56 protein-coding genes and 1 pseudogene (2 of these 57 only partly in view) are annotated in these 55,158 nt (G+C 68.4%); 30 read left to right on the top strand and 27 right to left on the bottom strand.

Annotated elements, in window-relative coordinates; all coding sequences use genetic code 11:
• The 10 genes from AB5J53_RS40285 to AB5J53_RS40330 all read left to right on the top strand — a co-directional run.
• Positions 1-415, top strand: partial view of an FAD-dependent oxidoreductase gene (locus AB5J53_RS40285; RefSeq protein WP_369250539.1) — the 3' portion only. The gene continues 1,073 nt to the left of window position 1, outside the view; 415 of the gene's 1,488 nt are visible here — the last part of the coding sequence; its start codon lies off the left edge, out of view; the stop codon is at positions 413-415.
• A gap of 73 nt (positions 416-488) precedes the next feature.
• Positions 489-1,388 (top strand): dihydrodipicolinate synthase family protein, encoded by a 900-nt coding sequence (locus AB5J53_RS40290; RefSeq protein ID WP_369250540.1) that lies wholly within the window; start codon positions 489-491, stop codon positions 1,386-1,388.
• Between the two features lie 35 nt (positions 1,389-1,423).
• Positions 1,424-2,425, top strand: a complete 1,002-nt coding sequence (locus AB5J53_RS40295; protein ID WP_369250541.1) for a proline racemase family protein — start codon at positions 1,424-1,426, stop codon at positions 2,423-2,425.
• A gap of 60 nt (positions 2,426-2,485) precedes the next feature.
• A complete protein-coding gene (locus tag AB5J53_RS40300) occupies positions 2,486-3,175 on the top strand; it encodes a GntR family transcriptional regulator (protein WP_369250542.1) in 690 nt (229 codons plus the stop codon).
• Positions 3,176-3,227: 52 nt separating this feature from the next.
• A complete protein-coding gene (locus AB5J53_RS40305) occupies positions 3,228-4,226 on the top strand; it encodes a LacI family DNA-binding transcriptional regulator (protein ID WP_369250543.1) in 999 nt (332 codons plus the stop codon).
• Positions 4,227-4,389: 163 nt separating this feature from the next.
• Entirely contained in the window at positions 4,390-5,742 is a 1,353-nt protein-coding gene (locus tag AB5J53_RS40310; RefSeq protein ID WP_369250544.1) for an ABC transporter substrate-binding protein, read from the top strand.
• 8 nt (positions 5,743-5,750) lie between these two features.
• A complete protein-coding gene (locus tag AB5J53_RS40315) occupies positions 5,751-6,719 on the top strand; it encodes a carbohydrate ABC transporter permease (protein WP_369250545.1) in 969 nt (322 codons plus the stop codon).
• Positions 6,716-7,591, top strand: coding sequence for a carbohydrate ABC transporter permease (locus AB5J53_RS40320; RefSeq protein ID WP_369250546.1), 876 nt, complete (start codon positions 6,716-6,718; stop codon positions 7,589-7,591). The genes AB5J53_RS40315 and AB5J53_RS40320 overlap by 4 nt, the downstream gene beginning before the upstream one ends.
• A gap of 85 nt (positions 7,592-7,676) precedes the next feature.
• Entirely contained in the window at positions 7,677-9,278 is a 1,602-nt protein-coding gene (locus AB5J53_RS40325; protein WP_369250547.1) for a glycoside hydrolase family 13 protein, read from the top strand.
• 64 nt (positions 9,279-9,342) lie between these two features.
• Positions 9,343-11,514, top strand: coding sequence for a discoidin domain-containing protein (locus tag AB5J53_RS40330; protein WP_369250548.1), 2,172 nt, complete (start codon positions 9,343-9,345; stop codon positions 11,512-11,514).
• On the opposite strand, the gene AB5J53_RS40335 is transcribed toward AB5J53_RS40330, so the two are convergent.
• From AB5J53_RS40335 to AB5J53_RS40350, 4 genes are read right to left on the bottom strand one after another with little or no spacing between them, the layout of a single operon-like run.
• Positions 11,486-12,292, bottom strand: coding sequence for an ABC transporter ATP-binding protein (locus AB5J53_RS40335; RefSeq protein ID WP_369250549.1), 807 nt, complete (start codon positions 12,290-12,292; stop codon positions 11,486-11,488). The two genes, AB5J53_RS40330 and AB5J53_RS40335, sit on opposite strands and share 29 nt — an antisense overlap.
• Before the next feature lie 20 nt (positions 12,293-12,312).
• Positions 12,313-13,131, bottom strand: a complete 819-nt coding sequence (locus AB5J53_RS40340; RefSeq protein ID WP_369250550.1) for an ABC transporter permease — start codon at positions 13,129-13,131, stop codon at positions 12,313-12,315.
• A complete protein-coding gene (locus AB5J53_RS40345; protein ID WP_369250551.1) occupies positions 13,128-13,901 on the bottom strand; it encodes an ABC transporter permease in 774 nt (257 codons plus the stop codon). The genes AB5J53_RS40340 and AB5J53_RS40345 overlap by 4 nt, the downstream gene beginning before the upstream one ends.
• Complete coding sequence (locus tag AB5J53_RS40350) at positions 13,898-14,869, bottom strand: ABC transporter substrate-binding protein (protein ID WP_369250552.1); 972 nt, start codon at positions 14,867-14,869, stop codon at positions 13,898-13,900. The genes AB5J53_RS40345 and AB5J53_RS40350 overlap by 4 nt, the downstream gene beginning before the upstream one ends.
• Positions 14,870-15,088: 219 nt before the next feature.
• Between AB5J53_RS40350 and AB5J53_RS40355 the strand changes: the two genes are divergently transcribed.
• On the top strand, positions 15,089-15,913 hold the full coding sequence (locus AB5J53_RS40355; RefSeq protein WP_369250553.1) for an IclR family transcriptional regulator C-terminal domain-containing protein: 825 nt from the start codon (positions 15,089-15,091) through the stop codon (positions 15,911-15,913).
• Here the strand turns inward: AB5J53_RS40355 and AB5J53_RS40360 are convergent.
• The 3 genes from AB5J53_RS40360 to AB5J53_RS40370 are packed head-to-tail and all read right to left on the bottom strand — an operon-like array spanning position 15,864 to position 18,042.
• A complete protein-coding gene (locus AB5J53_RS40360; RefSeq protein ID WP_369250554.1) occupies positions 15,864-16,799 on the bottom strand; it encodes a 2Fe-2S iron-sulfur cluster-binding protein in 936 nt (311 codons plus the stop codon). The two genes, AB5J53_RS40355 and AB5J53_RS40360, sit on opposite strands and share 50 nt — an antisense overlap.
• Positions 16,796-16,981 (bottom strand): hypothetical protein, encoded by a 186-nt coding sequence (locus tag AB5J53_RS40365; protein ID WP_369250555.1) that lies wholly within the window; start codon positions 16,979-16,981, stop codon positions 16,796-16,798. Before AB5J53_RS40365 ends, AB5J53_RS40360 begins: the two co-directional genes overlap by 4 nt.
• A complete protein-coding gene (locus tag AB5J53_RS40370; RefSeq protein WP_369250556.1) occupies positions 16,978-18,042 on the bottom strand; it encodes a Rieske 2Fe-2S domain-containing protein in 1,065 nt (354 codons plus the stop codon). The genes AB5J53_RS40365 and AB5J53_RS40370 overlap by 4 nt, the downstream gene beginning before the upstream one ends.
• Before the next feature lie 842 nt (positions 18,043-18,884).
• Between AB5J53_RS40370 and AB5J53_RS40375 the strand changes: the two genes are divergently transcribed.
• Positions 18,885-19,547 (top strand): alpha/beta fold hydrolase, encoded by a 663-nt coding sequence (locus AB5J53_RS40375; RefSeq protein ID WP_369250557.1) that lies wholly within the window; start codon positions 18,885-18,887, stop codon positions 19,545-19,547.
• A 483-nt stretch (positions 19,548-20,030) separates the two neighbouring features.
• On the opposite strand, the gene AB5J53_RS40380 is transcribed toward AB5J53_RS40375, so the two are convergent.
• The 6 genes from AB5J53_RS40380 to AB5J53_RS40405 form a co-directional block, all read right to left on the bottom strand.
• Complete coding sequence (locus AB5J53_RS40380) at positions 20,031-20,603, bottom strand: TetR/AcrR family transcriptional regulator (RefSeq protein WP_369252775.1); 573 nt, start codon at positions 20,601-20,603, stop codon at positions 20,031-20,033.
• A 272-nt stretch (positions 20,604-20,875) separates the two neighbouring features.
• Positions 20,876-21,010 (bottom strand): hypothetical protein, encoded by a 135-nt coding sequence (locus tag AB5J53_RS40385; RefSeq protein WP_369250558.1) that lies wholly within the window; start codon positions 21,008-21,010, stop codon positions 20,876-20,878.
• Between the two features lie 171 nt (positions 21,011-21,181).
• Positions 21,182-22,249, bottom strand: coding sequence for an alkene reductase (locus tag AB5J53_RS40390; RefSeq protein WP_369250559.1), 1,068 nt, complete (start codon positions 22,247-22,249; stop codon positions 21,182-21,184).
• 293 nt (positions 22,250-22,542) lie between these two features.
• A complete protein-coding gene (locus tag AB5J53_RS40395) occupies positions 22,543-24,432 on the bottom strand; it encodes a propionyl-CoA synthetase (RefSeq protein ID WP_369250560.1) in 1,890 nt (629 codons plus the stop codon).
• A gap of 183 nt (positions 24,433-24,615) precedes the next feature.
• Positions 24,616-25,527, bottom strand: a complete 912-nt coding sequence (locus AB5J53_RS40400; protein ID WP_369250561.1) for an alpha/beta hydrolase fold domain-containing protein — start codon at positions 25,525-25,527, stop codon at positions 24,616-24,618.
• Between the two features lie 593 nt (positions 25,528-26,120).
• Entirely contained in the window at positions 26,121-26,960 is an 840-nt protein-coding gene (locus AB5J53_RS40405) for an alpha/beta fold hydrolase (protein ID WP_369250562.1), read from the bottom strand.
• 68 nt (positions 26,961-27,028) lie between these two features.
• On the opposite strand from AB5J53_RS40405, the gene AB5J53_RS40410 reads away from it, so the two are divergent.
• Positions 27,029-27,700, top strand: coding sequence for a TetR/AcrR family transcriptional regulator (locus tag AB5J53_RS40410; protein ID WP_369250563.1), 672 nt, complete (start codon positions 27,029-27,031; stop codon positions 27,698-27,700).
• A gap of 147 nt (positions 27,701-27,847) precedes the next feature.
• Here AB5J53_RS40410 and AB5J53_RS40415 read toward each other — a convergent pair whose 3' ends face one another.
• Positions 27,848-28,471 carry a TetR/AcrR family transcriptional regulator gene (locus AB5J53_RS40415; protein WP_369250564.1) on the bottom strand — a complete coding sequence of 208 codons (624 nt, stop codon included), beginning with the start codon at positions 28,469-28,471 and terminating at the stop codon, positions 27,848-27,850.
• Between the two features lie 149 nt (positions 28,472-28,620).
• On the opposite strand from AB5J53_RS40415, the gene AB5J53_RS40420 reads away from it, so the two are divergent.
• The 4 genes from AB5J53_RS40420 (at position 28,621) to AB5J53_RS40435 (ending at position 32,315) form a co-directional block, all read left to right on the top strand.
• Entirely contained in the window at positions 28,621-29,616 is a 996-nt protein-coding gene (locus AB5J53_RS40420; protein WP_369250565.1) for an NADP-dependent oxidoreductase, read from the top strand.
• A gap of 49 nt (positions 29,617-29,665) precedes the next feature.
• A complete protein-coding gene (locus AB5J53_RS40425; RefSeq protein ID WP_369250566.1) occupies positions 29,666-30,532 on the top strand; it encodes an alpha/beta fold hydrolase in 867 nt (288 codons plus the stop codon).
• Positions 30,533-30,565: 33 nt separating this feature from the next.
• Positions 30,566-31,372, top strand: coding sequence for a strictosidine synthase (locus AB5J53_RS40430; protein ID WP_369250567.1), 807 nt, complete (start codon positions 30,566-30,568; stop codon positions 31,370-31,372).
• Between the two features lie 112 nt (positions 31,373-31,484).
• The gene (locus AB5J53_RS40435; protein ID WP_369250568.1) at positions 31,485-32,315 is read left to right on the top strand and encodes an enoyl-CoA hydratase/isomerase family protein; all 831 of its coding nucleotides are present in this window, start codon (positions 31,485-31,487) and stop codon (positions 32,313-32,315) included.
• 645 nt (positions 32,316-32,960) lie between these two features.
• Here the strand turns inward: AB5J53_RS40435 and AB5J53_RS40440 are convergent.
• Positions 32,961-33,674 (bottom strand): SDR family oxidoreductase, encoded by a 714-nt coding sequence (locus AB5J53_RS40440; protein ID WP_369250569.1) that lies wholly within the window; start codon positions 33,672-33,674, stop codon positions 32,961-32,963.
• Between the two features lie 168 nt (positions 33,675-33,842).
• Between AB5J53_RS40440 and AB5J53_RS40445 the strand changes: the two genes are divergently transcribed.
• Positions 33,843-34,445: a TetR/AcrR family transcriptional regulator gene (locus AB5J53_RS40445; RefSeq protein ID WP_369250570.1), complete on the top strand. Its 603-nt coding sequence runs from the start codon at positions 33,843-33,845 to the stop codon at positions 34,443-34,445.
• 137 nt (positions 34,446-34,582) lie between these two features.
• On the opposite strand, the gene AB5J53_RS40450 is transcribed toward AB5J53_RS40445, so the two are convergent.
• Positions 34,583-35,545 carry a LysR family transcriptional regulator gene (locus tag AB5J53_RS40450; RefSeq protein ID WP_369250571.1) on the bottom strand — a complete coding sequence of 321 codons (963 nt, stop codon included), beginning with the start codon at positions 35,543-35,545 and terminating at the stop codon, positions 34,583-34,585.
• Between the two features lie 128 nt (positions 35,546-35,673).
• Between AB5J53_RS40450 and AB5J53_RS40455 the strand changes: the two genes are divergently transcribed.
• Both AB5J53_RS40455 and AB5J53_RS40460 read left to right on the top strand, forming a co-directional pair.
• Positions 35,674-36,834 carry an iron-containing alcohol dehydrogenase gene (locus tag AB5J53_RS40455; RefSeq protein ID WP_369250572.1) on the top strand — a complete coding sequence of 387 codons (1,161 nt, stop codon included), beginning with the start codon at positions 35,674-35,676 and terminating at the stop codon, positions 36,832-36,834.
• A gap of 68 nt (positions 36,835-36,902) precedes the next feature.
• The gene (locus AB5J53_RS40460) at positions 36,903-37,913 is read left to right on the top strand and encodes an enoyl-CoA hydratase/isomerase family protein (protein ID WP_369250573.1); all 1,011 of its coding nucleotides are present in this window, start codon (positions 36,903-36,905) and stop codon (positions 37,911-37,913) included.
• 296 nt (positions 37,914-38,209) lie between these two features.
• On the opposite strand, the gene AB5J53_RS40465 is transcribed toward AB5J53_RS40460, so the two are convergent.
• Positions 38,210-39,223 (bottom strand): NADP-dependent oxidoreductase, encoded by a 1,014-nt coding sequence (locus AB5J53_RS40465; RefSeq protein ID WP_316783503.1) that lies wholly within the window; start codon positions 39,221-39,223, stop codon positions 38,210-38,212.
• A gap of 115 nt (positions 39,224-39,338) precedes the next feature.
• On the opposite strand from AB5J53_RS40465, the gene AB5J53_RS40470 reads away from it, so the two are divergent.
• Entirely contained in the window at positions 39,339-39,848 is a 510-nt protein-coding gene (locus AB5J53_RS40470; protein WP_316783501.1) for a helix-turn-helix domain-containing protein, read from the top strand.
• Positions 39,849-39,919: 71 nt separating this feature from the next.
• Here AB5J53_RS40470 and AB5J53_RS40475 read toward each other — a convergent pair whose 3' ends face one another.
• Positions 39,920-40,525, bottom strand: a complete 606-nt coding sequence (locus AB5J53_RS40475) for an ABATE domain-containing protein (RefSeq protein WP_369250574.1) — start codon at positions 40,523-40,525, stop codon at positions 39,920-39,922.
• Positions 40,526-40,589: 64 nt separating this feature from the next.
• Here AB5J53_RS40475 and AB5J53_RS40480 point away from each other — a divergent pair, with 64 nt between their 5' ends.
• A complete protein-coding gene (locus tag AB5J53_RS40480) occupies positions 40,590-41,462 on the top strand; it encodes an alpha/beta fold hydrolase (RefSeq protein WP_369250575.1) in 873 nt (290 codons plus the stop codon).
• A 187-nt stretch (positions 41,463-41,649) separates the two neighbouring features.
• Here the strand turns inward: AB5J53_RS40480 and AB5J53_RS40485 are convergent.
• The 4 genes and pseudogenes from AB5J53_RS40485 to AB5J53_RS40500 form a co-directional block, all read right to left on the bottom strand.
• A pseudogene (locus AB5J53_RS40485) lies at positions 41,650-42,126 on the bottom strand (MFS transporter); the annotation flags it as partial.
• A 28-nt stretch (positions 42,127-42,154) separates the two neighbouring features.
• On the bottom strand, positions 42,155-43,630 hold the full coding sequence (locus AB5J53_RS40490) for a class I adenylate-forming enzyme family protein (protein ID WP_369250576.1): 1,476 nt from the start codon (positions 43,628-43,630) through the stop codon (positions 42,155-42,157).
• A 35-nt stretch (positions 43,631-43,665) separates the two neighbouring features.
• Positions 43,666-44,589 carry an alpha/beta fold hydrolase gene (locus AB5J53_RS40495; RefSeq protein ID WP_316783493.1) on the bottom strand — a complete coding sequence of 308 codons (924 nt, stop codon included), beginning with the start codon at positions 44,587-44,589 and terminating at the stop codon, positions 43,666-43,668.
• A gap of 6 nt (positions 44,590-44,595) precedes the next feature.
• The gene (locus AB5J53_RS40500; RefSeq protein ID WP_369250577.1) at positions 44,596-45,564 is read right to left on the bottom strand and encodes an enoyl-CoA hydratase/isomerase family protein; all 969 of its coding nucleotides are present in this window, start codon (positions 45,562-45,564) and stop codon (positions 44,596-44,598) included.
• Positions 45,565-45,826: 262 nt separating this feature from the next.
• Between AB5J53_RS40500 and AB5J53_RS40505 the strand changes: the two genes are divergently transcribed.
• Positions 45,827-46,510: a TetR/AcrR family transcriptional regulator gene (locus AB5J53_RS40505; protein ID WP_369250578.1), complete on the top strand. Its 684-nt coding sequence runs from the start codon at positions 45,827-45,829 to the stop codon at positions 46,508-46,510.
• 38 nt (positions 46,511-46,548) lie between these two features.
• Here the strand turns inward: AB5J53_RS40505 and AB5J53_RS40510 are convergent, their stop codons facing one another.
• Entirely contained in the window at positions 46,549-47,445 is an 897-nt protein-coding gene (locus AB5J53_RS40510; RefSeq protein WP_369250579.1) for a short-chain dehydrogenase/reductase, read from the bottom strand.
• A gap of 107 nt (positions 47,446-47,552) precedes the next feature.
• Here AB5J53_RS40510 and AB5J53_RS40515 point away from each other — a divergent pair, with 107 nt between their 5' ends.
• The 3 genes from AB5J53_RS40515 (at position 47,553) to AB5J53_RS40525 (ending at position 49,753) form a co-directional block, all read left to right on the top strand.
• A complete protein-coding gene (locus AB5J53_RS40515; protein ID WP_369250580.1) occupies positions 47,553-48,050 on the top strand; it encodes a winged helix-turn-helix transcriptional regulator in 498 nt (165 codons plus the stop codon).
• A 108-nt stretch (positions 48,051-48,158) separates the two neighbouring features.
• Complete coding sequence (locus AB5J53_RS40520) at positions 48,159-48,692, top strand: SRPBCC family protein (protein WP_369252777.1); 534 nt, start codon at positions 48,159-48,161, stop codon at positions 48,690-48,692.
• Positions 48,692-49,753, top strand: a complete 1,062-nt coding sequence (locus AB5J53_RS40525; RefSeq protein ID WP_369250581.1) for an LLM class flavin-dependent oxidoreductase — start codon at positions 48,692-48,694, stop codon at positions 49,751-49,753. The genes AB5J53_RS40520 and AB5J53_RS40525 overlap by 1 nt, the downstream gene beginning before the upstream one ends.
• A 64-nt stretch (positions 49,754-49,817) precedes the next feature.
• Here AB5J53_RS40525 and AB5J53_RS40530 read toward each other — a convergent pair whose 3' ends face one another.
• On the bottom strand, positions 49,818-50,174 hold the full coding sequence (locus tag AB5J53_RS40530; protein WP_369250582.1) for a hypothetical protein: 357 nt from the start codon (positions 50,172-50,174) through the stop codon (positions 49,818-49,820).
• A 127-nt stretch (positions 50,175-50,301) separates the two neighbouring features.
• Between AB5J53_RS40530 and AB5J53_RS40535 the strand changes: the two genes are divergently transcribed.
• Positions 50,302-50,622 (top strand): hypothetical protein, encoded by a 321-nt coding sequence (locus AB5J53_RS40535; protein ID WP_369250583.1) that lies wholly within the window; start codon positions 50,302-50,304, stop codon positions 50,620-50,622.
• Positions 50,623-50,633: 11 nt separating this feature from the next.
• On the opposite strand, the gene AB5J53_RS40540 is transcribed toward AB5J53_RS40535, so the two are convergent.
• Positions 50,634-51,461, bottom strand: coding sequence for an SDR family oxidoreductase (locus AB5J53_RS40540; protein ID WP_369250584.1), 828 nt, complete (start codon positions 51,459-51,461; stop codon positions 50,634-50,636).
• A 63-nt stretch (positions 51,462-51,524) separates the two neighbouring features.
• Between AB5J53_RS40540 and AB5J53_RS40545 the strand changes: the two genes are divergently transcribed.
• The 3 genes from AB5J53_RS40545 (at position 51,525) to AB5J53_RS40555 (ending at position 54,348) form a co-directional block, all read left to right on the top strand.
• Positions 51,525-52,751 carry an acyl-CoA dehydrogenase family protein gene (locus AB5J53_RS40545; RefSeq protein ID WP_369250585.1) on the top strand — a complete coding sequence of 409 codons (1,227 nt, stop codon included), beginning with the start codon at positions 51,525-51,527 and terminating at the stop codon, positions 52,749-52,751.
• Positions 52,752-52,914: 163 nt separating this feature from the next.
• On the top strand, positions 52,915-53,379 hold the full coding sequence (locus AB5J53_RS40550) for a MarR family winged helix-turn-helix transcriptional regulator (RefSeq protein WP_369250586.1): 465 nt from the start codon (positions 52,915-52,917) through the stop codon (positions 53,377-53,379).
• Between the two features lie 108 nt (positions 53,380-53,487).
• Positions 53,488-54,348 (top strand): tetratricopeptide repeat protein, encoded by an 861-nt coding sequence (locus AB5J53_RS40555; protein WP_369250587.1) that lies wholly within the window; start codon positions 53,488-53,490, stop codon positions 54,346-54,348.
• Between the two features lie 20 nt (positions 54,349-54,368).
• Here the strand turns inward: AB5J53_RS40555 and AB5J53_RS40560 are convergent, their stop codons facing one another.
• Positions 54,369-54,641, bottom strand: coding sequence for a hypothetical protein (locus AB5J53_RS40560; protein WP_351613292.1), 273 nt, complete (start codon positions 54,639-54,641; stop codon positions 54,369-54,371).
• A gap of 165 nt (positions 54,642-54,806) precedes the next feature.
• Positions 54,807-55,158, bottom strand: partial view of a hypothetical protein gene (locus tag AB5J53_RS40565; RefSeq protein WP_369250588.1) — the final stretch only. The gene runs 533 nt beyond the window's last position; 352 of the gene's 885 nt are visible here — the last part of the coding sequence; its start codon lies off the right edge, out of view; its stop codon occupies positions 54,807-54,809.

The raw sequence follows: 55,158 nt of genomic DNA on the forward strand, positions 1-55,158 counted from the left end.
GCTCGCCGGCGCGGAACCCGACCCGCGCGAGTGGGCCGCGGTCGCCAAGTCCCGTACGAGAATGCGGGAGTTCTTCGCCGCCCTCGACACCGTGTACGCGCCCCCCGCGCACTGGACCGAGCAGGTCACCGACGACACCGTCGTGTGCCGGTGCGAGGAGGTGACCGGCGGTGAGATCCGCCGGGCCGTCGGCGAACTCGGCGCGGGTGACGTACGGACCGTGAAGCTCCTCACCCGCGCCGGGATGGGCTGGTGCCAGGGCCGGATGTGCGAGCCCGCGGTCGCGGGGCTCGCCGGGTGCGCGCAGACGTCGGCACGGCGGCTGCTGGCCCGCCCGGTGCCGCTCGGGGTGCTCGCCGCAGCCGGAGAAGACCCCGATGAGCCCCGAGGTCCCGACGATCCGGAAGGCGACTGAACCATGGGGTGCGGCCCTCGCCGATCCCCTCTACCCACAGTAAAATGTCACACCCTATTGAGAGGGATCCCACATGGCCACTACCCCTGACAACCGCCCCTGGCGCGGCGTCCTCGTCGCCACCGCGCTCCCGCTGAACGACGACCTCTCCGTCGACTACGACAAGTTCGCCGACCACTGCGCCTGGCTGGTCGAGAACGGCTGCGACGGCGTCGTACCGAACGGCTCGCTCGGCGAGTACCAGGTCCTCACCCCGGAGGAGCGCGCGAAGGTCGTCGAGACGGCCGTCGCCGCGATCGGCGGGGCGCGCGTGATGCCCGGTGTCGCCGCCTACGGATCGGCCGAGGCCCGCCGCTGGGCCGAGCAGGCACGCGACGCGGGCTGCGCGTCCGTGATGCTGCTGCCGCCGAACGCCTACCGCGCCGACGAGCGTTCCGTCCTCGCCCACTACGAGGAGGTCGCCAAGGCGGGCGTCCCGATCGTCGCGTACAACAACCCGATCGACACCAAGGTCGACCTGGTCCCGGAGCTGCTCGCGAAGCTGCACGGTGAGGGGTACGTCCACGCGGTCAAGGAGTTCTCCGGCGATGTGCGCCGCGCCTACCGGCTCGCCGAACTCGCCCCGGCACTCGACCTGTTGATCGGCGCCGACGACGTCCTGCTGGAGCTCGCCGTCGCGGGCGCCAAGGGCTGGGTGGCCGGCTACCCGAACGCGCTGCCCGGCGCGAGCGTCGAGCTGTACCGCGCCGCCGTCGCCGGCGACCTCGACACGGCGGGCAAGCTCTACCGTCAGCTGCACCCGCTGCTGCGCTGGGACTCGAAGGTCGAGTTCGTGCAGGCCATCAAGCTGTCCATGGACATCGTCGGTCGGCACGGCGGTCCGGTCCGGCCGCCGCGCGTTCCGCTGCTGCCGGAGCAGGAGGCTGCCGTCCGCGAGGCCACGGAGCGGGCTGTCGCCGCCGGACTCGCCTGAGCCCGTCTCACCCGTCTCGATCAGTCAGGAGCGTCATGCGCAGCAAACTCGTCCTGCACGCCGTCGACTCGCACACCGAGGGCATGCCCACCCGGGTGATCACCGGAGGCATCGGCACGATCCCGGGCGCGACCATGAACGAGCGGCGGTTGTACTTCCGTGAGCACCGCGACGACATCAAGCAGCTCCTGATGAACGAGCCGCGCGGCCACTCGGCGATGAGCGGCGCCATCCTGCAGCCGCCCACCCGCCCGGACTGCGACTACGGCGTCGTCTACATCGAGGTCTCCGGCTATCTCCCGATGTGCGGCCACGGCACCATCGGTGTCGCGACGGTGCTCGTGGAGACCGGCATGGTCGAGGTCGTCGAGCCGGTCACCACCATCCGGCTCGACACCCCGGCGGGCCTCGTCGTCGCCGAGGTCGCGGTCGAGGACGGCGCCGCCAAGGCGGTGACCTTGAAGAACGTGCCTTCGTTCGCCGTCGGCCTCGACCGCAAGGCCACCCTCGCCGACGGGCGGACGGTGACGTACGACCTCGCGTACGGCGGCAACTTCTACGCGATCCTGCCGCTGGAGCAGTTCGGGCTGCCCTTCGACCGTGCCCGCAAGGACGACATCCTCAAGGCCGGTCTGTCGCTCATGGACGCCATCAACGCCGAGGACGAGCCCGTCCACCCCGAGGACCCGTCGATCCGCGGCTGCCACCACGTCCACCTGTACGCGCCCGGCGCCACCGCCCGCCATTCGCGGCACGCGATGGCGATCCACCCCGGCTGGTTCGACCGCTCACCCTGCGGTACGGGCACCAGCGCGCGCATGGCCCAGCTGCACGCCCGCGGCGAACTCCCGCTGCACACCGAGTTCGTGAACGAGTCCTTCATCGGTACCCGGTTCACCGGACGGCTCCTCGGCACCACCGAGGTCGCCGGAATCCCGGCCGTGCTGCCCAGCTTCACCGGCCGTGCCTGGGTGACGGGCACCGCCCAGTATCTGCTGGACCCCTCCGACCCGTTCCCGGCCGGATTCGTCCTCTAGAACCTTGAGGAGATACTGGTAGCGCGTGACATTGCATATGCCCGTACGAGGAGACACCCCATGGCCGCCCAGCGCAGCAGCGCACCCTCCGCCGCTCCCGCTCTGCCCACGCTCGGGGGCAAGAAGAGCAGCTACCGCGAGCGCGTCGCGGACGCGTTGCGGGCCGCGCTGATCGCCGGTGAACTGCGCCCCGGCGAGGTCTACTCCGCGCCCACCCTCGCCGCCCGCTTCGGCGTCTCCGCGACGCCGGTGCGCGAGGCCATGCTCGACCTCGCCAAGGAGGGTCTGGTGGACACGGTGCCCAACAAGGGCTTCCGGGTCACCGCGGTCTCCGAGAAGCAGCTCGACGAGTACACCCACATCCGTTCGCTCATCGAGGTCCCCACCGTGGTGGGGCTGGCCACCACCGCGGACCTGGTCTCGCTGGAGGCGCTGCGCCCGGCCGCCCGGGAGATCGTGACCGCGGCGGCGGCCGGTGACCTCATCGCGTACGTCGAGGCGGACATCCGCTTCCACCTCGGCCTGCTCGCCCTCGCGGGCAACGCCCATCTGGTCGAGGTCGTCGGAGACCTGCGGAAGCGCTCGCGCCTCTACGGTCTCAACGCCCTGGTCGAGGCGGGCCGCCTGGAGGCCTCCGCGGAAGAGCACCTGGAACTCCTCGACGCGCTCATGGCCCGCGACGCGGCGGCCGTCCGGGAAGTGATGACCCGGCACCTGGGTCATGTCCGCGGCCTGTGGGCGGCCCGGTAGCCGTCTCTCCATTACGCAAACCGCTTGCATTTCTTGCGCTATTCTTGCGCACATGACGCGACGACTTGCTCAGGTGGCGAAGAAGGTCGGGGTCAGCGAGGCCACGGTCAGCCGGGTGCTGAACGGCAAGCCCGGAGTCTCCGCCTCCACCCGGCAGGCGGTGCTCTCCGCCCTCGACGTCCTCGGCTACGAGAGGCCCACGCAGCTGCGCGGTGAACGCGCGCGGCTCGTGGGGCTCGTACTGCCCGAGCTGCAGAACCCGATCTTCCCGGCGTTCGCCGAAGTCATCGGCGGGGCGCTCGCACAGCTCGGCCTCACCCCGGTGCTGTGCACGCAGACCAAGGGCGGCGTCTCCGAGGCGGACTATGTGGAGCTGCTGCTCCAGCAGCAGGTCTCCGGCGTGGTGTTCGCGGGCGGTCTGTACGCGCAGGCCGACGCGCCGCACGACCACTACCGGCAGCTCGCGGACCGCAACATCCCGGTGGTGCTGGTCAACGCGGCCATCGAGCACCTCGGCTTCCCGTGCGTCTCGTGCGACGACGCCGTGGCCGTCGAGCAGGCCTGGCGCCATCTGGCCTCGCTCGGCCACGAGCGCATCGGACTCGTCCTCGGGCCCGCCGATCACATGCCTTCGCAGCGCAAGCTCAGCGCGGCGCGCGCGCTCGCCCCCGACCTGCCCGACGAGCATGTCGCACGGGCGATGTTCTCGCTGGAGGGTGGCCAGGCCGCCGCGACCCGGCTGCTCGACCGGGGTGTCACCGGCATCATCTGTGCCAGTGACCCGCTCGCGCTCGGTGCCGTACGAGCCGCCCGGCGCAAGGGACTTGCCGTCCCGGGCGAGGTCTCCGTCGTCGGCTACGACGACTCGGCGTTCATGAACTGCACCGAACCCCCGCTGACCACGGTCCGCCAGCCCATCGAGGCCATGGGGCGCGCGGCCGTCGAGCTGCTGAACGCTCAGATCGGCGGGAGCAGCGTCACCCCCGAGGAGCTGCTCTTCGAACCGGAGTTGGTGGTCCGCGGGTCGACCGCGCAAGCACCTCGCCACTAGAGCCACCTCAGATCCACGTGGCTGTCAAATAATTACAGACTCTGCGCGACATCTTGCGGACCCCTGTCGCCGGTGCTTGAGTGTGCGGCGCCAGACACGGACGCCGCACCGCCCGGTGCGCCGCCGTGGGCCTTCCCTGCGCCTGCCCAAGAGGGGTCCACCGATGAGAAGTCCCGGGTTCCGCCGCACCAGCACCACGCTCATGGCCTCCGCCCTCGCGCTGACCGCGATCACGGCCTGCGGCTCCAGCGACGACGGCTCCGCGGGTGGCAAGACCCGCATCACGGTCAACTGCATGCCGCCCAAGAGCGCCAAGGTCGACCGTTCGTTCTTCGAGGCCGACATCAAGGCGTTCGAGAAGGCCAACCCGACCATTGACGTCGTCGCGCACGACGCGTTCCCGTGCCAGGACCCCAAGACGTTCGACGCCAAGCTCGCGGGCGGGCAGATGGAGGACGTCTTCTACACGTACTTCACCGACGCCAAGCACGTGGTCGACATCAACCAGGCCGCCGACATCACCAGTTACGTCAAGGACCTCAAGAGCTACAGCACCATCCAGCAGCAACTGCGCGACATCTACACCGTCGACGGCAAGATCTACGGAGTCCCGCGCACCGGTTACTCGATGGGCCTGATCTACAACAAGAAGCTCTTCGAGAAGGCCGGCCTCGACCCGAACAAGCCCCCGGCGACCTGGGAGGAGCTGCGCGCGGACGCCAAGAAGATCGCCGCGCTCGGCGGCGGCACCGTCGGCTACGCGGACTACAGCGCGCAGAACCAGGGCGGCTGGCACTTCACCGCCGAGATGTACTCGCAGGGCGGCGACGTGGTCAGCGCCGACGGCAAGACGGCCACCGTCGACACCCCCGAGGGCAAGGCCGTCCTGCAGAACCTCAAGGACATGCGCTGGACCGACAACTCCATGGGCAGCAAGCAGCTCCTGGTCATCAACGACGTCCAGCAGATGATGGGCTCGGGCAAGCTCGGCATGTATCTCTCCGCGCCGGACAACATCCCGATCCTCGTCAAGGAGAAGGGCGGCAACTACAAGGACCTCGCCCTCGCGCCCATGCCCGGCGGCAAGGGCACGCTGATCGGCGGCGACGGCTACATGTTCAACAAGAAGGACAGCCCGGAGCAGATCAAGGCCGGCCTCAAGTGGCTCGACAGCATGTTCCTGACGCCGGGCGACGGCTTCCTCGGCGACTACGCCCGCGCCAAGCAGAACGACGCGCCCGTCGGCCTGCCCGAGCCCCGCCTGTTCACCGGCGCCGCCGACGCCAAGGACCAGGAGGTCAAGAAGGCCAACGCCAACGTCCCCGTGGAGAACTACCAGGCCTTCCTGGACGGCAATCACAGCCTGCAGATGAAGATCGAGCCGTCGCAGGCGCAGCAGATCTACTCGGTCCTCGACGGCGCCGTCTCCGCGGTGCTCACCAAGAAGGACGCCGACATCGACAAGCTCCTGAAGGACGCGTCCGGCAAGATCGACTCCATCCTGGCCCGAGGCTGACACCGTTCATGAAGACCGCATCGAAGCCCGCAGCACTCCCTCCGGCCGCCCTCGGCGCGCCGGAGGTGCCGCGGCCGGCCGGGCGCCGGACCGGGGGCCCATGGCGCCGACGCCTGGCCGACCAGTCCCGCGCGTACGCCTTCCTCATAGGCGGCCTGCTCTGCTTCGCGCTGTTCTCCTGGTACCCGGCGATCCGCGCGGTCGTGATCGCCTTCCAGAAGTACACGCCCGGCTCCGGCGGCGAGTGGGTCGGCACGGCGAACTTCACCCGCGTCTTCCACGACCCGGAGTTCACCGCCGCCTGGCGCAACACGCTCACCTTCACGCTCCTCGCCCTGCTCATCGGCTTCGCCGTCCCCTTCGTGATGGCGCTGGTGCTCAATGAACTGAGGCATGCGAAGGCCTTCTTCAGAGTCGTGGTCTATCTGCCGGTGATGATCCCTCCGGTGGTCAGCGCCCTGCTGTGGAAGTGGTTCTACGATCCCGGCGCGGGCCTGGCCAACGAGGCGCTGCGCTACCTGCACCTGCCCACCTCGAACTGGTCCAACGGCGCCGACACCGCCCTCGTCTCGCTCGTCATCGTCGCCACCTGGGCCAACCTCGGCGGCACCGTCCTCATCTACCTCGCCGCGCTGCAGAGCATCCCCGGAGAGCTGTACGAGGCGGCCGAGCTGGACGGCGCGAACATCTGGCAGCGCATCCGCCATGTGACGATCCCGCAGACCCGCTTCATCATCCTCATGCTGATGCTGCTGCAGATCATCGCCACCATGCAGGTCTTCACCGAGCCGTTCGTGATCACCGGCGGCGGCCCCGAGAACGCGACCGTGACGGTCCTGTACCTGATCTACAAGTACGCCTTCCTCTACAACGACTTCGGCGGCGCCTGCGCCCTCAGCGTGATGCTGCTCGTCCTGCTCAGCGCCTTCTCCGCGCTCTATCTGCGGCTGACCCGATCCGGAGGAGAGGACTCGTGAGTACTCGCACACTGGTTTCGCCGCTCGCGCTCGCCCGCCCCCGCGGCAAGGCTCTCTACTGGACCGTCTTCACGGGCGTCGTCCTGCTTTTCGCGCTCGCGTTCCTCTTCCCCGTCTACTGGATGGTCACCGGCGCCATGAAGTCGCCGGACGAGGTCTCGCGCACACCCCCGACCCTGGTGCCCCAGGACTGGAGCCTCAGCGGTTACACCGATGCCTGGGACCTGATGGACCTGCCCACCCACCTGTGGAACACGGTGGTGCAGGCCACCGGCGCCTGGATGCTCCAGCTCGTCTTCTGCACGGCCGCCGCGTACGCCCTCTCCAAGCTGAAGCCCGCCTTCGGCAAGGTCATCCTCGGCGGCATCCTCGCCACGCTGATGGTCCCCGCGCAGGCGTTGGTGGTCCCGAAGTACCTGACGGTCGCCGACCTTCCGCTGATCCACACCAGTCTGCTCAACGACCCGCTCGGCATCTGGCTGCCCGCCGTGGCCAACGCCTTCAACCTCTATCTCCTCAAGCGCTTCTTCGACCAGATCCCGCGCGACGTACTGGAGGCCGCCGAGATCGACGGCGCCGGACGGCTGCGCACGCTGTGGTCGATCGTGCTGCCCATGTCCCGGCCCGTGCTCGGCGTCGTGTCGATCTTCGCCCTGGTGGCCGTCTGGCAGGACTTCCTCTGGCCGTTGATGGTCTTCTCCGACACCGACAAGCAGCCCATCAGCGTGGCACTCGTCCAGCTGTCCCAGAACATCCAGCTGACCGTGCTCATCGCCGCGATGGTGATCGCGAGCATCCCCATGGTCGTGATGTTCCTGGTCTTCCAGCGGCACATCATCGCCGGGATCAGCGCGGGCAGCACCAAGGGCTGACAGCTCGAAGGGCCGACGGCACACCCCGCAGCCGACGGCACCCCCTCCGCTGACGGCACCTCCTCTACGTGAAAGGCAGACACCCGTGGGACAGCCTTCCCCTGCCCGCACTCAGGGCGAATGGTGGCGCTCCGCCGTCATCTACCAGGTGTACGTCCGCAGCTTCGCGGACGGCGACGGAGACGGCACCGGCGACCTCGCGGGACTCCGCGCCAAACTCCCGTACCTCGCCGAACTCGGCGTGGACGCCCTGTGGTTCAACCCCTGGTACCTCTCGCCCATGGCCGACGGCGGCTACGACGTCGCCGACTACCGCGCGATCGACCCGGCCTTCGGGACGCTCGCCGAGGCGGAGAAACTCATCGCCGAGGCACGGGAGCTGGGCATCCGCACCCTCGTCGACATCGTGCCCAACCACGTATCCGACCAGCACCCGTGGTTCCGGGCCGCCCTGGCCGGCGGCCCCGAGCGCGAGCTCTTCCACTTCCGTCCCGGACGCGGCGCGTACGGCGAACTCCCGCCCAACGACTGGCCGTCCCAGTTCGCCGGCTCCGCCGAACCCGTCTGGACCCGGCTGCCCGACGGCGACTGGTACCTCCACCTGTTCACCCCCGAGCAGCCCGACCTCAACTGGGCGCATCCGGCCGTCCGCCAGGAGCACGAGGACGTCCTGCGCTTCTGGTTCGAGCGGGGAGTCGCGGGCGTCCGCATCGACTCGGCCGCGCTGCTCGCCAAGGACCCCGACCTGCCCGACTTCGTCGAGGGGCGCGATCCGCACCCGTACGTGGACCGCGACGAACTCCACGACATCTACCGCTCCTGGCGCGCGGTCGCCGACGCCTACGACGGCATCTTCGTCGGCGAGGTCTGGCTCCCCGACACCGAGCGCTTCGCCCGCTATCTGCGCCCCGACGAACTGCACACCGCCTTCAACTTCTCCTTCCTGTCCTGCCCTTGGGACGCCGGACGGCTGCGTACGTCGATCGACGAGACCCTCGCCGAGCACGCGCCGGTGGGCGCGCCCGCCACCTGGGTGCTGTGCAACCACGACGTGACCCGCACGGTCACCCGCTACGGCCGGACCGACACCGGCTTCGACTTCACCACGAAGGCCTTCGGCACCCCGACCGACCTCTCCCTCGGCACCCGCCGGGCGCGGGCCGCCGCTCTGCTCACGCTCGCGCTGCCCGGTTCCGTCTACGTCTACCAGGGCGAGGAACTCGGCCTGCCCGAGGTGGAGTTGGCGCCCCGAAGCATCCAGGACCCGATGCACTTCCGGTCCGGTGGCACGGACCCGGGCCGCGACGGCTGCCGGGTTCCGCTGCCCTGGGCGGCCGAGGCGCCTCACACCGGATTCGGGGGCGAGCCCTGGCTTCCGCAGCCCGCCGACTGGCCCGCGTACGCCGCCGACCGCCAGGCCGACGACTCCGACTCGATGCTCAGCCTCTACCGCGAGGCGCTCCGCATCCGCCGCACCGAGCCGGGCTTCGGCGACGGTCAGCTCAGCTGGCTGGCCGCCCCCGACGGCGTCCTCGCCTTCGCCCGCACGGACGGACTGCGCTGCGCGGTCAACCTTTCCGACACCCCGGCCGAACTCCCCGAGCACTCCCGACTCCTGCTCGCCAGCGGCCCCTTGGACGCCGAGGGGAGGCTCCCTGAGGACACGGCGGCCTGGCTGCGCGCCTGACACCGCGGCCCGGCCGCCGCACCGACCCGCTATCCCGGAACCCCCACACGAAAGGGATCAGCACATGTCCAGATCTGTCAGGCGCATGCCGGCAGTAGCGGCCGCGGTGGCCGTCGCCCTCGCCGCCGGCATGCTCAGCGCCACCACCGCCCACTCCGCGGTGACGGCCGCGGGCGCCGACCTGCCCTTCACCTCGGTGGAGGCCGAGTCCGCCACCTCCACGGGCACGAAGATCGGCCCCGACTACACCCAGGGCACCCTCGCATCGGAGGCCTCCGGGCGGCAGGGCGTACGGCTGAGCGCGGGCCAGCGCGTCGAGTTCACCGCGCCGCGCGCCTCCAACGCGGTGAACGTCTCCTACAGCGTCCCCGACGGCCAGTCGGGCACGCTCGACGTCTACGTCAACGGCGTCAAACTCGCCAAGACGCTCACCGTCACCTCCAAGTACTCATACGTCGACACCTCCTGGATCGCCGGCGCCAAGACCCACCACTTCTTCGACAACGCCCGGCTACTGCTCGGCCAGAACGTGCAGGCGGGCGACAAGGTCGCCTTCCAGGCGACGAACACCCAGGTCACCGTCGACGTCGCCGACTTCGAACAGGTGGCCGCAGCCGCGGCCCGGCCCGCGGGGTCAGTGTCCGTCACCGACAAGGGCGCCGACCCCAGCGGCCAGGGCGACTCGACGCAGGCCTTCCGGGACGCGATCTCCGCCGCGCAAGGAGGCGTCGTGTGGATCCCGCCGGGCGACTACAAGGTGACGTCCTCGCTCAGCGGTGTCCAGAACGTCACGCTGCAAGGCGCCGGCAGCTGGTACTCCGTCGTCCACACCTCGCGCTTCATCGACCAGACCAGCTCCTCAGGCGGTGTGCACCTCAAGGACTTCGCGGTGATCGGTGAGGTCACCGAGCGCGTCGACTCCAACCCGGACAACTTCGTCAACGGCTCGCTGGGTCCTGGGAGTTCAGTCTCCGCGATGTGGCTCCAGCACCTCAAGGTCGGCCTCTGGCTGACCGGCAACAACGACAACCTCGTGGTCGAGAACAACCGCATCCTCGACACCACCGCCGACGGCCTCAACCTCAACGGCAACGCGCGCGGTGTCCGCGTCCGGAACAACTTCCTGCGCAACAACGGCGACGACGCGCTCGCCATGTGGTCGCTCTACTCGCCGGACACCAACAGCAGTTTCGAGAACAACACCATCACCCAGCCGAACCTCGCCAACGGCATCGCGATCTACGGCGGCACCGACATCGCGGTCAGGAACAACCTGATCGCCGACACCAACGCCCTCGGCAGCGGCATCGCGATCTCCAACCAGAAGTTCCTCGACCCCTTCTCCCCGCTCGCCGGGACCATCACCGTCTCCGGGAACACCCTCGTCCGTACCGGCGCGATGAACCCCAACTGGAACCACCCGATGGGCGCGCTGCGCGTCGACTCGTACGACAGCGCCATCGAGGCGACCGTCAACATCACGGGTACGACGGTCAGCGACAGCCCGTACAGCGCCTTCGAGTTCGTGTCGGGCGGCGGTCACGGCTACGCGACCAAGAACATCACCGTCGACGGCGCCACCGTCAACAAGGTCGGCACGGTCGTCGTCCAGGCCGAGTCGCAGGGCGCGGCGAAATTCAGCAATGTCCAGGCGACCGGCGTGGGCGCGGCGGGCGTCTACAACTGCCCGTACCCGACCGGCTCCGGCAGCTTCACGCTCACCAACGGCGGTGGCAACTCCGGCTGGGACAGCACCTGGGCGGACTGCTCCACCTGGCCGCAGCCCGGCTCCGGGAACCCCGACCCCGATCCGGCCCGCAATCTAGCCAAGGGCCGCCCGGCCACCGCCACCGGTTCGCAGGACGTCTACACGCCGGGCAAGGCGGTCGACGGCGACGCGAACACCTACTGGGAGTCCACCAACAACGCCTTCCCACAGGCCTGGACGGTCGACCTGGGCTCGACCCTGGCCGCCCGCCGCCTCGTTCTGAAACTGCCACCCGCCACGGCCTGGCAGGCGCGCACGCAGACCCTGTCGGTCCTGGGCAGCACGGACGGCTCGGCGTACTCGACGGTCGTGGCCTCGAAGGACTACCGCTTCGACCCGGCCACCGGGAACACGGTCACGGTGCCCCTGCCCAGCGGAACGAACCTGCGCTACCTCCGGCTGAACGTGACCGCCAACACCGGCTGGCCGGCCGCGCAGTTCAGTGAGGTGGAGGCGTATCTGTCGTGATGTCCGAGGTCGTCCCGCGCTTCGCCGCCTGGATCTGCTCGTACACATGGGTCCGCAGCTCGGCGAAGCGCGGGGTGACCCGTGTGTGCAACTGGTCCCGCTCGTCGGGCAGATCGACCTTCAACTGCTCCTGTACGACGGTGGGTGAGGCGGAGAGGATCAGTACGCGCTCGCCCAGGTAGACGGCCTCGTCGATGTCATGGGTCACGAACAGGATCGTGATCTGGCGCTGCCGCCACAGCCCGCGCACCAGGTCCTCCAGATCGGCGCGCGTCTGCGCGTCGACCGCCGCGAACGGCTCGTCCATCAGCAGCACATCGGGCTCGTACGCCAGCGCGCGGGCGATGGCGACACGCTGCTGCATCCCGCCGGACAGCTGCCAGGGATAGGCCCCCGCGGCATCCGTGAGCCCGACCGATTCCAGCGCGTCCGCGACCAGCTCACGGCGCCGTGCCTTGCTCAACGGCTTCTGTTTCAAAGGAAGTTCGACGTTCTCCTGCACCCGCATCCAGGGAAACAGACTCCGCCCATACTCCTGGAAGACGAACGCCATGCCCGGCGGTGGTCCGCTGACCCGGTGGCCCGCCAGCGACACCTCTCCCGCCGTCGGTGTCAGCAGCCCGCCCACGCACTTCAGCAGCGTGGTCTTGCCGCAGCCCGACGGGCCGACGAGGCAGACGAGTTCGCCCGCCTCCACGGTGAAGGTGAGGTCCCGTACCGCCTCCACCCGGCGCCCGGAACCTTCGTAGACCTTCTTCAGGCCACGTACGTCGAGCATGGACCGACCTTTCGCGAGCTTCACGGGGACCGCCGGGACGCTGCCCGCAGACCGTGGTACCAGTCGAGCACCCGGCGCTCGACCAGTTGGAAGACGACCGAGAGAAGGAAACCGAGCAGGCCGAGGACGAGGATCCCGGTCCACATGTCCGGGATCGCGAAGCCGCGCTGGAACTGGACGATGGTGAAGCCGAGGCCGTTGCTGGCCGCGAACATCTCGCTGATGACCATCAGGATGATGCCGATGGACAGGGCCTGGCGCAGGCCCGCGAAGATCTGCGGGCTCGCCGAGCGCAGGATCAGGCTGCGCAGCCGGGCGACGCCGGTGATGCCGTACGAGCGCGCCGTCTCGGACATCACGGAGTCGACCGCGCGCACACCCTCGACCGTGTTGAGCAGGATCGGCCAGACGCAGCCGCTCGCGATCACGACGATCTTCATGGTGTCGCCGATGCCCGCGAACAGCATGATGACCGGGACGAGGACCGGCGGCGGGACCGCGCGCAGGAATTCCAGGACCGGTTCGCACACGGCCCGCACCTTCCGGTACGAGCCGATGACCGTGCCCAGCGCCACGCCCACGACGGCCGCAGCCGCGTAGCCGCCGAGCAGCCGCTCCATGCTCGGCAGCAGGTCTGCGCGCAGCCGCTCGCCCGTCCAGACGTCCGGGAAGGTCTTCAGGATCGTGCGCAGAGGCGGCCAGTACACGTTCGTACTGCCGTCGGAGGCGAGCCACCAGCCCACGACGAGCAGGGCGGGCAGGCCGACGACGAAGAGCAACCGGAGCAGCGCGCGCCGGACGGCGCCACGCCCCGGGCCCGCGAGCGGTTCGCGCTTCACACCGTCACCTCCCCGCGCACCGACTGGTGCCAGGCCAGCGCCCGCCGCTCCACCGTGCGCGCGCCCACGTTGATCAGCAGCCCGAGCAGACCGGTGACCACGATCAGCGCGTACATCTCGGGCACGGCCTGCGAGGTCTCGGCGAGCGCGATGCGCGCGCCCAACCCTGGTGCGCCGATGACGAGTTCGGCGGTGATGGTGAGGATGAGCGCGACCGCTGCGGCCAGCCGGACGCCCGTCATGACGTACGGCAGTGCCGTGGGCCAGAGTACGTGACGGACGCGCGCCCAAGTGCCCAGGCCGTACGAGCGGGCCGTCTCGTCGGCGACCGGGTCGACGTCCTGGACGCCGTACATGACCTGGATGAGGACCTGCCAGAAGGAGGCGTAGACGACGAGGAGGAGCACGGAGCGGAGCTCGGTGCCATAGAGGAGGACGGCGAGGGGGATCAGGGCGACCGAGGGGATCGGGCGGAGGAACTCGATCGTCGAGGCGGTCGCCTCGCGCAGGTGGGGCACGACCGAGATCACGACGCCCACCAGGATGCCGGCGCTCACCGCGATCGCCAGGCCGAGCGCCCAGCCGGTGAGGGTGTCGCCGAGGGCGGTCCAGAAGGCGTGGTCGGCGAGCTCGGTGCCGAGAGCCTTGGCGATGCGGCTCGTCGGCGGGAAGTAGTCCTCCTTGATCAGACCGAGCCGCGGCACCGCCTCGCCCAGCGCGAGGAAGGCCGCGAGCCCGGCCGCACCCAGTGCGGCGTTGGCACCCCTCACGGCAGCAGCTTGTCCAGATCGGGCGTCGACTTGAAGAGCCCGTCCTGCTCGCCCAGCTTCTCCAGCGCCTCGATGGACGCGCGGTTCGGCTCGGCCGGCCACTTCGGCAGGGTCACCTTCGCCAGGACCGCCGTCGGGATCTTCGTGTAGGTGGTGACGACCTGGCGCACTTCGTCCGGGTGGGCGTCGGCGTAGGCGAGGGAATCCGCGGTGGCCTCCTGGAACTTCTTCACCAGGTCCGGGTTCTTCTGCGCGTACTGCGTCGAGGTGAAGTACATCGCGACGGTGAGGTCCTTGGCGACGTCGACCAGGGACGAGGCGATCTCCGTGCCGCCCTGGCTCTTGACGGTGGCGAGTGCGGGCTCGACCACCATGGCGGCGTCGATCTGGCCGCTGTCGAGGGCGGCGGGCATCTGGTCGAAGGCGAGCTCGACGAACTTCACCTTCGACGCGTCGCCGCCCGCCTTGCGCACCGACTCGCGCACGGCGGTCTCGTTGATGTTCTTCAGCGTGTTGACGGCGACCTTCTTCCCCTCGAGGTCTTTCGCCGACTTGATGGAGCTGCCCTTCTTCACCGTGATGGCGCCGAAGTCCTTGCCCGACACGCCCGTTGAGGCGACGCCGTTGGCGATGGCCTTCACGGGAACGCTGTTGGACTGGGCGATCATCAGCGAGGTCATGTTGGAGAACCCGAACTGGAACTGGCCGCTGACGACGCCCGGCACGATCGCCGCGCCGCCCTGCGCGGTCGTCATGGACAGTTTCAGGCCACGCTTGCTGTAGAAGCCCTTCTCCTGGCCCAGGTAGAGGGGGGCGACATCGACGATGGGGATGATCCCCACCTTGACCGTGGTGATACCGCCGGACGACGCGTTCTTGTCCGAGGCGCCACCGCCGTCGGACGAGCCACAGGCCGACGCGGCGACCAGGAAGGCTCCGGCCGCGAGAACGGCGAGCAGACGACGCATGGCTCCTCCTGTGCAGACGACAGTGTTCCGACAGGTGTGCGCACACCGCACAATGGTGCTCAGCGCGAAGGTAGAGCCCGCGTCTGGCGGGGTCAATGCCTTTGGCTAACAATATTGTTGACAGTTATTGAGGTGTGCTCCCGGCCTGCGCGAAGGGCGTGCTCCCAGCGCATGCGGAGAGTGCGCTCCGTGTGTCCCCGTGTCCACCTGGAGGCGACGATGCCTGCAGCAGCCCGCGCGCCCCACTTCGTCCGGTCCTTCGAACGCGGTCTCGCCGTCATCCGCGTCTTCGGCGCCGACCACCCGGAACTGACGCTCAGTGAGGTCGCGCGCGCCTGCGACCTCACCCGCGCGGCGGCCCGTCGCTTCCTGCTGACCCTCGTCGACCTCGGATACGTCCACACGGACGGCCGGATGTTCCGGCTCACCCCGCGCGTGCTGGAGCTCGGCTACGCCTACCTCTCCGGCAGCACGCTGCCGGAGCTCGCCCAACCGCATCTGGAGCAACTCGCCGTCCGGGTGGGGGAGTCGTCCTCGCTCTGCGTCCTCGACGGCGACGACATCGTGTACGTGGCACGCGTGCCCACCCGTCGCATCATGACCGCGAGCATCACCGTCGGCACGCGCTTCCCCGCCCATGTCACCTCCGTGGGCCGGGTGATCCTCGCCCATCTGCCGGACGAGGAGGTGGACGCCCGGCTCGCCCGCGCCGACCTGCGGCCCCTGACGGCGCACACCATCGTCTCGGCCGAACTGCTCAAAGCGGAACTGAGCCGCGTACGACGTCGGGGATACGCCATCGTCGACCAGGAACTGGAGGAGGGGCTGCGCTCGGTCGCCGCCCCGGTGCGGGACCGGGACGGCGAGGTGGTGGCGGCGGTGAACATCCCGGTGCACGCGAGCCGCAACTCGGTGGCGTCCGTACGCCGCGATCTGCTGCCCCACCTGCTGGCGACCGTGGCCCGCATCGAGGCGGACCTCCGGGACCTGCGGCTCACAGGTCCAGCACCAGCCGCTTCCCGAGACAGCGGGACACACAGATGAGCATCGTCTCGCCGGCCTCCCGCTCCTCGTCCGTGAGTACCGAGTCCTGGTGGTCCGGGGTCCCTTCCAGGACGTCCGTCTCGCAGGTCCCGCAGGTGCCCTCGGTGCAGGAGTAGAGCACCTCGACACCGGCGGCCCGCACGGTGTCGAGGACGGAGGCATCGGCGGGGACGGTCAGCGTGCGGCCGGTGCGCTCCAGGACGACCTCGAACTCGCGGTCCTGGCCACTCTCCTGAACCTTCGGCTGGAAGCGCTCGACGTGCAGCAGCCCGCTCGGGCACGCCTCCTCCACCGCGTCCAGGAGAGGCCCGGGACCGCAGCAGTAGACGAGCGTGTCCTCGGGGACCCCGGCGAGCACGGACGCCAGGTCGAGCAGCCCCGTCTCGTCCTGGGGCGCGATCCGCACCCGGTCCCCGTACCGGCTCAGCTCCTCGGCGAACGCCATGGAGTCGCGCGTCCGACCACCGTAGAGCAGCGTCCACTCCGCGCCCGCCGCCTCCGCCGCGGCCAGCATCGGCAGGATCGGCGTGATGCCGATGCCGCCCGCGATGAAGCGGTAACGGGGCGCGGGCTGCAGGGCGAAGTGGTTGCGCGGACCGCGTACGCGTACCTTGTCGCCCTGGCCCAACTGCTCGTGCACGTACGAGGATCCACCGCGCCCGTCCGGCTCCCGCAGCACCGCGACGCGCCACGCACGACGGTCCGACGGATCACCGCACAGCGAGTACTGCCGCTCCAGGTCCGGCCCGAGCACGACGTCGATGTGGGCGCCCGGCTCCCAGGAGGGGAGTTCCTCGCCGAGCGGGTGGCGCAGGGTGAGGGCGAGCACGCCGTCGGCCGCGGACTCCCGCCGCTCGACGACGAGTTCGGCTTCGTACGAGGTCATGACCTGTGTCCTTGCGGTGCGTGGCCTTGCGGTGCGTGTCCTTCGGGGTGGGCGAGCATCCACTCCCACATCTCGATCGGGTCCTGGGCGGTGTGCTCGGCGCCGCAGTGGCAGGTGCCGTGCAGGATGTCGGTGCCCGGGAGCCAGTCGACGCGGTAGATCTCGCCGGTCGGGCTCGTCACTGGACCTTCTCCATCGGCTTCTCGCCCTCCTCGACCAGACGCGCGAGGATGCGACGGGCGGCGAGACCGCCGGTGTCGATGTTGATGCTCAGCTCCTGGTAGCCGGTGCGCTCGGTGCCCAGCGTCCGCTGCAGCAGGTTGAGCGCGTCGACGTCCTGCATCACGACGGTGTGGTTGAAGTCCCTCAGGAACGTGGTGACTTCGGCGTCGTCGCGGGCGAAGTCCCGGGAGACCGCCCAGAAGTCGTACACCTTGCCGTCGCCGGACGGCGTGATCGCGTACGTGATCTCGGTGTGGAAGGCGTTCGGGTCGCTGCCGTCCGCCTCGGGCAGCACCCCGACCGGCGCGATCCGGCTGTGCAGCAGATACAGGCACGGGGCGAAGTACTCGATGTCCTGCCAGCGCGTGATACGGCCCTCGATGCCGGTCGAGCGGGCGTAGAACGGCGGACACTCGGCGTCGTCCATGTGCCGGCTGACCCGCACGATGCCCGCGCCCTCGTCGACCTCGGTGGTGATGGGCGTCTCGGCGACCTCGGGCGTGCCGATGTAGCCGCCGTGCAGATACGTCTCGTGGGAGAGGTCGAGGAGGTTGTCGACGAGCAGCCCGTAGTCGGCGTCGATGGGCTCCATACCGCAGACCGTGGTCCAGTCCGGCGAGTCCATGTGACGGGCGCGCGGGATGGTCCCCGAGTCGGCGAGGGCCGGGTCGCCTATCCAGACCCATACGAACGAGTCCTGCTCGACGACCGGGTACGAGGCGACACGCGCCGTGCGCGGTATCCGTTTCTGGCCGGGCACATACACGCAGGCACCCGACGTGTCGTACGTGAACCCGTGGTACCCGCACACGATCCTGTCGCCGTCGAGCCGGCTCTCCGAGAGGGGGAAGCGACGGTGCACGCAGCGGTCGGACAGGGCGACGGCCGTCCCGTCGTCCTCGGTGCGATAGAAGACGAGCGGCTCCCCGAGGATCGTCCGGCCGAGCAGCTCGCGCCCGACCTCGTGCGAGTAGGCGGCGACGTACCACTGGTTCCTGGCGAAGGCGGTCATGTGCGGCATGGCTGCGGCTCCCGTCGTTGGGCGATGGCGACATCGTCCGGAAGGGCGTCGCGGCACCGCAAGACCTCTTCCGCCTCACGGAAGGGACTGGGAAGACTGCCTGTTCAGGGCAGGGGATCGTCTGCGGGAGTGAAATCAGGAGTGCGCTGAGCCGGCGACATCGCTAAGCGTTTCCGCCGGTGGTTTGCGTCAGCTTGGTGCATCCGCTTTTCGATATGTAGGAAGTTTGAGCATTTTCTATCGATTGTTGCGCCGTAACTGTTGGTACACCGGCAGAAGTTGCATCGTTGCAGATCAGACATGATCACTTCCGCGTTGAGAGGTCCTGGGGTCGAATCCGGGTCGAACTTGCCAATCTTTCGCCTGTCCTGCGCGTAGTTCCAGGTCAGGAGCAAGTTGAGGTGGCGTGGTGTCAGGCGGCGTGAGAACAATTGCTGAGCGTGTGGTCCTGAGGATGTACGCGAACAGATTCTTGGTCTGCTGGTGGTACCAGCGTGGCAGGCCGCCTACCAGGTCAATTGCGCGCTTGTGGCTCCTCGTTGAGTCAGCTGGCCCGGACCTGGTCCGGATCTTGCCCAAGCGGGCGGCCGGCAGTCGCTGGTGGCGGTGCCGGGCAGTCCGGCTCTCACGCTGAGACACCGCTGCGTGGAGTGTGGAACCGTCGGGCAGGTAGACATGCCGGTGTCGACGATGGCTCTGCAAGGAAGGGTGACGACACGCGGGACGCAGTGCCGGTGTGTTCGTCGCGTTTGCCCAGGGACATCCGTTCAGCCGACGTGGCGTACGTGCCAGCCGTAGGTGTGTTGACGCTGAGCGTGCGGGACTTGGCGGTGGCGTTTCCAATGCCGGACGAAGTCGCTGGGCGGCGCGGCAGAGAGTGCCTGGTCGTTGGCGTTCTTGCCGTTGACGGTGAGGTCGGGCCGGCCGGCGTTGCGGTAGCGGCCGTCAGGTCTGCGGAGTGCTGGACGGACTCGGTCATCACATTCGACAACAGGGGCGTCGGCGCCTCTACCGGTACGACTCCGCGCACCATTCAGGCGATGGCGAAGGATGCCGTCACCTTCATCCGGGCGCTCGGGCTCGAGTACGTCGATCTCCATGGCTTCTCGATGGGCGGCATGGTCGCCCAGGTGATCGCGCAGACCGAACCGCAGCTCGTCCGCAAGCTGATCCTCACGGGTACCGGCCCGGCCGGCGGTGAGGGCATCAAGAACGTGAGCCGGTTGTCCCACTTCGACACTGTCCGTGGGCTGCTCACCCTTCAGGACCCGAAGCAGTTCCTCTTCTTCACGCGCACCGCGGGCGGGCGTCGGGCCGGCAAGGAGTTCCTGGCCCGGTTGAAGGAACGTACCGACGACAGGGACAAGGCGATCTCGCTCACGTCGTACGGTGCTCAGCTCAAGGCCATTCATCGCTGGGGGATGGAGCAGCCCCACGATCTCTCCGTCATCCATCAGCCCGTGCTCGTCGCGAACGGTGAGAGCGACAGGATGGTTCCGTCGTAGAACTCGGCCGACCTGGCGAGGCGGGTGCCGAACGGCGAGTTGGTGATCTACCCCGACGCCGGTCACGGCGGCATCTTCCAGTTCCACCGACAGTTCGTGCAGACGGCTCTCGAGTTCCTCGAACGGTAGTAGGCGTCGAGCGCGGTCGCCGTATGAGACGGGGGGTGTCGCCTCAGGGCCGTGGCGCCCCGGGTATGAGCGAGTCGGGCAGACCCTCCGGAAGGTGCAGCCCTGCTTATCTCCCGGGCATCCCGGTGAGGCTGGGCTTGGCCTGGTGGACGCCCGGCCGCCCCCGTCCGTCAGCCGGGCGAGGGCGTGGTCGACGCGGGGACGAGCCTCGTGGCGCGGGCGATGGCGTTTCCCTTGGATGGCCGCAGTCCGCGATGATCGTGATTCCGCTGGCCGTGACCGCCGCATCGGGCGGCTTCCAGCCTCGCGGCCGTTGCCCTCGGCGGCGTTGTGCGAGGCCGTGAACGGTTCCCCTCAGCGCATGATGGAGAGGGCGTTCTCGATCCCCTGCGCCAGGACCTCGTCTGAGAACTTCTGGTCGGAGAGGGCTCGGGAGAGCTGCAACGTGCCCACCATCATGGTGAAGAGCCCGATGGCCTTGCCCCGGGCGGACTGCGGATTCGCAGGCTTCAGGCGGGCGGCGATCTCGTCCACGATGTCTCGTGCGCCGTCGGTGTAAGCCTGCTGCGTCTCGTCCCCGCAGCGGCTGATCTCGTCGAGCAGCGCGGCGGAGGGGCATCCGTCGCCGGGGTGGTCCCGGTGCCCAGGCGACAGGTATTCGCGAACCAGGTCTTCGAGACCCTGGCGGCCGGGCCGCAGAGTGCCGTACCCCGCGACCTGTGTGCGCAGTTGGTCGGTCACGACGTTGGCGACGAGGTCGTCCTTGGATGCGAAGTGGGCGTAGAAGGCTCCGTTGGTGAGCCCGGCATCCGACATGAGGGTGGAGATGCCCGAGCCGTCGATGCCGTCCTGCTTGAATCGGTGGCCCGCCGTCTCGATGATCCGTTGCCGCGTCGCCTGCTTGTGCTCCTTGGCGTAGCGCACCACGAGCATCCTCCGTTCGCTCCGTAAGACCGATGCCTCGCAGTCAAGCCTAATCCATGACCTGATGTACGTAATATTACGATCGGCACGCCATTCGGGTGCCGGTTCTCCGGACGGGACCCTCGGGGCCGAGTACGTATGCTTCGCCCCACTGGCTCAGTGGGACGGCCTTCGGGATGCCGGCCGAGATCAACTTCCGGAAAGGTCACTGGGAACGCCTCCGACAGGCCGATGTGGTGGTGGAAGTCGTCGAAGCGTCGGACTCCTTGGTCGCGTCACGCGGGATCAGCAACGTCCATTTCCATGACACGGGCACGGTGCGGGCCATCGGCGACGTTGTCAGCAAGGGCTGTCAAACCGCCCTGGACCAGGCGCAGTTGGCAGCCCGGGCGGACCTCCTTCTTGCCCATGGTTCCAGCAACCGCATGCTCTTTTCGGTGTGTCTCCCTCTCGAGGGTGCGAGGGAAATGCCTACGGGCGCGGTGGTGACGGCGCTACTCCTCGGGTCGTCACCACCGTGCGGCGTAGGCCTGTTCCAGGCATGCGAGGGCGATGATTTCGCCCGGACGCGCGGTCCTTCGTCAGGCGGCGAGGGTGGGGTAGTCGGTGTAGCCGGTCGCGCCGCCGCCGTAGAAGGTGGCGGGGTCCGGGGTGTTCAGGGGTGCGCCGGAGCGTACGCGCTCGACGAGGTCGGGGTTGGCGAGGGCCATGGTGCCGACGGTGACCACATCGGCCAGGCCGTCTTCGATGTCCTTGGCGCGGGTGGAGAGATCGGCACCGCCCCGGTTGAGGAGCAGCGTGGTCGGCCACAGCTTCCGGAGGGTGTGCAGGAGTTCCTCGTCGCCGCCGTGTCCTATGTGCAGGTAGGCGAGGTTGAGGGGAGCGAGGGCGCGCAGGAGGTGCGGGTAGAGCTCGTGGGGATCGCTCTCCGTGAGGTCGTTGAGCTGGAAGGGGTTGCCGGGAGAGATTCGGATGCCGGTGCGGCCGGCGCCGATCTCGTCGGCCACGGCCGTGGCGACCTCCACCGCGAAACGGATGCGGTTGTCGAGGGAGCCGCCGTACTGGTCGGTGCGCTGGTTGGTGCTGGGGAAGAGGAACTGGTTGACCAGGTAGCCGTTGGCCCCGTGGATCTCGACGCCGTCGGCGCCGGCCGAGATGGCGGCCGCGGCGGCACGCCGGAAGTCGTCGACCGTCACAGCGACTTCCGCTGTCGACAGCTCGCGCGGCTCCGGCATCTCCTGGAGCCCGGACGGGGTGAACGTCTGGCCGGCCGGCTTGATCGCGGAGGGTGCCACCGGCTGCCGGTGGTGGGGGGTGTTGTCCGGGTGCGAGATGCGCCCGACGTGCATGAGCTGGATGACGATGCGTCCGTCGGCCTCGTGTACCGCGTCGGTGACCTTGCGCCAGCCGGCGATGTGTTCCTCGGTGTAGATGCCCGGGGTCACCGGGTAGCCCTGGCCGTCGGCGGAGGGCTGGGTGCCCTCGGTGATGATGAGCGCGTGCGAGGCGCGCTGGGCGTAGTACTCGGCGTTGAGCTCGGTCGGCACGCCGTCGGGGGTGGCCCGGCTTCGGGTCAGGGGGGCCATGGCGAGCCGGTGCGGCAGGGAGATCTCTCCGGCGACGGTCGGGTTCCACAGGGCGTTGAGCATGGGTGATTCCTCAGATGATGAGTAGTCGATCGCTGAGGGCGGGGGCCGGCCGTAGGTGTGATCAGCCGAGCGGGAGGACCGGGCCGTCCTGCTTGGGGCCCGATGGGGGACTCGTCATGACCCCTGCCGGCCGAGCTGTGTCGGCGCGATCTATGGAATTACAATCGTAATACTATGTGGGTGTGCGGGCAGTTGCAAGCAGGAGTCGGCAGTCTGCGGGGCCTCCGAGTTGGTGTGCCGCACGGCACGGTCCGGGAGCTCGCCCGTCGTCGACCGGGCTGCGGGTCAGCCGTTCACGCGGTTTGGCCAGGGCGTCGGAGAACAGGGCGCAGGGCCTCGATGACGCCGGGGTCGTCCACCGTGGAGGGGATGGGTTCGTCGTGCCCGTCGGCGATGCCGCGCATCGTCTTGCGCAGGATCTTTCCCGAACGGGTCTTGGGCAGGGCGGCCACGACCGCGACCTCTTTGAGGGAGGCGACGGCTCCGATGCGTTCACGTACGAGCTGGACGAGTTCGGACTCGACCTCGCCCGGTTCGCGGTCGACGCCGGCCTTCAGGACGACGAGGCCGCGCGGTACCTGTCCCTTGAGGGCGTCGGCGACGCCGATGACGGCGCATTCGGCGACGTCGGGGTGGGCGGCCAGGGCTTCTTCCATGCTGCCGGTGGACAGGCGGTGTCCGGCGACGTTGATGACGTCGTCGGTGCGGCCCATGACGAAGACGTAGCCGTCGTCGTCGATGTGACCGCTGTCGCCGGTGAGGTAGTAGCCGTCGTAGGCGGAGAGGTAGGAGGCGATGTAGCGGTCGTCGTCCTGCCAGAGCGTGGGCAGTGCGCCGGGCGGCAGGGGGAGCCGTACGACAATTGCGCCGTCGACGCCTGTGGGTACCGGTTTGCCCGAGGGGTCGAGGACACGGACGTCCCACCCTGGCAGCGGGCGGGTGGGGGACCCGGGCTTGAGGGGAGCCGCCTCGATGCCCACCGGGTTGGCGACGATGGGCCAGCCGGTCTCGGTCTGCCACCAGTGATCGATGACCGGGATGTCCAGCAGATCGCTCGCCCAGTGATAGGTCTCGGGGTCGAGGCGCTCACCGGCGAGGAAGAGATGGCGCAGGCCGGTCAGGTCGTAGTCCGCGGTGAGTGTTCCCTTCGGGTCCTCCTTGCGGATGGCCCGGAACGCGGTGGGCGCCGTGAACATGGTCTTGGCCTGGTACTCGGCGGCGACGCGCCAGAACTGGCCCGCGTCCGGTGTGCCGACCGGCTTCCCCTCGTACAGGACCGTCGTGGCTCCGACGAGCAACGGTGCGTAGACGATGTACGAGTGCCCGACGACCCAGCCGACGTCGGAGCCGGTGAACATCGTCTCGCCCGGGCCCACGTCGTAGACGGACCCCATCGACCAGTGGAGGGCGACCGCGTAGCCGCCGCAGTCACGTACGACTCCCTTGGGCTTTCCGGTCGTTCCGGACGTGTAGAGGATGTAGAGGGGATCGGTGGCGGCGACGGGAACGCAGTCGGCGGGCGGTGCGGCGGCTACCAGCTCGCCCCAGTCGAGATCGTCGGGACCCAATTCGGCCGTCTCCTGCGGGCGTTGCAGGATCACGCTCTTCTCCGGCTTGTGGGCCGCGAGTTCGATCGCCCGGTCGAGCAGGGGTTTGTACGCGATGACACGCTTGCCCTCGATGCCGCAGGAGGCGGAGACGACCACCTTCGGAGCCGCGTCGTCGATGCGCAGGGCGAGTTCGCGCGGGGCGAACCCGCCGAAGACGACCGAGTGCACCGCGCCGATACGTGCGCAGGCCAGCATCGCGACAACGGCCTCGGGGACCATCGGCATGTAGATCACCACACGGTCGCCGTGCTCGACACCGAGCCGCGAGAGCGCCCCGGCGAACGCCGCCACCTCGTCCCTCAACTGCACGTAGGTGTAGGTGCGCCGGGTGTTGGTCACCGGTGAGTCATAGATGAGGGCAGCCTGTTCGCCGCGGCCGGCTTCGACGTGCCGGTCGAGCGCGTTGAAACAGACGTTGAGCCGACCGTCGGGGAACCAGCGGTAGAAGGGGGCGCCAGAGGAGTCCAGGGCGCGTCGTGGGGTGACATCCCAGTCGATGCCCTCCGCCGCCTTCAGCCAGAAGCTCTCCGGGTCCTCGGTACTGGCGCGGAAGACATCCTCGTACGTTCCCATCGCGCACTCCTTCGTGGCATCAAGGGACGGTGGTGTGGCTGTGTGCGGAACCGTGTCGGACACAAGTACCGCATGCCGGCCGATCTGGTCGAGCAGGATGCCGGCGACCGGCGGTCCGGTCGCCGGCATCGCGGTGGTGCGGCGGTCCGGCCGACAGGCCTCTCCGCCAGGTGCGGCTTGAGCTCACCCGCCGAGGTGCTTGCGGAGCCACTGACCCATCTGCTGGATCGCCTCGTCCACCTCGGGTACGCGCCCCGCGCCCAGGACGAACGAGTGCTGTCCCTCAGGTAGCGGGTGGACCTCGGAAGTGACCTTGAAGTCCGCGAGGCGGCGGCCGAGTTCGGCGCCGTCGTCGGCGAGGGTCTCGTACTCGCCGTAGTGGACGACCGTGGGCGGCAGGCCGGTCAGATCGGCGTTCACGAGGCTGATCGCGGGGTCGGCGAAGTCCACTCCGGGATCCTGGAGCCAGGCTGCTCGGAAGAGTTCGAGGGTGTTCCTGCTGAGCATCTTGTCGTTGTCCTCGTTCTCGTCCACCGACGCGTTCTGGATGGTGAGGTCGGTCCAGGGTGAGACGCTGACGATCGCGCCCGGGGTCGCCTCGCCCTGCGCGAGCAGGCGCAGCGGGAGCAGCACCGCGAGGGTGCCGCCGATCGAGTGGCCCGTGCTGCCGATGTTCCGCGGCTCGTAGCCCTGCGAGAGCAGCCAGCGGTAGGCCGTCTCGGCGTCGTCGAGCTGTGCCGGGTAGGGGTGTTCGGGCGCCAGACGGAAGTCCACGACGAGAGAGCGGGCGCCGGCCGCCTTCGCGATATGGCCTGCGGCCTTGCGGTCGGAGTGCATGGAGGCGGTGACGGATCCGCCGAAGTGGAAGTGGAGCAGTGCTTTGTCGGGGTCGGCGCCCTCGGGGATGGCCCACAAGGCGGGGACGCCGCCCGCGTCCACCTCGGCGTACGTGACGCCTTCCGGCTCGGTCGACGCCTTGTGGTTCGAGTCCACGATGTCGCGGATGACGGCCAGGTCGAGACCGGGTGTCGACGACTTCGCGCTCACGCTCGCGAGGAACTCCGCGAACTCGTGTGCCTCTTGGCTTACTGCCATGGTGCTGCTCCTTGTCGGGCGGGTGCCGTGCCGCGTTCCCCCGCGGCGGGCGGGTCGATGTACTGGTCATGACGCTAGTGGCTGAGTATATGAAAGTAAACTCAGATGAGTCGGAGTCACCTGATGGATGCGCGGAGCCCCATGACGGGGCATCGGGCATGGATCCTTCAGGGCGCCTGCCGGGCGGGTCGCGACCTGTGGACCGGACCGCCTGGGGCCGGTGGGGCGAGTGCGTGCGACGCGCCTGTGGGCGGCGCCCGCGCCGGCGATCCGGGGATTCTGCCGCCGCGTCCAGCTTGGCTTCGGTGCGGTCGCGTGGCGGTGGGTGCGGGCGCGACAGCAGGGCGCCAGTGCGCCCTGCCTGCATCGCGCGGGCTTGCCTGCCTCGGCCGGCCGTACCGGTAGGCCTGTCGGCTTGCCGAGCAACTGGTCAGGCCGACGGGATCGGCGGCGATCCGGCCGCCGGACTGTCCTGTGTCCGCGACCGTGGAGGCGCACATGACTTCATGGATGAGAAGGCGCGCTTGTCGCAGTCCTGGGACCCGTTGGGCTGGGCCGTCATTGCACACCAGGCATCAGCGACTGCACGGGTGCTACTCCTCGAGGAACTGAATGGCGTGCTTCAGGAAGCGCTCGGGGTACTGGAACTGCGCTCCATGCCCGGCATCGGGGTAGATCAGCAGTTGCGCGTTGGGGATGTTCTGGGCGAGGTGCCAGGAGTTGATCGAGGCGATCATCACGTCGTTCTCGCCGTTGAGGACCAGCGTCGGCTGGGTGATCGCGTTCAGGTAGGCGTAGGGATTCTCGCCCGGCAGCGGTTCTGCGTAGGCGACAACCGCTTCGAACTGTGCCTGCGCGACTGCGGGCGAGCTCGGCGTGTCCTGGTCGGCCCGCTGGTGACGTCGCTCCCAGAAGGCCCGGCCCGCTTCGACCGCGGCTTCCGAGCGGCCGAAGAACAGGAAGAGGAAGTCCTCCAGGGTGGGGACCGGATTCAGCGCGTATTGAGGCACCTGGGGGTCACTCGTCGGGTCCCCGCCGCGGAGGCCGGTGCCGAGCAGGAGGAGCTTGCGTACCAGCTGGGGGTGGCGCAGCGTGACCTCCTGGGCCTGGTAGCCGCCGATTGAGAAGCCGAGCAGATCGACCTGCTCCAGTCCCAACGCCCGGATGACGGCGGCGATGTCGTCGGCCATGTCCTCCATCCGGTTGCGCGGCGTGCCGGATGACGAGGCGATGCCGCGCCCGTTGAACAGGATGACCTCACGGCCTTCGGCCAGGCCGTCGGTGAGCAGCGGATCCCAGTTGTCCATTCCTCCGCGGAAGTGCTGGAGCAGGAAGATCGGGACGCCGGAGGGCTTGCCCCAGCGTCGGTAGGCGAAGCGGTCGCCGTCGACATCGATGTACTGGGTCGGTGCGGTCACATGGGTGTCACTCATGGTCTGGGCCTTTCTGGAGCAGGTAGGCAATACGATGACGATCGTAATTCAATAAGTCAAGACCTTTGATGTCGATCGACATCTATGTACGCTTGACCGCCGAGCGTCAATTGAGGAAGGGGCGGCCGATCGTGCGGGTCACCAAGGCGCAGGCAGAGCGCAACCGTGCCCACATCGTCGCGACAGCCGCCAGGCTGTTCCGCGAGCGCGGCTACGACGGTGTCGGTGTGGCGGAACTGATGGCGGCCGCCGGATTCACGCATGGCGGGTTCTACAAGCACTTCCGCTCCAAGGCCGACCTGATGGCCGAAGCGTCCGCAAGCGGGCTCGCGCAGACCGCGGCACGGGCGGAAGGCCTGGACCCCGCCGAGTTCGTCGAGCGCTACGTCTCGCGGGAGCATCGCGACGGGCGCGGTGACGGCTGCACCATCGCGGCCCTGAGCGGCGACGCCGCACGCCAGCCGGCGGACATCAAAACAGAGTTCGCAGCCGGGATCGAGAACCTGCTGACGGCCCTTCAAGCTCAGAGTGATACGCCGGGGGATGCGGACCAGCGCGTGACCCGCACCATGGTGATCGACATGCTCGCCCACTCGGTGGGCGCGGTCATGTTGTCGCGCGCATGCCCGGACGGTTCTCCGCTGGCGGACGAAATCCTCGATGTCTGCCGCGCGGGGATTCTTGCGTCACTGGCACACGGCAACGTCGACGGGTCGGAGGCGGGGGGCCCGGAAGCCTGACCGCAGCCGAGTGGTCTTGCCGAGTTGCGCGGCGCGGATCGCGGTGACGTACCCGCTGTTCCGGCGCCGAGGGCGACGACGCCGTAGTGCGTGCTCATGAGGTGCCCCCTTTCCGGGGGTTTGATGGGTGGCGCGTGGAGCGAGCGGTCATGCGGCGCGGTGGTGGAGCGCCAGGGTGGCGTGGATCTGGTCACGGATGTCGGCGAGGACGGCATCGTCGCTGCGGTGCAGGTACACGGTGGCGGTGGTGCTGATGTGGATGATCGCGGTAATCACCCGCGCCAGCCTTGCCGCGTCGGCGGCGCCGATGTGCTCGTCGCGGGTGAGCAGGCCGGTGATGCCGTCCTCGAGGCGGCCGGCAAGGGTCAGGCCCGCTTGCCGGTAGGGCTCGGCCGGGTCGCCGAAGACGAGTTCGTGCAGGTATGTGCGGCCGTTCTCGATGTGCTCCCTCACGCACTCCACCACGGGACGGATGAGAGCGATGACCCGCTCCAGCGCGCCCTGTCCGCCGGCGGTGTTCGCGGCGGCGAGGCCGGAATCGATGGCGGCGGCGAACTTCTCGTTCTGCACCATGATCAGCAACTCGGCCTTGGTGGACGCGTACAGGTAGAGCGTCCCGATCGCGACATCGGCCCGGCGGGCGACCTGCTGCGTCGTGACCTTGTCGACGCCGTGTTCGACGAACAGCTCGCGGGCTGCGGTCATGATGCGCTCGCGCTTGTCCTGTTTGGCCCTCTCGCGGCGCCCGATCGGCATGTGACCGCTTCCCATGGGGACCTCCCTTGACAATATTTCTGAGTGGACTCATAGTTGAGTGTACTCGGATTGATCGGGCGGGGCGAGACCCCGGATGCCGCACCGGGTTGGCCGATCTAATCGCAAACATGGACAAATAAGACAAATTCTAGGAGTGGCGCCCCATGAGAGCGTTCGTCGTCACCAAGTACAAGGGGCCGCTGCAAGAGGCGGAAGTCCCCGAACCCACCGTCGGGGAGCACGACGTACTGGTCCGGGTGGAGGCCGCCGGGCTGAACCCGCTGGACGAGAAGATCCGCGCCGGTGAGTTCAAGCAGATCCTGCCCTACAAGCTGCCGCTGATCCTGGGCAACGACGTCGCGGGCACTGTCATCGGCGTCGGGACGGCAGTTCGCGGCTTCAAGCCCGGAGACGAGGTCTACGCCCGGCCCCACCAGGACCGCATCGGCACCTTCGCCGAACGCATCGCCATAGCGGAAGGCGACCTGGCGCTCAAGCCCGCCTCGATCAGCATGAATGAGGCCGGCTCGCTGCCGCTGGTGGCGCTCACGGCGTGGCAGGCGCTGGTGGAGCGCGGGAAGGTGCGGCCCGGGCAGAAGGTTCTCATCCACGCCGGCGCCGGCGGGGTCGGTTCGATCGCGATCCAGCTCGCCGCGCACCTCGGTGCGAGCGTCGCCACGACCGCCAGCGCTTCCAACGCGCACTTCGTGCGCGCGCTCGGCGCGGACACGGTGATCGATTACCGCACCCAGGACTTCGAGCAGCTCCTGACCGGCTACGACCTGGTGCTGGACAGCCTCGGTGGGGAGACTCTCGAGAAGTCCCTGCGGGTGCTCAAGCCCGGCGGCAAAGCCATCGGGATCGCCGGTCCCCCGGAGCCCGCTTTCGCCCGCGAGGCCGGCCTCAACCCGCTGCTGCGCCTGGCGGTCGCCGCCCTGAGCCGCAAGATCCGCAAGCAGGCGAAGAAGCTCGGCGTGACGTATGAGTTCCTGTTCATGCGCGCCAGCGGCGACCAGCTCCGCCAGATCACCACCCTCGTCGACCAGGGCGTGGTGCGTCCGGTCGTGGGAAAGGTGGTCGGCTTCGACCAGACCCCGCAGGCGCTGCAGTCCCTGTCCCAGGGCGGCATCCGCGGCAAGACCGTCATCGGCAACAGCTGACCTGCCGCAACCGCGACGGGCGACACAAAACAGACCAGGAGAATCCGCCATGAGCAGCACCGACACCCCGAACGAAGCCGTCATCACCTCCTACGCGAAGGCCCCGGCCCGCACCGTCAGCGCCGGCGGCGTCACCTACGCCTACCGCGAGCTGGGACCGAAGGGCGGCATCCCCGTCGTCTTCTTCGTCCACCTCGCCGCGACCCTGGACAACTGGGACCCCCGCATCATCGATCCCATCGCGAAGGGCCGTCACGTCATCGCCTTCGACAACCGCGGTGTCGGGGCGTCCACCGGCCAGGTGCCGGACAGTGTCGAGGCGATGGCCGACGACGCCTACACCTTCATCAGGGCGCTCGGGTACGACAAGATCGACATCTTCTCGTTCTCCCTCGGCGGCATGGTCGCCCAGGCCCTGGTGGTGAAGCACCCCAAGCTCGTCCGCAAGCTGGTCCTCACCGGCACCGGGCCCAAGGGCGGCAAGGACATGGACAAGGTCGCCAGAATCACCTACTGGGACATCCTGCGCGCCACGTTGACCCGTTCGGACCCCAAGGAGTTCCTGTTCTTCAACCGCAATGCCACCGGCAAGGCCGCCGCGCGCGCGTTCGTCAACCGGCTCAAGGAGCGCACCGTCGACCGCGACGCGGACATCAAGACCAAGGCCTTCCAGACGCAGCTGAAGGCGATCAAGAAGTGGGGGCGCTCCGCCCCCGACGACCTGTCGACGATCACGCAGCCCACCCTGATCGCCAACGGCGACAACGACCGCATGGTGCCTTCGGTCCTGTCGGAGGACCTGCACCGGCGCATCAAGGACAGCAAGGTGATCATCTACCCCGACTCCGGGCACGGCGGCATCTTCCAGTACCACGACGAGTTCGCCCCCGTGGCGGTCGAGTTCCTGGCCCGATGACAACCGTCTGACCAGGAAGAGAAGGGCAACATCATGAGCACGTCACCGGCCGTCGCACCCCTGGAAGTGAAGAAGCCTCTCACCTCCTCGATCCTGCTGTGGGTGCGCACCGACCAGCCCCGCCAGACCGGCATGGACCACTGGAAGGGCCCACACTCAGGGATCATCTCCGCCACCCCGGGCCTTGAGGAGTACCGGCAGATCCACCTCGCCGAGCACAACCCGGGCCGGTGGCCGGCCACCGACGGGGTCCAGACCGCGATCCCCGCCGACCGGAAGATCGACGGCGTCGCGGAAGTCACCTTCCAATCGGCGCTTGCACCCCTGAAAGGGCGCAAGCAGACGAAGCTGGCCTACGCCGACGAGATCAACGTGTTCCGCCGCACCCTGCTCTACGCCGGCCCGCCGAACTCATCCCGCTGGTACGACGTCGCAGGCCCCGGACAGACGGTCGGTGCCCGCGCGCTGATCTACCTGCGCCGCAGGGACGGCGTCGGCGCCGGCGCCTTCCGGAAGTTCGTCAACGAGCAGCTCGCCCCCGCGCTCGCCGGCACCGGAGCGCTGACGGAACTGCGCACGCAGACGTTCCTGCCCTGGAGCGAAAAGCTCTGGGACACCCCGGACGTCGCCCACGACAACCCCCACGACCAGCGCTTCCACGCCTCCCTCAGCCTCGGGTTCGCCGACACCGCAGCACGGGACGCCTTCTTCACCGGCAACGTGGTCCAGGACCTGTCCGACCGGCTGGCACCGCAGGTCTCCGCGATCCACGCCTACGAAGTCACCGCCGCCCTCACCTACGTCAAGAACGGCGACATCCTCCCGCACTACGAGGAGTGAGCGGCGCGGGCTCTGCTCAGCAATGCATCCGCGCCACGCTTCCCCGCCCTCCTCGCGCCCCCGTCGCCGTCTGACACCCGTCACACATCTGAATCCGTATCCGGAGCCAGCCATGAGCGAGCACAGCACCATCCACTACGAGCGCACCTCACCGCAGATCGCGAAGATCACCTTCGCCAACCCGCCCGTCAACCTCATCACCGGCGAGACCGTCCTGCGCCTCATCCAGATCGTCCAAGAACTGGCCACCGACCCGGACATCCAGGTCGTGCTGTTCGACAGCGCCACCCCCGACTTCTTCTACAACCACTTCGACCTGGCCGCCGCCGCCGACTTCCCCGCCCCCGAGGACCCGGAAGCGGTACCGGCATGGACGAATCTGGTCCTGGAACTCTCCAAAGCGCCCTACATCACCATCGCGGCCATCCGGGGACGCACCCGCGGCGGCGGGAACGAGCTCGCCCTCGCCCTCGATCTGCGCTACGCCAGTCGTGAGAAGGCGATCTTCGGACAGCCCGAGGTCGGCAGCGGACTGCTGCCCGGCGGTGGCGGCACCGAACGCCTCCCTCGCGCCATCGGACGCGACCGCGCCCTGGAAGCCATCCTCACCAGCGACGACTACGACGCCGACACCGCCGAGCGCTGGGGCTGGGTCACCCGCGCCCTCCCCGACAGCGAACTCGACGCCTTCGTCGGTACCGTCGCCGCCCGGCTCGCCTCCTTCGACCGCACCTCACTCGCCTCGGCCAAAGCCCAGATCAACCGGGCATCCCTGCCCCCGGACGCGGACCTGGTCGCTGCGTACGGCGAGTTCGCCCACTCCCTCACCCTCCCCGGTTTCCTCACCCGGGCCGCAGGCACGCAGGCCCTCGCCGAACAGGCCGGCATCGACTTCGAATACCGTCTCGGGCACCACATCGGCGTCGCCAACCAGCAAGGCTGACACCCACCAGGAAGCGAGCACGAACGCAGCAGATGCCGCGGCCGTGCTCGTTTTTGTCGCGAGTCCCATCTGGGTCGTCGTACGCGTGCCCGATGGAGGGAGGGGAACGATGGCGCGAAGCCCGGTCACCATCGAGGACGACCGACGGATCGGGGCTGCTGCTTACGCGGTGTGGTGTTCGACGTCTTCCGTACCGTGGTCGACCGGCGCCCCGGCAGGGCCGGCGAATTCGAGCGCGTCGGCGCCCCGCGTCGGGGCACAGGCCGACTGACCAGGGCTCACCACCCAGTGGCGCGGCCTGTACGCCGAAAGGGCTTCGGGTGGTGTCGGGGAAGTGTCCTTGGCGGTCGCTGGGCGAACTGCACCGGATGATGCTCGACGAAGCGCTCGCCGGGCATGGCCTGTCCGAGTTTCACCGACACGGACCGGGGTGAACTCGCGGCACCTGGCACCGCCTGCGCCGGTGGCCCGACAGCCGCGATGGTCTGTCCTCACGATGGTGCCGGGCTGCTGATCGATCGGACTGCTGCTTGGGCCGACTGCCGATACGACGGTGCACGCCTCCGCGATGCCGGCAAACCGTTCGAACCCCATGGATCGCGCGGTCCCGACGTCAGGAGATCACATCGGGACCGAAGGACAAGTTCAGGCGTTCGTGCCGCGCAGGTCCGGGTAGAGCGCCTCGACCGGGCCGCTCAGAGCCGCCTTGACCCCCTGGGTCAACTCGTCGGCCAAGACCTCGTACTCGCCGGCCTCGACCGCGTCGTAGACCGTCGTCACCAGCTGCGTCGGCAGCATCTTGGGTCCGTCGGCATGCGCGGCCATTTCGGTGTCGACGTAGCCCATGTGCACACCCGTCACGTGGACGCCCATGGGTGCGAACTCGATGCGCAGAGAGTTGGTGGCCGACCACAGTGCGGCCTTGGACGCGCTGTAGGCGCCGCCGAAGGCGTACCAGCTGGCAACGGAGTGCACGTCGATGAGGATTGACCCCTGCTTGGCGGCGAGGATCGGTGCGAAGGCGCGGGCAAGAAGGACTGGTCCGAAGAAGTTCGTCTCCATGTTCGCCCGGATGTCCGCCTCGGTGACGTCCAGCAGGCTCGCGCTCGGCGGGGTGGCGCCCGCGTTGTTGACGAGCACGGTGACGTCCGCCGCGGCGGCGACGGCCGCGTCGATCGACGCGCGGTCGGTGACGTCAAGGGTCAGGGGGACGATGCGTTCGTCGTCCCAGGCGCGGGGGGAACGGGCGGTGGCGTAGACCTTGGCGGCGCCGCGTGCCAGGGCGTCGTGGACGAAGTGGGTGCCGATACCGCCATTGGCGCCGGTGACGAGGACGACTGCTCCATCGAGGGAGGGCATGGGTGTTCCTTCATTCCAGGGGGATGTGAAGTGCGTGGCTCTGCACGGATGGAGCAATGACTCCTCGCCCTGTCATGGGAGAATGAGCACAGCCATATTCGAGCCCACGCGATAGCGAGCGTAATCATAACTGACTGCAGTCAGAATCTATTCCCGGAGGACATCGCCATGTCTGTCGCCCCCCGGCCGGTCGGACGGCGCGAGCGGAACAAGCAAGAGAAATTCGACCGCATCGTCGCTGCCGCCACTGAGCTGTTCGCCGAACACGGCGTCGATGAGGTCACGACCCAGCAGATCGCCGACAAGGCCGACATCGGCACCGGGACCCTGTTCCTTTATGCCAAGACCAAGGGCGAACTCCTCCTGCTTGTGCAGAACGCCAAGTACATCGAAGCACTCGAGCAGGGCCGGGCCGACGCCGAGACCGTCCCCGGCGTGCTGGACGCGGTGATGGCGATCGTCCGGCCGATCGTCGAGTGCAACCGCATCCAGATCGACAACGGACGCACCTACCTGCGAGAGATGGTCTTCGGCGACCCCGAGGAGCCCCGGCACGGTGCGGCACTCGCCATCGTCGCGCAGACCGAGGAGGCCGTCGCCGCCGTGCTCCGTCGAGACGAGCGGGTCACGGAGGGCGACGCCGCGAGGCTGGCACACATCGTGTCCGCCGTGATGTTCCTCAGCATGGCGGTGAGCGTGAACATCGGCTTGAGTGTCGAGGAGATCGTGCAGGACATCCGGGGGCAGGTCGACGTCCTGCTGCCTCGCTGAAGCGCGGCCGGCCTCCGTCCCAGGCGATCATCAGGATGGTTCTCGGCTACGCCATGGCTCTGATCCTGACCGCCGCGACCAGGCGGCGGCTGTGGCTCGATCGGCGGGATTCCACCGCACCTGCATCTCGCCGGCGTTCACTCCGGAAGCAGTTCATCGGCCCGTTCGGCGACCTCTTGCCGTAGCGCGGCCCACAGGGCGCGCACGGCGGCGTGTGTCACCGCCTCCCGGCGGACGGCCAGGGTGATGGGGAGCCGGATGTCGATCTCGTCGGGGAGCAGCCGGCGCAGTTGCGTCCGCTGGGTCAGGAAAGCCGGAAGGACGCCGATGCCGGCTCCCTGCCGGGTGGCTTCGAGTTGGGCGAAGACGTTCGTCGAGGAGAAGGCGGGGGTCATGCCGGGAAGGTGGCGCTCGATGTCGAGGTCGCCGACCTGCAGCATGGACTCGATGTAGAAGATGAGCGGGTGCTCGCGCAGCTCGGCCAGCGACTTCGGCCGGCCGTACTTGGCCAGGTAGTCGTCGCAGGCGTAGAGCCCCAGCGTGTAGTCGGTGAGGTGCTCGGTCACCAGGCGGCTGCTGGAGGGAACGCCGATGACTACGGCGAGATCGAAACCGGACGGGCGCAGGGCGAGCTGCCGTGTCGCGGTGATGAGTTCGACCTGGAGCTGGGGGTGGTGGCGGCGCACCCGTACGAAGGCGGGCGTGGCGAAGGCGGTGCCGAAGCCGTCGGGCGCGCTGACGCGCACCGTGCCGTGCAGGGACGGCGAGTCCTGGCCCTCCACGGTGTCGACGACGCGGTCGATGGCCTCCTCGATCACGCGCGCGCTGTCCGAGATGGCTCTTCCGATCTCCGTCAGCGTCCATCCGTCCGGGCCACGCTCGATGAGGCGCAGGCCGATGCTCTTCTCCAGCGCGGCGACACGGCGAGACACGGTGGTGTGGTCCACCCCGAGTGCGTCGGCGGCTGTCACCAGGCGTCCGGTACGGGAGACCGCGAGCAGGTAGCGCAGGTCGTCCGCGCGGAGTCTGCGTGGATCGATGGAGCGAGGCGAGCCGGCCGGCCGTGGAGCGGGGCTCTCGTCCGGGGAGTGGGGATGCACAGTCCCACCGTATCTGCGTTTCTGCACAGTCGGTGTGCGCCATTGGTGGTTGTTTGCACACGGTGCGGGGCCGCACAGTCGGGGCAGCGGGCGCGACATGCTCCGCTGTTCTTGCCGAAAGGGCCGCCATGGTTGCCAGCCTTTCCCTCCCGCGGATCCTGCGCGTCGGCGGCGGTGCCGTCGGCGAACTGGGTGACGTCGTCGCAGGGTTGGGCCTGCATCGCCCCTTGCTGGTGACGGACGCGTTCCTTGCCGGGACGGGTGTGGCGGAACGCCTGATGTCGACGCTGAGAGATGCCGGGCTACAGCCGTGCCTGTTCGCCGGTACCGTCCCGGATCCGACGACCGACTCGCTCGAGGCGGGCCTGGCCGTGCTGCGGGAACACGGGGCGGACTCGGTCATCGGGTTCGGCGGTGGCAGCCCGATGGACACCGCCAAGGCCCTCGGCCTGCTGGGCGTCCAGGGCGGCCGGATGCGGGACTACAAGGCCCCGCACAGCAGCCTCGGCCCGGCGCTTCCCGTGATCGCGGTCCCGACGACCGCGGGCAGCGGCTCGGAGGCCACCCAGTTCACCATCATCACCGACAGCGCGACGGACGAGAAGATGCTCTGCCCGGGGCCGGCGTTCCTGCCGGTCGCCGCCGTCGTCGACTTCGAACTGACCCTGTCGATGCCGTCCCGGCTGACCGCCGACACCGGTGTCGACGCGCTCACCCATGCCGTCGAGGCGTACGTGAGCCGCAAGGCCAACCCGTTCTCCGACGGCCTCGCCCTGAACGCGATCCGGACCATCGGGCGCCACTTCCGCCGCGTCTACGCCGACGGCGGAGACATCGAGGCGCGCGAGGAGATGATGCTCGCAGCGACCCAGGCCGGCATCGCCTTCTCCAACTCCAGCGTGGCGCTCGTGCACGGCATGAGCCGTCCGATCGGCGCTCACTTCCACGTTGCCCACGGTCTGTCGAACGCGATGCTCTTCCCCGCGGTGACCGCTTTTTCCGTGCCCGCCGCCGAGAGCCGGTACGCCGACTGCGCCCGTGCACTCGGAGCCGCCACCGACGGCGACAGCGACGCCCTGGCCGCCGATAGGCTCGTGGAGGCGCTCCGAGCCCTGTGCCAGGATCTTGAGGTGCCCACCCCAAGAGCCCACGGCATCGACAAGGACGAGTGGTTCCGCCTGTCGCCCCTCATGGCCGAGCAGGCGCTCGCGTCCGGGTCCCCCGCCAACAACCCCGTCGTACCCACCGCGGACGAGATCCAGGATCTCTACGCCCAGATCTACGCCTGACACCCGGCGAGTGAGGAACCGTGATGGCCACGACGGCCAGGTCCACGCGGAGTGCGAGATGACGAGCCATGACTGATACCGCTGCGGTCGAGGTTCTCACCGACGTGCACCGAGGCGTGGGCCGGATCCTGCTGAACCGGCCCAAGGCGCTCAACGCCCTGACGACGAGCATGGTCGCCGCCATCGACGGCGCACTCGCTGCATGGGAGCACACCCGCCTGTCCGCTGTGGTGCTCGCCAGCACCAGCACGAAGGCGTTCTGCGCCGGCGGAGACATCCGCACGATCCGAGAGCACAGCCTTGCCGGGGATGCCGCGGCCAGTGAAGGGTTCTTCGCCTCCGAATACCGGCTCAACGCCCGAATCGCCGAGTATCCCGTCCCGATCGTGGCGCTCGTCGACGGCCTCTGTATGGGTGGCGGTCTGGGGCTTTCCGTCCACGGCGGCTTCCGCGTCGTCACCGAGAGCGCGGTGCTGGCGATGCCCGAGACCGGGATCGGGTTCTTCCCGGACATCGGGGCCAGCTACTTTCTGCCGAGGCTGCCCGGCGCGATCGGCATGTACCTGGGACTGACCGGGCACCGGCTCGACGCGGCCGACGCCCTGTACACGGGGCTGGCCACACACTTCGTCCCCAGCGACCGGCTCGCCGCAGTCGCGGACGCTTTGGCCGACAGCCCCGGTGACCCGGTGGACGTCGTCCTGAACCGTCTCGCCGACCGTTCCCCGGTGACGGAGAGCAGGCTGGCGGACGTACGCGGCGGCGTGGACTGGGCGTTCGGTGCGCCGACCCTCGGCGAGGTCGAGAAACGCCTGCACCACCTCGACACCCCCTGGGCCGCAGCAGCGCTGGCCGCCCTGGAGACGGCCTCGCCGCAGAGCCTGGAGATCACTCACGCCTTGCTCGCCCGGGGGAGGCAGTACACGTTGCGCGAGTGCCTCGCCATCGAGCTCGCCCTCACCCGCACGACCATCCGCACGCCGGACTTCCTGGAGGGCGTCCGTGCGGCCCTGGTCGACAAGGACCGCAATCCCAACTGGCAACGTGCCTCGCACGGTGGCCGGACGCTGTCGTTCTGAGAGATTCCACCGTGCGCAGGAGATCGTCTTGCGTCACGTGCCGGTCGTGCCGCGGGGGATGCGGTGATGTCCACGGCGCCGGCGCGTCGTCGATGCAGGCCTGTCAGGCCGTGTCCGTCATGAGCGTCGATGACCGCGAGCCGTAAGGGGGTTTCGCCTCGCACGGCGACATCTGCGTCTGTTCGCCTCGGCGGGCTCGCATAGGAGTGGCGGTTCTGAGCCGTGACCAACCCTGACGCGCAACGGATGCGAGGTATTGACCACGGCTCGGGTCGGCGATGTGGCCCGGCCTGACGTCAGTCGCCGTCGGGCACCATCGAGACCACGACCTTGCCGGCCTTGGTGCGGCCCTGCTCGACGTACGCCATCGCCTCGAGCGTCTGGTCGAACGGGAAGGTCCTGTCGACGACCGGGCGGAGCTTCCCGCTGTCGTAGAGGGCGCTGAGCTTGCGCAGCTGGGAGCCGTCGGCCTGCATGAAGAGGAACTGGTAGCGCACGCCCAGCGCCTTGGCCTGCTTGCGGACCTTGCGGCTGAGCGTGTTCATCACCAGGCCCATGAACGAGGGGGCGCCGAGCTGCTTGGCGAACCCGGCGTCCGGCGGGCCGACGACACCGATGGCCAGACCGCCGGGCCTCAGCACCGTCAGGGACTTCTCGAGGTTTGTCCCGCCCAGGGAGTCCAGCACCAGGTCGTAGCCGGACAGCACCTTGGAGAAGTCTTCCTTGGTGTAGTCGACGACGACGTCGGCGCCGAGGCTCCTGACCAGCTTCTCGGTGTCGGTGCCAGTCGTCGTCGCCACTGTGGCGCCGAGGTGCTTGGCGAGCTGGATGACCGTCGATCCGAGGCCACCGGCACCGGCGTGGATGAGTACCTTCTGGCCCGGCTGCACGCGGGCGCGGTCGACGAGGATCTGCCAGGCAGCCAGGGCCACCAGCGGTACTGCGGCTGCCTCTTCAAAGGTGAGTGAGGCCGGCTTGGGCGAGACGTCGTCCTGGTCGATCGCGATGAACTCCGCGAAACTGCCGATCCGCAGGTCGCGGGGACGGGCGTAGACCTCGTCCCCCACTTCGAAGCCGCGTACGGCGGAACCGACACGCGTCACGACGCCGGACACGTCGTGGCCGAGGGTGAACGGAAGCCTGTACTTCAGGAGTTGCTTGAACTCTCCGTTGCGGACCATCTTGTCCAGCGGGTTGATGCTGGCGGCGCTCACTCTGACCAGGACGTCGCGGTCCCCGACGGTGGGCTCGGGTACCTGTGCGGCGCGGGCGCCGTTCTTGCCGTACTTCGCGACGACGAATGCCTTCATGCCGGCCGCCTTTCTGGGAGGCCCCGCTTCGCGTGCGCGGCCGGGTTGATGTGCCAGTTGTGACGCTACTTGCTGGGTATAGGAAAGTAAACTTAGGCGAGGTTAGTATCACCCCATGGATGTGTGGACCGAAGCTCTTCAGGACTCCGGCATGGACCCCCGTCTCGACCGGGACATGTCGAACTGCTCGATCGCGCGGACCCTTGAGGTCGTGGGGGAGAAGTGGACGATCCTGATCCTCCGCGAGGTCTGGTACGGCTCGTCCCGCTTCGGTGACTTCGAACGCGTCCTGGGCTGTCCTCGCAACCTGCTCGCGGCGCGACTCCGGATGCTGGTGGAGGAAGGGATCCTGGCCACCGAGACCTACAAGGAGCCGGGTGCGCGGAGCCGGCCGAAGTACGTGATCACCCCGAAGGGCATGGATCTCGTGCCGGCCGTGATGGGGCTCCTGCAGTGGGGCGACCGGTATCGCGCCGATCCGGAGGGGCCGGCCGTGCTGACGCGGCACCGTGGGTGCGGCGCGCACGTCAACGTCCACGTCCGCTGCGAACAAGGCCACTCCGTGCGGGAGGAAGACATCGAGAGCGTTCCTGGGCCCGCTTTTCGCATGAAGGCCGCCGAGTGAGCTGAACGCGGTTGCGTCGGGCGATCGGCGCGACGTCGCTGGCTGTAGACGAGGGTGCCGGGCGGAGGGCCTCAGCCTCTCGGGGTGTGCTCGCTCCCTCTGGCCCGGGCCTGGTGGAGGCGGACCTTGGTGCGGTTGCCGCAGCGCGCCATGGAGCACCAGCGGCGGTTGTGGGCAGGGGAGCGGTCCAAGAAGCGCAGGGCGCAGGTGTCCGCGCCGCAGACGCGTACGCGCCGGATCTCGGCGGACAGAAGTAGATCGACGGCATCCTGAGCGACGAGCGCCAAGGCGACCGCGGGGTCGGTGGCCAGCTTCGCGGTGCCGGCAGGCTCCAGGCGTCCGTCCGTGACGGTGATCTGCAGGGCGGGGCGCGGGGCCTCCGCTGCTGATCGGTTGAGCATCATGATGTCGTCGGCTGCCGGCAGACGGCCGTCGGCGCCCGCCAGCACGGCCCGGTCGACGACCTCGCGCAGTCGGCGGCCCGACGCCAGGGTGGCGGCAGTGGCGGGGTGCGGGGGGTCCGGTGCGAGCAGCCCGGCCTCGTGAAGCCAGAGGACCAGGTCGCCTGAACTCCGGAGTGTCTCCGTCGGCGATGTCCGCCAACGGTCGCGCAGGGTGTTGACGAGGTCCAGGCAGACCCGCCCGCCGTCCCAGATCCACATACCGTCCGTTGCCACGTCCCTATTCTGCACGTTAGCTTAACCATCTAAGAGGGTTAGTGCGTGCGAAGGAGGCGGATCCATGGGGCAGCCGACAGTGGCGACCGGAGTGAGTCAGGTGGACGGGGTCCGTCTGCACTACCTCCGCGCGGGCTCCGGCCCTCTGCTCGTCCTGCTCCACGGCTGGCCGCAGACCTCCGACTGCTGGCGGCCGGTGCTGGCGGATCTCGCTGCCGACCACACCGTCGTGGCACCCGACCTGCGCGGCTACGGCCTGAGCGACAAACCCACCACCGGCTACGACAAACGGCGGATGGCCGCCGACATCGCCGGCCTCGTCGAAGTCCTCGGCTTCGAGAAGGCCGCGGTCGTGGGGCACGACCGCGGCGCGCGGGTGGGGCACCGCTGGGCGCTGGACCGCCCGGAGCAGGTGGAACGGCTGGCCGTGCTCGACATCGTGCCCACCCGGGAGATGTTCCGCCGCCTGGACGCCTCGCTTGCCTCCGGGTACTGGCACTGGCTGTTCCAGATGCAGCCCGATCTGCCCGAGCGGCTGGTGGGGCATGACATGCGGGGGTATCTCGAGTACTTCTTCGAGCGGTGGACCTACAACCGCCACGGACTGACACCCGATGCAGTCGACGGGTACGTCCGCGCCTTCTCCCGTCCGGGTGCCATGCGCGCGAGTTTCGACGATTACCGGGCCATGGAGCAGGACATTGCGCTGGACGACATCGACGCGTCCGCGGAGCGCCGCCTCGCCATGCCGATGCTGGCCTTGTGGGGTGCCGCGGGGCTGCCGGCCCGCTTGCCGACGCTGGAGATCTGGCGCGACTACGCGGATGACGTCACGGGTGCCGAGATCCCGGAATGCGGTCACTTCATCCCGGAAGAGCAGCCGGAGGCGCTGTTGGCGCACTTGCGCCCGTTCCTGGCCGGAGAGACGAACCGCTGACGCCGTCGCGGTGACGGACATTGCGTCCCTCCGGAGGGTGCGCACTGGCCGCATGGGCAAGTCGTCGGAGGGGCTTCGACCACGGTGCGATGCCCCCGCGCGCGGCGAATGAGCTTGAAGCGTGAAGGACGGGAGCGCCGGGGGGTGGCCCAGCTGCAACAGGCTGGGCCACCCCCCGGCGTGGAGCTCAGATTGCGACCGATGCGCCGGCCGGAGCGTCTTCCGTGGCAAGGCCGGCAGCTGGGCCGTCAGCCCCGTGCCGCCGGGGCATCAGGAGAGCCAGGGCCGCCGCCGGGCCGACCGCACCGGCACCGACCCAGAGCGCCGGCACCAGCCCGTCCACGACCAGTGAGGCCGATTCGTAGCCGCCCTGCGCGGAGAACACCGCCGCCAGCGATGCGACGCCCATGGCACCGCCGACCTCGCGGATCGCGTTGTTGGCACCGGAGGCTCTGCCCTGCTCCTCCGGGCGGACCGTGCTCATGACGAGGTTCGCGCTGGGAGCGAAGAACACACCCATGCCGATTCCGCAGACGATCAGCGCCGGCAGAAGCGAGGTGTACGACACCTGCGGCTCGACGGCCAGCGCCCAGAGCCCCAGGCCCGCCGTGTTCAGGGCCATGCCGACTGTGACAACGGGAGCGCCGCCGATGCGGTCGGACAGGTGCGGCTCATAACCTCAACTGTGCTGATCAGGACCCTGCAGGGACGGCAGTGTGGCCTGCCCGCAAGGAGCCTTTGTCGATCTTGCCTACCGCGTTCTTCGGGATGGCTTCCACCACGACGTATGAGGCCGGGCGCTTGAAGCCGGTCAGGCTGCGCGCGCAAAGCGCTTTGAGCGCCGCGGCGTCGACGGTCGAACCAGGCCGGGGCTGAACGTAGGCGACCACCACCTCGCCCCACTTCTCGTCGGGTACGCCGATCACTGCGGCCTCGAGGACCGACGGGTCGCTCGCGAGCACGTCCTCGATCTCCTTGGGGTAGATGTTCTCCCCACCACGGATGATCATGTCTTTCGAGCGCCCGACCAGGGTCAGATAGCCCTCGGCGTCGACGTGACCCACGTCGCCCGTGTGCAACCAGCCGTCGACGACGACCCGGGCCGTTTCGTCCGGGCGGCCGAGATAGCCACGCATGACGTTGGGGCCCCTCACGACGACCTCACCGTCCGTGCCCGGCGCCACCTCCGTACCGTCGGCGTCGAGGATCCGGATCTCCTGGCCGGGGAAGGGAAGCCCCACGGTTCCTGCGCGACGGGGTCCCCCGACGGGGTTGATGGTGGAGCCGCAGGTTCCTTCGGAGAGCCCGTACCCCTCGACGAGGGGAAACCCGTACCGGGCCTCGAACCGGGTCAGCAACTCGTCGGAGGCAGGTGCGGCGCCGCAGACCGCGAACCTCACCGACGATGTGTCGGGCCGAACGTCGTCAGGGAGTGCTGCGAGCATGCTGTAGATCGTCGGGACGGCGCTGAAGAAGGTGGGGCGCTCCTGTTCGACGAGGTCGAAGAAGTGGTGGGGGTCGAACCGGCGGCCCGCGATGACGACACTGGCGCCGGCAAGAAGCGGCGTCAGGATGCTGACCACGATGCCGTTCACGTGGAAGAGCGGCAGGATCAGCAGGCAGCGGTCGCTCGGCCCCAGCTCGAGAGCCTGGCGTCCCATCTCCACCATGGCGTCGATGTTGGCGTGGTCGAGCATTACGCCCTTGGGTACCCCGGTCGTGCCGCTGGTGTAGATGAGGAGAGCCAGCGCGGACGAGTCCAGACGCGGTGCATGATCCCACTCCGGCGCCTGATGTTCGCGCAGTTCACCGACGGTGAGTGTGGCCAGGCCTGCCGTGGTTTCCGAACCGTCCTCGACCACGAGCAGGCGCGCACCGGAGTCCTTGAGCTGCCGGACCACTTCGACATCGGTCATGCTCGGGTTGACCGGCGTGATGGTGGCGCCGAGCCGCCAGGCGGCGAACAGCAGAAGGACGAACTCGACGCGGTTCGTCAGCTTGAGGGCGACGACGTCACCGGGACCGATTCCGAGATCGTGGAGCTGACGTGCTGTCCGTCGGACGCGGCTCAATAGCTGGGCGTTGGTGAGGGACTGCCGCCCGTCCGAGACCGCGGCCCCCTGGGGGTCGACCTCGGCTCGGCGATCGGGCAGAGAAGCGAAATTCATGGCGGGCATACCTGTCTCGGTGTGATGCGATCCGGTCAAGTCGTCGATGCGGCGGGTGCCGGGTGCAGCTGGCGGGCGAGGAACTCGATCTGGTCGCGTACCAGTTCCTCGAACGTCTCGCCGGTGTAGAAGTCGAAGTGACCGGCGTCGTACCGCTTGATCTCTCCCTGGGGCGCGGTGCGCGCGTACCGCAGAGTCTGGGCGGGAGGGGTGACGGAGTCGGTGTTGCTGACGCAGAAGAGGATCGGCATGGCGACCTTCTTCGCGGCCCGCCCGGGCCGGTAGCCGGCGATGGTCGGGATCACGCGTGCCGCGACCTCGTTGCGGAACGTCTTCCCGGGTGGCTGCAGCGCCTGGTATCCGGGGAGGGCGTCCGGAGCGTTCATGAGGGCCGGGGAGCCAGGGGCGGCGGCGATGGGAACCATCGCGGGTGCCTTACCACGCACTCTGGCTGTCAGATCCCGGGCAAGTACGGGGGTCATTCTGAGCGAGGCGACCGGGCCGAGCGCGAGCGCGGAGGCGAGACCGTCGGTGAACGGGCACTGGGCCACGGCCGCGCGTAGTTCCGGATGTCGAGAGGCCACCGTGATGGCGTGGCCGCCGCCGAAGGAGCTGCCCCACACCGCGACGCGTGCGCGGTCGACATCATGGCGTGTCTTGACGTAGGCGAGGGCGGAGTCCCAGTCGGCCAGCTGGCGCTTGATCGACAGGAGCTGGCGAGGGTGGCCGCCGCTGTCCCCGAAGTGTCGGTACGTGAAGGCAAGGGAGGCGATGCCGGCCTGTGCGAAACGCTCGGCGAAGGCGTCGAGGCGCATCTCGCGGGTGGCGCCCAGGCCGTGTCCGAGAACGACGACGGGCGGGGAGGTGACACCTGTGGGCAGGTAGAGCCAGCCGGCGCAGGTACTGTCGCCGGAGGGGAAGGTGACGTTGTGCCGGATGAAGGGCTGTGGTGCTGTCATGTCGAGTCACCGTTCATTCGTCGAGCGGCGCCCGGGCACGCTGCCCGAGGCGAGCGCCTGCGTGTAGGTGTCAGGCCTGTAGAGCGGGAGTTCGCCGGTCACGTCTGTCGCATTCAGGTAGCCGAGCATCAATTCCTGACCTTCCTGCGACATCACCCTGGTGAAGAACTCGGCGCGTTCGACGTGCAGACCGTCCTCCAGTGACATGGAGCCGCCGAAGTACACCGACCTCTTGGCAGCCGCGACCGATCCCTTCGATCGCTTGCCGAGGCGTTCCGCGAGTTCTATCGCCTGTGTGACCACCTTGTCCTGCGGAACGACCTGGTCGACCGCTCCATTGGCGAGAGCCTCCGCAGGTGTGAAGGGCTTGCCTTCGAGGATCGCTGCCAAGGCCGGGTGGGTACCGATCAGGCGAGTCAACCGCTGGGTGCCGCCTCCGCCGGGAATGATGCCGAGGAGGACTTCTGGCTGGCCGATGAAGAAGTCTCCGTCAGCCATGACCCGCAGATCGCATGCCCAGGCGAACTCCGCGCCGAGGCCGAGAGCCGAACCGTTGAGGGCAGCGACGAAGAGGACACCGCTGCGGTTCATCCGGAGGAACGTCGTGTGCAGGCGCTCCAGTTGGAGGGCACCTCGCATCGGAGTCTTGCGCATCAAGGTGCCCAGGAGACGAGATCGGTCCACGTGCTTTGCCATGCGCACGACGGCGGCGGCTCCACGGCGGCCGACGGTAGGGCTGGCTGCGCCCTCTTCTTGAAGCCATCGGACCGCGGCATGGCTGACGAACCGTTCGGGATGCGCCCCGGTGAAGACGACGGCACGAATGTTCGGATTGCGGTCGGCCCGGTCCACCAGTTTGTCCAGCTGGGTGGAGATGTCGAGGCCGAACTCCTGGTGCGGGCCACCGTCGACACGGACGACCAGGACGGCTCCTCGGTCCTCGATCTTGAGATGGCCCTTGTCTTTGTACGGCATGAAGTCTGCTCCCGTGCTGAGTTCATGGAGGGGTGGGAAAGTGCGTGGGGACAGTTGCGGCCGCGTGTGGCAGTGATGGGGTCGTGTTCGCCCCGGGGGGTTGTGTCCGCGCAGGCGGCATGAGACTGGGCAGCGCGTGACGACGTGTCCAGAGACGTACGCCGTGTCCGTGACGACATGTCGCCCACAATGTGTAACATTGCCGTGAAGAGTTAGATAACCAAGTTATTTTGAATGTGTCAACGGTGGAGGCAGGCGAGACATGGCAGGGCGGGCGAGGGTCGAAGACGCGCAGGAGCGACTTGTCCAGGCGGCCATCGGTCTGCTGGCCGAGCAGGGGCCGTCGGCCATCAAGGCGCGCACGGTGGCTTCCGCGAGCGGACTGTCGACCATGGTGGTCTACAGCCACTTCGGCGGGATCCCTGAGCTGATGAGCGCCGTTGCCGACCATGGGTTCAAGGAACTGGGTAGAGCTTTTGCCCAGGTGCCGATGACTGAGGATCCGATCGCGGAACTCTTCGCCATGGCCTTGACGTGTCGTCGAATGGCCCACGAGAACCCTCACCTCTACGACCTGATGTTCGGCCTGTCCACTCGCGCGACATACCGGCCGCTGTCGGACGCGGACCTTCGCCTGAGTGGGCGCTCACCGGGATTTCGAGAAGCCCACGCCCATGTCGCCGCGGCGTGTGAACGGTTCGTGCGCTCCGGCAGGGGCCGGCGGCAGCGACCCGAGGTCATAGCCGCTCAGTTGTGGAGCTTTGTACACGGCTACATCACCCTTGAACTGGCCGAGCACTTCGTCGAGTTCGACGACGCGGTGATGCAGGTGCTTCTACCGATGGGTGTGAACTTCTCTGTCGGCTTGGGTGACAGGCGTGAACGTGCCGAGGCCTCGCACGAGGCTGGCGTGCGCTTGTACGAATCCATCATCCAAGGCCTGTGAGAAGGGGGGCGGCCGGGTGCCGCCCCTTGCGCTCCACGCTAGGGCGACCTGGTCTCCACGGTGGGGCTGTTGGTACCCGGCGTGAGTTGGTCATGCCTCCCCAATGCCTCGACCTCCCGTTCCAGGGACGGAACCGCGCGGGCCGCGAAACGCCGAGCCCAGGGCCAGGTCAGCGGCGAGTTCAGTGCTCCCTTGGCCCAGTTGGCCACGGCGACGGCGCGCGGGACGTACACGCGGCTGCGTCGGCGCACGAGCCCGTCGACGATCGCAGCGGCAGCCCGGTCGGCGCTGGTGGTGACATTGCCCGGATAGGGCAGCCGTCGGCGCAGCCCCTGGAACGAGGGGAGGTCTGCCTCGGCCCCCCGGACGAGGTCCGTGTCGATCCAGGAGGGGTGCACGAGGCCGACCGTGACCCCGAGGTGTGCCACCTCCTGGCGGTAGGTCAGGGCGAGCAACTCGGCCGCGGCTTTGCTCGCGCCGTACGAGGCCATCGCGGCCAGCGGCATGAAGGAGAGCGCGGACGCCACGACCAGTACATGGCCCCGGCTGCGCTCCAGATGGGGCGTCGCGTACTTAAGGGTGCGGAACACCCCGTTCAAATTGACGTCCAGGACCCGCTCGAACGACGCCTCATCTGTCTGCCGCACCGTTCCGTACGCCACGACGCCGGCATTGGCGACGACGAGGTCGACGCCGCCCATGACCTCCGCGGCCCCATCGATCGCTGACCGGAGGGCGGCACCGTCACGCACATCGGCCTCAGACCATGAGGCGGCGGGGCCTAGATCATCGGCGAGGGCGCGCAGCCGATCGGACTCCAGGCCGATCAGGGCCACACGAGCCCCTCGGGCGGCGGCCAGGCGGGCCACCTTCTCGCCGATCCCGCGTGCCGCTCCGGTGACAACCAGCTTTCTGCCCAGCAAGTCACGTTTCATGGCGGCAACATAACTTCGTTATTTACGGAACACAAGGCATCGCGCGCAGGTTCCGTACTCGCTGTACCTGCTGGGTCTCATGACTGGACGAACCTATGCTGGCTGTCATGAGGCGGACATCCTTTGCTCAGTGGCCCTGCTCGATCGCGCGGACCATGGACCTGCTCGGGGACTGGTGGACGCCCTTGGTGCTGCGCGAGGCGTTCTACGGGATCCGGCGCTTCGACGCGTTCCAGGAGTCGCTGGGGATCGCCCGCAACACGCTCACGGACCGGCTGCGCCGGCTGGTGGAGGAGGGGCTGCTGGAGAAGCGGCCGTACCAGGCGGAGCCGGTTCGCTACGACTACGTGCTCACCGAGAAGGGGCGCGACTTCTACGGCGTGCTGCTGGTGATGAATCGATGGGGGGACCGTTGGCTGGCCGGTGAAGCGGGTCCGCCGGTCGCCATGCATCACGAGGTGTGCGGTCAGGAGACCCACGCCGAGGTGGTCTGCGCCGCCTGCGGTGAGCCGATGACCGCGGACAACACCCGTCCCCGGATGGGCCCCGGCTATCCACCGCATCTGGCCGAGCGGCCGGATGTGCGGGAGCGTTTCGCGGGCTGACTCAGTGGTTCCGCGGTACCCGCGCTCGCCCTTGACAAGTGAGTCTATCTACGCAACTTTACTGTTCAGAAGCTCACCTGGATGTTCTTGGCGAGAGGCTGCGGGACGATGGAGTGGACGGGCGCCCGCTATGCGGACAAGCCGACGGTCGAGGTGCACACCTGGATCGCCGCCCCACCGGCTCAGGTATGGACGCTGGTGTCCGACATCGAGCTGATGCCGCGTCTGAGTCCCGAGCTGGAATCGGTCCAATGGCTGGACGGCCGGAGCGGCCCTGCGCTGGGAGCCCGATTCGTCGGCCGGAGCAAGCACGAGGCGTTGGGGGAGTGGGCCACGACTTCCCACATCGTCGAGTACGAGCCGTTGAGAGTGCTCGCCTGGGCGGTCGAGGACGCCCAACACCCCACCGCGGTCTGGCGGTTCTCCCTGGAGTCGCAGGGCGGCGGCACGCTGCTGCGGGAATGGATGCAGATGGGGCCTGCCCGTTCCGGCCTGTCCTTCGCCATCGACCGCATGCCGGAGAAGGAGCAGAAGATCGTCTTCGTGCGCATGCGGGAGTTCGAGTCCAACATGATCGCCACCATCGAGGGGATCAAGAAGCTGGCCGAGAGCACCCGGACCTCGGGGGAGGCGAGTCACTGATGCGTACCTCCACCACGATCGAAGCCTCCGGGGCCAATTGGCGGGAGATCGTCGACTACGTCACCGAGGCGGAGAATCTCGGTCTGGACATCTGCTGGGTGGCGGAGGCGTGGGGCTCCGAGGCGCCCTCGCCGCTGGGCTACCTCGCCGCGAGGACCGAGCGCATGCTGCTCGGATCGGGAATCATCCAGCTCGGCACCCGCACGCCGATGGCCATCGCCCGCGCCGCGATCACGCTGTCCCGGATTTCCGACGGGCGCTTCCTTCTCGGACTGGGACCCTCCGGGCCGCAGGTGATCGAAGGACTGCACGGAGTGCCCTTCGACCGTCCGCTGTCACGGATGCGAGAGACCGTCGAGATCGTGCGGCGGGCCGCGTCGGGGGAGAAAGTCGCCTACTCCGGGCGGGAGTTCCAGATCCCCCTGCCGGGCGGGGAAGCCAAGCCCATGCGGCTGTCGATGCGCGCCGAGTACGACATCCCGGTCTACCTGGCGACCCTCTCCCCGAAGATGCTGCACCTGACCGGTGAGATCGCGGACGGCTGGCTGGGCACCAGTTTCGTACCCGAGGGCGCCAAGGAGGCGTACTTCGACCACCTGGACCAGGGCCTGGCTGCCGCTGGTCGCAGCTGCTCGGACCTGGACATCTGCCAGGGCGCCGAGGTCGCCTTCGCCGAAGACGAGGACGCGCTGCGCACAATGGTCGCCGGGCGCAAGAAGGAGCTTGCCTTTAGCCTCGGCGGCATGGGCTCGGCGACCACGAACTTCTACAACAACGCCTACAGCCGCCAGGGTTGGGCCGAGGTGGCGGCCGAGGTCCGGACACGTTGGCAGGCGGGGGACCGGGACGGCGCGGCCGGCCTGGTCACCGACGAGATGGTGCTGGCGACCACGCTGATCGGAACCGAGGACATGGTGCGCCAGCGGCTGCGCGTGTGGCGCGACACCGGTGTCGACACCGTTCGCTTCTATCCCGCCGGCGAGACCCTCGCCGCCCGACTCGCGACCTTGGGCCGGGCCATCGACCTGGTCCGCGACATCGAGGACGAGGCGGCACGGTAGCGACGGGGCATGTCGGCCAACGAGGGCCGCTCAGCGTCGGCGCCGTCGACGGGGCCCGGTCAGGTCAACCGCGGGCGCTGATGTCGTCGGCGGCCAGGCCCGACATCAGCAGGGTGATCGCGCGGAACGTCCTGGCCAGGGCATCTTCCCGATCCGCCGCGGCGGCGATGATCTGGTTGCCCTCGCACAGGCCTGCCAAGAGCAGCCGGGCGACGGTGGCGACGGGCACATCCGGTTGCAGGTCGCCGCGTTCGGCCAAAACGGTCAGGAGCCGTTCGATCGGCGGTTGGGCGACGGTTTCGTTGATGTGCCGGTACTGCTCGCCCAGGACCGCGGGTGCCTGTGCCATCAGCTCACGGTGCAGGGGGTCGTCGATGGTCCGCCGCAGGAAGGCGTGCGTGAGGTTGGCCACCGCGGTCATGGCAGGCTCGTCCGGCGTGGCCCGGACCGCCTCGGACGTCGCATCTCCCAGAGCCCCGACCTTTGGCAGGCAATAGGTGTGTAGTGGGGTGCAAGGCGATGGCCTGGCGGAATGAGCGGAGGATTCTGTGGCGCGGTACGTCGGCTGGCGCTCCAGAGGGGACGGTGTCGGTGGCGCCGGGACCAGCGCGGCGTCGGATGTTTCCGTCGCGCTGCTCGAGGAGTCGGCCACTGCCCGGGCGCGGTCACTTGGGGTCGGCAGCGACGGCGCGCGGGCCATCGTGGGCGAGATCGTTGGCCATCTGGCACCCGAAGATCCCAAGCCCGCACGCGGCAAGGCCCTCGGGCTCTTCGCGATGATGGCAGGGTCGCTGCAACTGTCCCGCGTCGCCTTCGGCTCGAAGCTCGCCGACGAGGTCCTTGAGAACGCCCTCGCGTTCATGTGCTGAGCGGCGCGGGATCAGGCCGGATCGACGAATATGTCGAGCGCGAGATCACCCTCAAAGCCGGCAGGGCTGTAGGCGGACAGGTCGGTGACGCCCTCGTCCGAGAGGACCTCGTCGTCGATGAACAGGTTGGCGGTGCACTTCCGCGCGTCACGCGTGACGATGGCGTACGCGGCGTCAGCCATGATCCGCGGACTACGGGCTTGTCCGGCGCCGCCGACCACATTGCGCACGGCGGCTGTGTTGATCAGGGTCCGCGGCCATAGCGAGTTGGCGGCGATGCCGTCGGCGGCGAGCTCCTCGGCGAGCCCGATGGTGCACAGACTCATGCCGTACTTCGACAGCGTGTAACCGAGATGCTTCCCCACCCAGTGCGGCGCGAGGTTCAACGGCGGGGAGAGCGTGAGGATGTGCGGGTTGCCCGCCTTGCGCAGGTGCGGGATAGCGGCCTTGCTCAGCAGGAACGTGCCACGCGTGTTGATGTCCTGCATCAGGTCGTACCGCTTCATCTCCAGCTGCTCCGACGACGACAGGTCGATCGCGCTGGCGTTGTTCACCACGATGTCGATGCCACCGAAGGCGCTGACCGCCGCGTCGACAGCGGTGCGCACATCGTCCTCGTCGCGGACGTCACCGACGACGGCCAGCCCCTTGCCGCCCGCGCGCTCAATCTCGTCAACGGCGGTGTGGACCGTGCCTTCGAGCTTCGGATGCGGCACGGCGGTCTTGGCGAGCAACACCACGTTCGCACCGTCGCGGGCCGCGCGCAGAGCGATGGCGAGTCCGATGCCGCGGCTGCCTCCCGACATCAGGATGGTCTTGCCGGCCAGCGTCTGAGTCATGGCTGAACCTCCAAAATAGATTGCCGGACTAATGATACGCGATGCTAATGATATCTTCCCCATATGACTTCGACTCCCACACGCCAGATCGACCGGCTCTACCACGAGCTCCTCGCCCCCAAAGAGACACAGTCCGTTCGCGCTGCCGTGCGCCGGATCGCAGAACGCGAAGTGGCTCCGCACGCCGTGGCGATCGCCGGTGGCGACGAGCGCACGGACGGCTTCCCCCGGCATGTTTTTGATGGGGTTGCGTCGGCGGGGGTCTTCCGAATCCCCTTCCCCAGCGAGGTCGGCGGCGATGGCCTGACCCACCCGGCGACCGCCACCGCCGCGGCCATCGAGGAACTGGCTTACTACTCGAGCAGCGTCGCGGCCGTCTTCGATGTGCACTGCATCCTGGCGGGCAACGCCCTGCGGCAGGGCACCGAGGAGCAACAGCAGCGATGGCTGCGAAAGGTCGCGGAAGGCTCAGTGGTCGGTGCCTTCGCCACCACTGAGCCGGATGCCTCCAGCGACCTGTCCCCGCAAGCGGTACAGACCGAGGCGATACGCACCGAGGCCGGCTGGGTGCTGAACGGCCACAAACGGTGGATCTCCAACTCGCCCGTCGCCGGGTTCGTGGTGGTTCTCGCCCGCACCGGCACCCGGCTGAGCATGTTCATCGTCGACACAGCACTTCCCGGAGTGGAAGTCGGCCTTCCCGACCGCAAGATGGGAAACCGCGGTCAGCTCACCGCGGACATCCGATTCACGGGAGTGGAGCTTTCCGACGACGACCTCCTTGGTGGCGCCGAAGGGCACGGCCTGCGCCATGCACTGTCGACTCTGACCTATGGCCGGATCGGCATCGCGGCTGCCGGGGTCGGTATGGCGCAGGCCGCCTTCGATCACACCGTGGCCCACCTGTCGACGCGACACGCCTTCGGCAAGCCGGTGGCTGCCAACCAGCACTGGCAGTTCCTGCTCGCCGAACGGGCCACCGAGATCGAGAACGCCCGCACCCTCTGCACCAAGGCCGCCCTGCGTCTGGACGCTGGTGACCCGTCCCCGGAGCCCGAGGCCGCGATGGCGAAGTACTACGCCACCAAGCTGTCCGTGGACATGGCACGCGACGCCGTCCAAGCCTTCGGAGGCCTCGGCTTCGCGCGCGAACTGGGTGCCGACGGCAGCCCCGGCCCCGTCGAGGCGATCTACCGGGACAGCAAAATCGGTGAGATCTACGAGGGCACCAATGAGATCCAGAAGTGGGTCATAGCTCGGCAGATCTTCGGTCGGGCCATCGTCGGCTGATCGCCCAGACGCGCCGGCGCAGTAAGCCGACGGACAGTGGGGCATCCCGTCGGCCTGCAGCGGTCCGCCGCCTCGGGCTTTCTCGTACGATGGACAGGACCATACGTATGACTAACCATGGGCGGGATAAACGATGTCCGAGGCTCCGCTGGTACCAGGGACAGTGGCCGAACACACCATCTGTCTGCTGATCAAGCTCGGGCAGGTGGCGTTCAGGATCGCTGAGGACGGTATCGGCGGGACCGGTCTGCGAGTGCGGCACTACAGCGTCTTGCAAGCTCTTGCGGACAACGGCGCCATGCCGCAACTGGCACTTGGTTCATTCCTGCGCATCGACCCGGCGACGATGGTGACGAGTCTCGACGACCTGGAGCGCACCGGATACGCCGAGCGGACGCGAGATCCACAGGATCGTCGACGCTACGCCGTGGACATCACCGCCGAAGGCCGCAAGGTTCTTGCCGACCTCAACCGCACACTCGTCGATCTCGACGGTGAAGTCCTCGCAGACCTGGGTGCCACGGAACGAGACTCGCTTCACGCCCTGCTGGGCAGCCTCGCGGGAAGTCCCACTCTGACCTCCCTGTTCGACGCCGCCCGGGAGCAGAATGGAGCGAGACGGGCGTAGCGGCTTGAGGGGATCGCACCTGGGTGCGGCGGTACGCCCCGGTTCTGGCGAAGTCCCGGAAGGGCGGCCGCCGAGGTCGCGCAGCAAGACATCGCCATCAAGCTTCCGGTGGTCCTCTACGACTACCTCGTCTGGCGTGGGTACTTCGACGACCTGATCGCCGTCACAACGACCGCCTGCGCCATCGCCCACCAGGCAGGAGCAATCGCCGCAGAGGCAGGCGCATGGAACAACCTCGGCATCGCACTGAACGGTGCCTCACGCTACGCCGAAGCTCTCGCCGCCTACGAGCGGGCCCTCGCACTTTTTGCTTCACTCGACGATCACAACGAACGGGGTAAGGCACTCAATGGGAAGGGCTCTGCCCTGCACGACTCCGGGAAACCTGCAGAGGCATTGCTAATCCACCAAGAGGCTCTCGCCATCCAGCGAGCCGTAGGAGATCTGCGCGAACAGGCCGCAGTGCTGAACAACCTTTCCCTGGACCATCAGGAGCTCGAGAACCACGCAGAGGCGTGTGCAACAGCAGAAGAGGCCGCCTCCCTTTTTCAACGTCTCGGCGACCCCACGAATGAAGCGAATGCACTGTGCGCGGCGGCTTTCGCGCTGCAAGCCTCGGGACGGCCTGAGGCGGCACAGGCTGCTTGCCAACGCGCCGTCGAGGCCAGCCGTGCCGTGGGGAGCCCGCTCGTTGAGGCGGCGATTCTACTGACCTGTACTCAGCTGGACGACCTCTCACCACAGCAACAGATCGCCTACTGCTTGCAGGCAGAAGCGGCCTGCAAGCAAGCCAACGCCCGCAACCTCCACGCCCATGCGTTGTGCGGTATCGGCATGGCATTGACCACGTCGGGTGACAGAGACCAGGCCGTCACCTACTTCGTGCGCGCGGAGCGCATGTTCGAAGACCTCGGCCTCATGGATGAAGCAGGGCAAATTGGCGATCTGCTCGCCGCCCTCCAAACCTAACCATTGGTCTGGCGCCCTACTCATTGCGCCTTTGCCTGGGGCCGGGTGAGGTCGGGTGGGTAGCCCTTTGCACGAAGCCAGGTGTCGAGGGCCAGGACGACGATGTCGCCGTGGGGAACGTCGTGGTCGGCGTTGTAGCGGCGGATTCGTCGCTGGAGTTGCAGGATGTCGGGGACGGCGTAGTTGAGCTGTCCGCGTTTGATGTTGCGGTTGCCGATGACCGCGAGAGTGTCTGGATGAGGGGCGAGTGGATCGTCGGCGGGCTCGGACTGGGCTTCGAGTGTGTCGGCCATGTCGCGTAGCCGACGGGCGTGGTGGGAGAGGTCGGGCACGAAGGCTGCTCCGATCAGTCTGGCTAGGCGGCTAGTTAGCCGCCTATTGGGCTATTGGAATAGTCGGCGGAAGGGGCGGCCGCGCACTCAGCGAGCTGGCGGCCGCCCCCTGTGCCGTACGGCGTGTCAGAAGCCGCGGGTGGTGAGCCATTCGTCCAGTGCAACCGAGACGATGTCGCCCATGGGCAGGTGATCGAGTTCGTTGTCCAGCGCGAAGCGCTTGATGCGCCTTTTCAGCTTCAGCGCGGCGGGGACCGAGGAGTCGAGGCTCTCGCGCGCGATGATGCGCTGATTGAGGACGACCGCCGCTTCCGGGATGTCTTTCGGGTGCCCCGACCCGTGCTCCCATGAAGTCCCGTTACTGGGCGCCGTATCCGAACCGGCTTGCTGCTCGTGCTGAGGATTCGCTGCGCCAGCACTCACAGGGAACGCAGCGGCTCCCATAACGGGAAGAACTGTCGAGTGAATCGCCACCTCA

The organism is Streptomyces sp. R41 (assembly GCF_041053055.1).
Lineage (GTDB): Bacteria > Actinomycetota > Actinomycetes > Streptomycetales > Streptomycetaceae > Streptomyces.

Excerpts from the sequence above, each read along its gene's own strand:
- AB5J53_RS40290 (WP_369250540.1), top strand. The coding sequence starts at position 489 with ATGGCCACTACCCCTGACAACCGCCCCTGGCGCGGCGTCCTCGTCGCC.
- AB5J53_RS40295 (WP_369250541.1), top strand. The coding sequence starts at position 1,424 with ATGCGCAGCAAACTCGTCCTGCACGCCGTCGACTCGCACACCGAGGGC.
- AB5J53_RS40300 (WP_369250542.1), top strand. The coding sequence starts at position 2,486 with ATGGCCGCCCAGCGCAGCAGCGCACCCTCCGCCGCTCCCGCTCTGCCC.
- AB5J53_RS40305 (WP_369250543.1), top strand. The coding sequence starts at position 3,228 with ATGACGCGACGACTTGCTCAGGTGGCGAAGAAGGTCGGGGTCAGCGAG.
- AB5J53_RS40310 (WP_369250544.1), top strand. The coding sequence starts at position 4,390 with ATGAGAAGTCCCGGGTTCCGCCGCACCAGCACCACGCTCATGGCCTCC.
- AB5J53_RS40315 (WP_369250545.1), top strand. The coding sequence starts at position 5,751 with ATGAAGACCGCATCGAAGCCCGCAGCACTCCCTCCGGCCGCCCTCGGC.
- AB5J53_RS40330 (WP_369250548.1), top strand. The coding sequence starts at position 9,343 with ATGTCCAGATCTGTCAGGCGCATGCCGGCAGTAGCGGCCGCGGTGGCC.
- AB5J53_RS40335 (WP_369250549.1), bottom strand. The coding sequence starts at position 12,292 with ATGCTCGACGTACGTGGCCTGAAGAAGGTCTACGAAGGTTCCGGGCGC.
- AB5J53_RS40350 (WP_369250552.1), bottom strand. The coding sequence starts at position 14,869 with ATGCGTCGTCTGCTCGCCGTTCTCGCGGCCGGAGCCTTCCTGGTCGCC.
- AB5J53_RS40355 (WP_369250553.1), top strand. The coding sequence starts at position 15,089 with ATGCCTGCAGCAGCCCGCGCGCCCCACTTCGTCCGGTCCTTCGAACGC.
- AB5J53_RS40360 (WP_369250554.1), bottom strand. The coding sequence starts at position 16,799 with ATGACCTCGTACGAAGCCGAACTCGTCGTCGAGCGGCGGGAGTCCGCG.
- AB5J53_RS40370 (WP_369250556.1), bottom strand. The coding sequence starts at position 18,042 with ATGCCGCACATGACCGCCTTCGCCAGGAACCAGTGGTACGTCGCCGCC.
- AB5J53_RS40375 (WP_369250557.1), top strand. The coding sequence starts at position 18,885 with ATGCCGGACGAAGTCGCTGGGCGGCGCGGCAGAGAGTGCCTGGTCGTT.
- AB5J53_RS40385 (WP_369250558.1), bottom strand. The coding sequence starts at position 21,010 with ATGGGCAAGAAGGAGGTCCGCCCGGGCTGCCAACTGCGCCTGGTCCAG.
- AB5J53_RS40390 (WP_369250559.1), bottom strand. The coding sequence starts at position 22,249 with ATGCTCAACGCCCTGTGGAACCCGACCGTCGCCGGAGAGATCTCCCTG.
- AB5J53_RS40395 (WP_369250560.1), bottom strand. The coding sequence starts at position 24,432 with ATGGGAACGTACGAGGATGTCTTCCGCGCCAGTACCGAGGACCCGGAG.
- AB5J53_RS40400 (WP_369250561.1), bottom strand. The coding sequence starts at position 25,527 with ATGGCAGTAAGCCAAGAGGCACACGAGTTCGCGGAGTTCCTCGCGAGC.
- AB5J53_RS40405 (WP_369250562.1), bottom strand. The coding sequence starts at position 26,960 with ATGAGTGACACCCATGTGACCGCACCGACCCAGTACATCGATGTCGAC.
- AB5J53_RS40410 (WP_369250563.1), top strand. The coding sequence starts at position 27,029 with ATGTCGATCGACATCTATGTACGCTTGACCGCCGAGCGTCAATTGAGG.
- AB5J53_RS40415 (WP_369250564.1), bottom strand. The coding sequence starts at position 28,471 with ATGGGAAGCGGTCACATGCCGATCGGGCGCCGCGAGAGGGCCAAACAG.
- AB5J53_RS40420 (WP_369250565.1), top strand. The coding sequence starts at position 28,621 with ATGAGAGCGTTCGTCGTCACCAAGTACAAGGGGCCGCTGCAAGAGGCG.
- AB5J53_RS40425 (WP_369250566.1), top strand. The coding sequence starts at position 29,666 with ATGAGCAGCACCGACACCCCGAACGAAGCCGTCATCACCTCCTACGCG.
- AB5J53_RS40430 (WP_369250567.1), top strand. The coding sequence starts at position 30,566 with ATGAGCACGTCACCGGCCGTCGCACCCCTGGAAGTGAAGAAGCCTCTC.
- AB5J53_RS40435 (WP_369250568.1), top strand. The coding sequence starts at position 31,485 with ATGAGCGAGCACAGCACCATCCACTACGAGCGCACCTCACCGCAGATC.
- AB5J53_RS40440 (WP_369250569.1), bottom strand. The coding sequence starts at position 33,674 with ATGCCCTCCCTCGATGGAGCAGTCGTCCTCGTCACCGGCGCCAATGGC.
- AB5J53_RS40445 (WP_369250570.1), top strand. The coding sequence starts at position 33,843 with ATGTCTGTCGCCCCCCGGCCGGTCGGACGGCGCGAGCGGAACAAGCAA.
- AB5J53_RS40455 (WP_369250572.1), top strand. The coding sequence starts at position 35,674 with ATGGTTGCCAGCCTTTCCCTCCCGCGGATCCTGCGCGTCGGCGGCGGT.
- AB5J53_RS40460 (WP_369250573.1), top strand. The coding sequence starts at position 36,903 with ATGACTGATACCGCTGCGGTCGAGGTTCTCACCGACGTGCACCGAGGC.
- AB5J53_RS40465 (WP_316783503.1), bottom strand. The coding sequence starts at position 39,223 with ATGAAGGCATTCGTCGTCGCGAAGTACGGCAAGAACGGCGCCCGCGCC.
- AB5J53_RS40470 (WP_316783501.1), top strand. The coding sequence starts at position 39,339 with ATGGATGTGTGGACCGAAGCTCTTCAGGACTCCGGCATGGACCCCCGT.
- AB5J53_RS40480 (WP_369250575.1), top strand. The coding sequence starts at position 40,590 with ATGGGGCAGCCGACAGTGGCGACCGGAGTGAGTCAGGTGGACGGGGTC.
- AB5J53_RS40490 (WP_369250576.1), bottom strand. The coding sequence starts at position 43,630 with ATGAATTTCGCTTCTCTGCCCGATCGCCGAGCCGAGGTCGACCCCCAG.
- AB5J53_RS40495 (WP_316783493.1), bottom strand. The coding sequence starts at position 44,589 with ATGACAGCACCACAGCCCTTCATCCGGCACAACGTCACCTTCCCCTCC.
- AB5J53_RS40500 (WP_369250577.1), bottom strand. The coding sequence starts at position 45,564 with ATGCCGTACAAAGACAAGGGCCATCTCAAGATCGAGGACCGAGGAGCC.
- AB5J53_RS40505 (WP_369250578.1), top strand. The coding sequence starts at position 45,827 with ATGGCAGGGCGGGCGAGGGTCGAAGACGCGCAGGAGCGACTTGTCCAG.
- AB5J53_RS40510 (WP_369250579.1), bottom strand. The coding sequence starts at position 47,445 with ATGAAACGTGACTTGCTGGGCAGAAAGCTGGTTGTCACCGGAGCGGCA.
- AB5J53_RS40515 (WP_369250580.1), top strand. The coding sequence starts at position 47,553 with ATGAGGCGGACATCCTTTGCTCAGTGGCCCTGCTCGATCGCGCGGACC.
- AB5J53_RS40520 (WP_369252777.1), top strand. The coding sequence starts at position 48,159 with ATGGAGTGGACGGGCGCCCGCTATGCGGACAAGCCGACGGTCGAGGTG.
- AB5J53_RS40525 (WP_369250581.1), top strand. The coding sequence starts at position 48,692 with ATGCGTACCTCCACCACGATCGAAGCCTCCGGGGCCAATTGGCGGGAG.
- AB5J53_RS40530 (WP_369250582.1), bottom strand. The coding sequence starts at position 50,174 with ATGACCGCGGTGGCCAACCTCACGCACGCCTTCCTGCGGCGGACCATC.
- AB5J53_RS40540 (WP_369250584.1), bottom strand. The coding sequence starts at position 51,461 with ATGACTCAGACGCTGGCCGGCAAGACCATCCTGATGTCGGGAGGCAGC.
- AB5J53_RS40545 (WP_369250585.1), top strand. The coding sequence starts at position 51,525 with ATGACTTCGACTCCCACACGCCAGATCGACCGGCTCTACCACGAGCTC.
- AB5J53_RS40560 (WP_351613292.1), bottom strand. The coding sequence starts at position 54,641 with ATGGCCGACACACTCGAAGCCCAGTCCGAGCCCGCCGACGATCCACTC.